The sequence below is a fragment of the Myroides odoratimimus genome (genome assembly GCF_030326305.1).
Taxonomy (GTDB): domain Bacteria; phylum Bacteroidota; class Bacteroidia; order Flavobacteriales; family Flavobacteriaceae; genus Flavobacterium; species Flavobacterium odoratimimum_A.
On the sequence record NZ_JACAKB010000015.1, the window covers coordinates 1 to 57671 of the forward strand.

General features: G+C 32.9%; 44 protein-coding genes and 1 pseudogene (1 of these 45 running past the window's edge). 26 read left to right on the forward strand and 19 right to left on the reverse strand.

The genetic code is table 11. The features are described from left to right. Positions 1 to 43: 43 nt before the first annotated feature. The 3 genes from HX049_RS11415 to mnmE form a co-directional block, all read right to left on the reverse strand. The gene (locus tag HX049_RS11415; protein WP_286415921.1) at positions 44 to 886 is read right to left on the reverse strand and encodes a hypothetical protein; all 843 of its coding nucleotides are present in this window, start codon (positions 884 to 886) and stop codon (positions 44 to 46) included. 4 nt (positions 887 to 890) lie between these two features. Continuing rightward, positions 891 to 2018: a site-specific integrase gene (locus HX049_RS11420; RefSeq protein WP_182647810.1), complete on the reverse strand. Its 1128-nt coding sequence runs from the start codon at positions 2016 to 2018 to the stop codon at positions 891 to 893. Between the two features lie 149 nt (positions 2019 to 2167). Beyond that, positions 2168 to 3559: a tRNA uridine-5-carboxymethylaminomethyl(34) synthesis GTPase MnmE gene (gene mnmE, locus HX049_RS11425; RefSeq protein ID WP_286415924.1), complete on the reverse strand. Its 1392-nt coding sequence runs from the start codon at positions 3557 to 3559 to the stop codon at positions 2168 to 2170. Between the two features lie 319 nt (positions 3560 to 3878). Here mnmE and HX049_RS11430 point away from each other — a divergent pair, with 319 nt between their 5' ends. The 9 genes from HX049_RS11430 to HX049_RS11470 all read left to right on the forward strand — a co-directional run bounded on the left by HX049_RS11430 (position 3879) and on the right by HX049_RS11470 (position 16050). Beyond that, positions 3879 to 4712: a universal stress protein gene (locus HX049_RS11430; protein WP_006259235.1), complete on the forward strand. Its 834-nt coding sequence runs from the start codon at positions 3879 to 3881 to the stop codon at positions 4710 to 4712. A 996-nt stretch (positions 4713 to 5708) separates the two neighbouring features. Next, positions 5709 to 5978, forward strand: a complete 270-nt coding sequence (locus HX049_RS11435; protein ID WP_225600794.1) for a hypothetical protein — start codon at positions 5709 to 5711, stop codon at positions 5976 to 5978. Next, positions 5962 to 6750 (forward strand): HEAT repeat domain-containing protein, encoded by a 789-nt coding sequence (locus tag HX049_RS11440; protein WP_006260961.1) that lies wholly within the window; start codon positions 5962 to 5964, stop codon positions 6748 to 6750. The genes HX049_RS11435 and HX049_RS11440 overlap by 17 nt, the downstream gene beginning before the upstream one ends. Before the next feature lie 175 nt (positions 6751 to 6925). Further along, positions 6926 to 8374: a glycosyltransferase family 2 protein gene (locus tag HX049_RS11445; protein ID WP_286415926.1), complete on the forward strand. Its 1449-nt coding sequence runs from the start codon at positions 6926 to 6928 to the stop codon at positions 8372 to 8374. A 12-nt stretch (positions 8375 to 8386) separates the two neighbouring features. Continuing rightward, positions 8387 to 11176: a YaiO family outer membrane beta-barrel protein gene (locus tag HX049_RS11450; protein WP_286415928.1), complete on the forward strand. Its 2790-nt coding sequence runs from the start codon at positions 8387 to 8389 to the stop codon at positions 11174 to 11176. Next, complete coding sequence (locus tag HX049_RS11455; RefSeq protein ID WP_286415929.1) at positions 11163 to 13316, forward strand: DUF4838 domain-containing protein; 2154 nt, start codon at positions 11163 to 11165, stop codon at positions 13314 to 13316. Before HX049_RS11450 ends, HX049_RS11455 begins: the two co-directional genes overlap by 14 nt. 6 nt (positions 13317 to 13322) lie before the next feature. Then, positions 13323 to 13832 (forward strand): DUF1573 domain-containing protein, encoded by a 510-nt coding sequence (locus tag HX049_RS11460; RefSeq protein WP_006259229.1) that lies wholly within the window; start codon positions 13323 to 13325, stop codon positions 13830 to 13832. An 8-nt stretch (positions 13833 to 13840) separates the two neighbouring features. Then, a complete protein-coding gene (galE, locus tag HX049_RS11465; RefSeq protein WP_286415930.1) occupies positions 13841 to 14848 on the forward strand; it encodes a UDP-glucose 4-epimerase GalE in 1008 nt (335 codons plus the stop codon). Positions 14849 to 15297: 449 nt separating this feature from the next. After that, positions 15298 to 16050 carry a helix-turn-helix domain-containing protein gene (locus HX049_RS11470; protein ID WP_286415931.1) on the forward strand — a complete coding sequence of 251 codons (753 nt, stop codon included), beginning with the start codon at positions 15298 to 15300 and terminating at the stop codon, positions 16048 to 16050. A gap of 573 nt (positions 16051 to 16623) precedes the next feature. On the opposite strand, the gene HX049_RS11475 is transcribed toward HX049_RS11470, so the two are convergent. The 3 genes and pseudogenes from HX049_RS11475 to HX049_RS11485 all read right to left on the reverse strand — a co-directional run bounded on the left by HX049_RS11475 (position 16624) and on the right by HX049_RS11485 (position 19607). Beyond that, positions 16624 to 17271: a DUF6891 domain-containing protein gene (locus HX049_RS11475; RefSeq protein ID WP_286415932.1), complete on the reverse strand. Its 648-nt coding sequence runs from the start codon at positions 17269 to 17271 to the stop codon at positions 16624 to 16626. 2 nt (positions 17272 to 17273) lie between these two features. After that, positions 17274 to 18383 carry an enoyl-CoA hydratase/isomerase family protein gene (locus HX049_RS11480; protein ID WP_286415934.1) on the reverse strand — a complete coding sequence of 370 codons (1110 nt, stop codon included), beginning with the start codon at positions 18381 to 18383 and terminating at the stop codon, positions 17274 to 17276. 211 nt (positions 18384 to 18594) lie between these two features. Continuing rightward, positions 18595 to 19607 (reverse strand): annotated as a pseudogene (locus tag HX049_RS11485) (DUF6266 family protein). A 778-nt stretch (positions 19608 to 20385) separates the two neighbouring features. On the opposite strand from HX049_RS11485, the gene HX049_RS11490 reads away from it, so the two are divergent. Together HX049_RS11490 and HX049_RS11495 are read left to right on the forward strand one after the other, a co-directional pair. Continuing rightward, a complete protein-coding gene (locus HX049_RS11490; RefSeq protein WP_286415936.1) occupies positions 20386 to 21294 on the forward strand; it encodes a DUF6268 family outer membrane beta-barrel protein in 909 nt (302 codons plus the stop codon). 208 nt (positions 21295 to 21502) lie between these two features. Further along, on the forward strand, positions 21503 to 22612 hold the full coding sequence (locus HX049_RS11495; RefSeq protein ID WP_286415938.1) for a hypothetical protein: 1110 nt from the start codon (positions 21503 to 21505) through the stop codon (positions 22610 to 22612). A 60-nt stretch (positions 22613 to 22672) separates the two neighbouring features. Here HX049_RS11495 and HX049_RS11500 read toward each other — a convergent pair whose 3' ends face one another. The 3 genes from HX049_RS11500 to HX049_RS11510 all read right to left on the reverse strand — a co-directional run bounded on the left by HX049_RS11500 (position 22673) and on the right by HX049_RS11510 (position 25279). Beyond that, the gene (locus HX049_RS11500; protein ID WP_041890646.1) at positions 22673 to 23221 is read right to left on the reverse strand and encodes a DUF4304 domain-containing protein; all 549 of its coding nucleotides are present in this window, start codon (positions 23219 to 23221) and stop codon (positions 22673 to 22675) included. 256 nt (positions 23222 to 23477) lie between these two features. Beyond that, on the reverse strand, positions 23478 to 24221 hold the full coding sequence (locus HX049_RS11505) for a LytR/AlgR family response regulator transcription factor (protein ID WP_041890649.1): 744 nt from the start codon (positions 24219 to 24221) through the stop codon (positions 23478 to 23480). After that, on the reverse strand, positions 24221 to 25279 hold the full coding sequence (locus tag HX049_RS11510) for a sensor histidine kinase (RefSeq protein ID WP_286415943.1): 1059 nt from the start codon (positions 25277 to 25279) through the stop codon (positions 24221 to 24223). Before HX049_RS11510 ends, HX049_RS11505 begins: the two co-directional genes overlap by 1 nt. A gap of 802 nt (positions 25280 to 26081) precedes the next feature. Between HX049_RS11510 and HX049_RS11515 the strand changes: the two genes are divergently transcribed. Then, a complete protein-coding gene (locus tag HX049_RS11515; RefSeq protein WP_041890655.1) occupies positions 26082 to 26546 on the forward strand; it encodes a copper resistance protein NlpE in 465 nt (154 codons plus the stop codon). 91 nt (positions 26547 to 26637) lie between these two features. On the opposite strand, the gene HX049_RS11520 is transcribed toward HX049_RS11515, so the two are convergent. The 7 genes from HX049_RS11520 to tsaD form a co-directional block, all read right to left on the reverse strand. Further along, positions 26638 to 26853 carry a hypothetical protein gene (locus HX049_RS11520; RefSeq protein WP_041890658.1) on the reverse strand — a complete coding sequence of 72 codons (216 nt, stop codon included), beginning with the start codon at positions 26851 to 26853 and terminating at the stop codon, positions 26638 to 26640. A 216-nt stretch (positions 26854 to 27069) separates the two neighbouring features. Beyond that, positions 27070 to 27510, reverse strand: coding sequence for a hypothetical protein (locus tag HX049_RS11525; RefSeq protein ID WP_286415947.1), 441 nt, complete (start codon positions 27508 to 27510; stop codon positions 27070 to 27072). Positions 27511 to 27787: 277 nt separating this feature from the next. Next, on the reverse strand, positions 27788 to 28366 hold the full coding sequence (locus HX049_RS11530; protein WP_041890664.1) for a hypothetical protein: 579 nt from the start codon (positions 28364 to 28366) through the stop codon (positions 27788 to 27790). A 329-nt stretch (positions 28367 to 28695) separates the two neighbouring features. Continuing rightward, positions 28696 to 29874, reverse strand: a complete 1179-nt coding sequence (locus HX049_RS11535) for a class I SAM-dependent methyltransferase (protein ID WP_286415949.1) — start codon at positions 29872 to 29874, stop codon at positions 28696 to 28698. Next, positions 29875 to 30966 (reverse strand): AI-2E family transporter, encoded by a 1092-nt coding sequence (locus HX049_RS11540; protein WP_286415950.1) that lies wholly within the window; start codon positions 30964 to 30966, stop codon positions 29875 to 29877. An 11-nt stretch (positions 30967 to 30977) separates the two neighbouring features. Continuing rightward, positions 30978 to 31682 carry a 16S rRNA (uracil(1498)-N(3))-methyltransferase gene (locus HX049_RS11545; RefSeq protein WP_286415952.1) on the reverse strand — a complete coding sequence of 235 codons (705 nt, stop codon included), beginning with the start codon at positions 31680 to 31682 and terminating at the stop codon, positions 30978 to 30980. Positions 31683 to 31691: 9 nt separating this feature from the next. Next, positions 31692 to 32714: a tRNA (adenosine(37)-N6)-threonylcarbamoyltransferase complex transferase subunit TsaD gene (gene tsaD / locus HX049_RS11550; protein ID WP_041890676.1), complete on the reverse strand. Its 1023-nt coding sequence runs from the start codon at positions 32712 to 32714 to the stop codon at positions 31692 to 31694. A 193-nt stretch (positions 32715 to 32907) separates the two neighbouring features. Here tsaD and HX049_RS11555 point away from each other — a divergent pair, with 193 nt between their 5' ends. The 6 genes from HX049_RS11555 to HX049_RS11580 all read left to right on the forward strand — a co-directional run bounded on the left by HX049_RS11555 (position 32908) and on the right by HX049_RS11580 (position 42396). Next, positions 32908 to 37353 carry a translocation/assembly module TamB domain-containing protein gene (locus HX049_RS11555; RefSeq protein WP_286415955.1) on the forward strand — a complete coding sequence of 1482 codons (4446 nt, stop codon included), beginning with the start codon at positions 32908 to 32910 and terminating at the stop codon, positions 37351 to 37353. A gap of 71 nt (positions 37354 to 37424) precedes the next feature. Continuing rightward, on the forward strand, positions 37425 to 38411 hold the full coding sequence (gene pfkA, locus HX049_RS11560) for a 6-phosphofructokinase (RefSeq protein WP_006259209.1): 987 nt from the start codon (positions 37425 to 37427) through the stop codon (positions 38409 to 38411). Positions 38412 to 38437: 26 nt separating this feature from the next. Next, positions 38438 to 39439, forward strand: a complete 1002-nt coding sequence (gap, locus tag HX049_RS11565; protein WP_041890678.1) for a type I glyceraldehyde-3-phosphate dehydrogenase — start codon at positions 38438 to 38440, stop codon at positions 39437 to 39439. Between the two features lie 13 nt (positions 39440 to 39452). Continuing rightward, positions 39453 to 40298 carry a BadF/BadG/BcrA/BcrD ATPase family protein gene (locus HX049_RS11570; protein ID WP_286415957.1) on the forward strand — a complete coding sequence of 282 codons (846 nt, stop codon included), beginning with the start codon at positions 39453 to 39455 and terminating at the stop codon, positions 40296 to 40298. 8 nt (positions 40299 to 40306) lie between these two features. Continuing rightward, positions 40307 to 40681 carry a methylglyoxal synthase gene (locus HX049_RS11575; RefSeq protein ID WP_041890690.1) on the forward strand — a complete coding sequence of 125 codons (375 nt, stop codon included), beginning with the start codon at positions 40307 to 40309 and terminating at the stop codon, positions 40679 to 40681. 659 nt (positions 40682 to 41340) lie between these two features. Continuing rightward, positions 41341 to 42396, forward strand: a complete 1056-nt coding sequence (locus HX049_RS11580; RefSeq protein WP_286415958.1) for a linear amide C-N hydrolase — start codon at positions 41341 to 41343, stop codon at positions 42394 to 42396. A 75-nt stretch (positions 42397 to 42471) separates the two neighbouring features. On the opposite strand, the gene HX049_RS11585 is transcribed toward HX049_RS11580, so the two are convergent. Together HX049_RS11585 and HX049_RS11590 are read right to left on the reverse strand one after the other, a co-directional pair. Beyond that, a complete protein-coding gene (locus HX049_RS11585) occupies positions 42472 to 42852 on the reverse strand; it encodes a RidA family protein (RefSeq protein WP_016649569.1) in 381 nt (126 codons plus the stop codon). 60 nt (positions 42853 to 42912) lie between these two features. Beyond that, complete coding sequence (locus tag HX049_RS11590; RefSeq protein WP_041890697.1) at positions 42913 to 45612, reverse strand: putative LPS assembly protein LptD; 2700 nt, start codon at positions 45610 to 45612, stop codon at positions 42913 to 42915. Between the two features lie 121 nt (positions 45613 to 45733). Here HX049_RS11590 and HX049_RS11595 point away from each other — a divergent pair, with 121 nt between their 5' ends. From HX049_RS11595 to HX049_RS11630, 8 genes are all read left to right on the forward strand, one after another. Continuing rightward, a complete protein-coding gene (locus tag HX049_RS11595) occupies positions 45734 to 46879 on the forward strand; it encodes an N-acetylmuramoyl-L-alanine amidase family protein (protein ID WP_286415959.1) in 1146 nt (381 codons plus the stop codon). A 56-nt stretch (positions 46880 to 46935) separates the two neighbouring features. Next, on the forward strand, positions 46936 to 47901 hold the full coding sequence (locus tag HX049_RS11600) for an MlaD family protein (RefSeq protein WP_286415961.1): 966 nt from the start codon (positions 46936 to 46938) through the stop codon (positions 47899 to 47901). A gap of 64 nt (positions 47902 to 47965) precedes the next feature. Then, a complete protein-coding gene (locus HX049_RS11605; RefSeq protein WP_041890706.1) occupies positions 47966 to 49291 on the forward strand; it encodes a (Fe-S)-binding protein in 1326 nt (441 codons plus the stop codon). Between the two features lie 51 nt (positions 49292 to 49342). Continuing rightward, entirely contained in the window at positions 49343 to 50134 is a 792-nt protein-coding gene (locus HX049_RS11610) for a (Fe-S)-binding protein (protein ID WP_041890710.1), read from the forward strand. A 3-nt stretch (positions 50135 to 50137) separates the two neighbouring features. Then, positions 50138 to 50623 (forward strand): hypothetical protein, encoded by a 486-nt coding sequence (locus tag HX049_RS11615; protein ID WP_041890713.1) that lies wholly within the window; start codon positions 50138 to 50140, stop codon positions 50621 to 50623. Positions 50624 to 50707: 84 nt separating this feature from the next. Continuing rightward, a complete protein-coding gene (locus HX049_RS11620; protein ID WP_286415963.1) occupies positions 50708 to 53578 on the forward strand; it encodes a glycoside hydrolase family 3 N-terminal domain-containing protein in 2871 nt (956 codons plus the stop codon). 278 nt (positions 53579 to 53856) lie between these two features. Then, positions 53857 to 56217 (forward strand): TonB-dependent receptor, encoded by a 2361-nt coding sequence (locus HX049_RS11625; protein ID WP_041890718.1) that lies wholly within the window; start codon positions 53857 to 53859, stop codon positions 56215 to 56217. Between the two features lie 9 nt (positions 56218 to 56226). Continuing rightward, positions 56227 to 57429 (forward strand): hypothetical protein, encoded by a 1203-nt coding sequence (locus HX049_RS11630; protein WP_286415964.1) that lies wholly within the window; start codon positions 56227 to 56229, stop codon positions 57427 to 57429. A gap of 93 nt (positions 57430 to 57522) precedes the next feature. Here the strand turns inward: HX049_RS11630 and HX049_RS11635 are convergent, their stop codons facing one another. After that, a protein-coding gene (locus HX049_RS11635) for a hypothetical protein (RefSeq protein WP_286415966.1) crosses the window boundary here: on the reverse strand, positions 57523 to 57671 show its end. 628 nt of this gene lie beyond the right edge of the window; only the last 149 of its 777 coding nucleotides appear in the window; the start codon falls outside the window, past its right edge; its stop codon occupies positions 57523 to 57525.

The following is a 57671-nucleotide window of genomic DNA, read 5'->3' on the forward strand; positions in this document are numbered from 1 at the left end:
TGTAGCAGAGAAAAAGTAGCCTAAAACATTATACTTTAAAAATTTAAAAATACTCTAGGTTTATAGGGGTCAAAACATGTGAGACACCATTTTTTACTGTACCATAAAGAAATGATTTACCATCTTTTCGTTTAAAGTAGGTTATGAACTTAATAAGTGTAATGGAAAGCGGACACTGTTTCATAAAGTGCTTTTCAAATACTTTATGAAAGTAATAAAGAGAAGGGCCGTGTAAGTTTATTTGTAAATCCTTCTTAAGAAGGTTTCTTTTAAAATTATCAAAGGATAAATCTTTTATAATACCTTCTTCACGGAAACTTGAATACATTTTTTTTAAATCATCTTCCTGAAGATATTGAAAAAAATTATCATTTGAGTTTTGATCTTTAGGTGTGTGTACATCATCTACTGTGTTTATTTTAGAATGTTTGTTTTTCTGTTCTTTGATAAAATCAATGGTAGCTTGAATTTTCTCCTGATATTCTTTTACTTTTTGTTCAAAGCGAAGCTCTTCTTGTTCTTGGGCGATTTGCTCTTCTATTTTTTTCTTTTCTTCAGAATTTTCTGTCAAAGAGGGAGTTTTGAATAATGTTCTATCTTGAGTGTAGATTACATAAAATAAGATATTGCTAGCTAATAGAATAGCGTATAATATAATATTCAATTCTTTGAAAAAAATTCCAGTTGTCCAAATACTTTGAAAAGAAAAATAAGCGAAGAATAGAGTAGTTATACCAATCAGAAGCTTTAATCGGTCTAATTTGTTATCCCAAAGAATTACTTCTCCTAGTAAAAAGGGATATATCTTTTTAAAATAATAGTACCCGAAGTTTAGTACTAACATGATAAATAATACTGTTGCAGTTGTAATTAAAAATACTGTCATAATCTTAAATATTTACTGATGGGAAAAAATTTGCGGCTGCTTTCATTCTCTCGTCTACTATCTTAGCGTATATAGCAGTTGTACGGATTTCACGATGTCCTAGACGTTTTGATACTGTATAAATATCTGCACCATTTTCAAGTAGAATCACAGCATGAGTATGTCTTGCACTATGGAAAGTAATATGCTTTGAAATACCAGCTTTATTACACCATAGTACAATAGCGTTGTTATAAACTGCTGAGTATTTTAAACCTATAAATACACGGTTCATATTACCTTTACGCTCTCCCAATAGATCTCGAGCTTGTTTAGAGATATAAAGATATTCAACTCCATCTGTTTTTTCTTGTCTAAAATTTATGCGATATGAATCGTCTTCATCTCGAACTTCAGACCATGTCATAGTATTGATATCTGACCAACGTAATCCTGTAAAACAAGAAAATAGAAAAGCACGTTTTAATACTTCATATTTACATTCAGTATTGGCTAGGTCTTGTACTTCATTAAAAGTGAGGTATTCTCTTTGACTCTCTGCCTGTTCAAATGATTTAGCTTTAGGGGCATAATTTATAGCTAAATAACCTTCATCAAAGGCAGCACGTAAACAAGCTTTAAACTTATTGAAGTAGGAATATTTTGAGTTTAACGATAAAGGTAGATCGCTCTTAGTTCGGGCTTCTTTGTCAAAATAAGTGCGTATGCGTTTTACAAACTTTTCATCAATATCATCAAAGATAATATTAGGGGAGATACAACGTTTTAAATGAACCATTGTTGCAGTCCAATTGCCATAGTTCTTTGGACTGTTAATTTTCTCTTCTGTTTTCTCATGAAAGTAGTCTAAAAAGCGTCTTTTTCCCTTTGTAGTATTTTTAAGATCAAACTTACCTTGATAGTATTCTGCTTCTCTAATAGCTAGAAGTTTTTTAGCTAATAAAAGAGTTTCTTTATTCTCTTTTTTTTCATTAGCATTCTTTGGCTCACCATATAAGTATAATTTTAAATTCTCGTATTCTCTAATATGTTTACGTTTACCTTCTGGCGTAATTTCCGATCCTTTGTAATATTCAATAGCTAAATTAACTGAACCATCTTTTAATTTACGTTCTATAAGTGATATTTTCATAATTGGTACATTTGTACAGATTGATATTAAAAATTAGTACTGAATTAGTACATCATCTGATACAAAAGTAAACAAAAAGAAAAGACTATCAAGTATAAAAACCTGATAGTCAATTAAAAGAAAGTATATCTTACTAAGGGAAAGGTAATTTATTTGCCGATACAAAAGTTCGCAAAAATATTCCCTAATAATTCATCATTCGTAACTTGTCCTGTTATTTCACCGAAGAAGTATAATGCTTGGCGGATATCTATGGCCATTAAGTCAGCGGATAAATTAGTCTGTAATCCCCATTTTACCTTTTCGATTTCTTCCAAAGCTTTTAATAGAGAGTCATAGTGACGAGTATTCGTTACGATAGTCTCATTATTGCGTAGAGCACCAGTATTAACGAAGCCTAATAGAGCCTCTTTTAGTTCTTCTACACCCATATTTTCTTTTGCAGACATCAGCATTAGGTTGTCGATATTTGCTTGGTATAAACCAATTTGTTCCTCTGATAACAAGTCCCTCTTGTTACAGACTACAAGAAGTGGTTTTAGAGGGTATTTGTTTTTTAGTTTCTCTAACTCAATTTTAATCTGATCAAGAGAACTACTATTTAGCTTAGCTCCATCTATTAGGTAGATAACTACTTGAGCAGCTTCTATCTTCTCGAATGTCTTTTGGATACCTATACTTTCTACGACGTCTTTAGTCTCACGGATACCAGCAGTATCTATGAATCTAAATCCAATACCATCTATTACTAATTCATCTTCGATTGTATCACGTGTTGTACCAGCGATGTCTGATACGATAGCACGCTCTTCATTTAGCAGAGCATTCAGTAGGGTAGATTTTCCTACGTTAGGTTCTCCAACGATAGCTACAGGAATACCATTCTTAATTACATTACCAACAGCGAAAGAGTCGATAAGACGTTTAAGTACAAATTCTATACGGTCGATTAGTTCTCTAAACTGTGTACGATCAGCAAACTCAACATCTTCTTCTGAGAAGTCTAACTCTAACTCAATAAGAGAAGCAAAGTTCAATAATTGCTCACGAAGTTTAGCGATCTCACTTGAAAAACCACCACGCATTTGTTGCATAGCGATTTGATGACTTGCTTCATTGTCAGAGGCAATTAAGTCAGCTACCGCTTCAGCTTGAGATAGGTCTAGCTTTCCATTTAAGAAGGCACGCATGGTGAACTCTCCTGCTTGAGCCATTTTAGCACCTTTGCGCAGACATAATTGGATGATCTGTTGTTGGATAAAGGTTGAACCATGACAAGAAATTTCAATTGTATTTTCTCCTGTGTATGAATTAGGTCCTTTAAAAACAGACACTAATACCTGGTCCAATACACGCTCTCCATCTACAATATGACCTAAGTGTAAAGTATGTGTTTTTTGTGTCGTTAAATCTTTATTCTTGATCGATTTAAAAATGCCATTGACTAGTGTAATTGCATCTTTCCCCGAAACTCTTATTATAGCTACAGCACCTGCTCCTGAAGGAGTAGCTAAAGCGACAATAGTATCTTGTAATATCATATCTTTTCTAAATATGAGGCAAAGATACTATTAATTCATTTAATCTAATGATGTCTACTATAGGGAAGAAAAGTTCTTTGTATTGCTACTACTAGCGTGGTTAGGTACATGGTATTTAAGTAGAAATATTTATTACTATAAGGCTAATTAAAGGTAGAGTAGTGCCCTAATTTGTCTATTTATACCTAATAGGTATAAAAGTAAGTCTTTACATGCTATTTAAGCTCTCTATCGCATATTTTACAACTTTTAGCCTTTAAAATACTATAAAAACATAAAGATTATTCATATCTTTATACAAATAAAACAATTGGATACCATGAAAAAAATACTATTCCCTACAGATTTTTCAGAAACAGCTAACAATGCTCTAGTATATGCGTTAAGAATGGCAGAAAACCAAAATGCAACTCTTTTTGTATTACATGCTTATGAGATGCCTGTGATTTCTGCAACAGCTAATCCTGTAATGGTACAGGATGTATATAAATCTATTGAGTTGAGCAATTTTGAAAATTTCAAAGATCAAGTACCTCAAATTAGAGATATAGCAAAACAGCATAACTTAGACCATGTTCCAATGCACTTCATTTTAGAAGAAGGTTTCTTGAATACTATCTTAAAGAAAAGAGTTAAAGAAGAAGAGATTGATTTAGTAGTGATGGGAACAAATGGTAACTCAGGATTAGATAAAAAAATCTTAGGTTCTAATACAGCTAATGCAATTGGTTCTTTAGGAATTCCTGTGTTGAGCATTCCTCATGATGCTATTTTTGATGGAATTAATTCTATTGCATTTACAACTTTGTTCAGTTCACAAGATAAAACTACTTTAGAGACTATTGTTCAAATGGCTAAAGGGTTTAATGCAACTGTAAAATGTATTCACGTTGCAACTGCAAAAGATAAAGCAGATCCTGCTGTAATTAATAGTTGGAAAGAGAATTTTAAAAATGACAATGTGAAATTCTATATTGTAGAAAGCAGTGATGTAGAAAAAGCAGTATTTGATTTCTTAGACGAAGAGAATATTGACCTTTTGGTTTCTGTAAAAAGAAATAGAGGTTTCTTCGAAAAGCTATTTACAAGTAGTATGACTAAGAAATTAAGTTACCACAACTATGTTCCTGTGTTAGCTTTCCACGAAGAATAAGAATTTTTCTTTATTAAGTATATAGAGGTGTCCTTTTAGGGCACCTTTTTTTGTTGTAGTTAATCTAGTGCTGTATAACGTGTTTTCTGATTTCAAGAGTGATCATCATTTGATAGTTAAATGGCCTCATAAAAGGTAGTGAGCTTTTTTTACCTTATAGTAAGTTCGTACGGGATGTTTTAGGCTAAAACATGTATAAGTGTAGCTCTTCTTAAAACTAACTCCTAAAAACCAATTAAAATAGTTAAAAACACATAGAGTATGGTTAATGATAGTTTTAACGATTACTAACGGATAAAATAAACATCTCTGTTAGTATTTGTTAGTTAGTAACTTATGCAGAATGTTTAATTATAGAAGACTATTAAAGTCTAGTTTTTGTCTTTTTAAGTCAATCTTAAAGGAAGATTACTACTCACCATAATGGGTAGGAGACATAGATAAAGAAAATATAATAATTATAGTAGAATGAATAATGTTTACAAGAGTATGAGAAAATGAAACATTCTTTTTTATAAAATATGGAGAAGGACTTCTACTGTATTGGAATGCAGTGTATCTAGTGTATATAAGTGTCTAAACTATAAAATTAGGGCCCGCTTTAATTGTAGTTATCATTAAGTATTAGAAAACTGATTTAGCCTTTTGAGTAGGGCGTTTCATTTTTTAAACGTACAGTTTAGATGTTTCATAAAGCAATATACGAAAGACTAGTTATTATTTAAATTGATATTTATCAGTATATAGCTTTATGATTGCTTAACTGTTTTGTTTTTAGGTGTTTATGTTGTTTATGTTTTACGTAAAAAAGTTAGTTTTTGAGTAGTTTATTGCGTCAAACATAAAAGTATTGGGTAGTTGTAATTCAATATAAAGGTAAAACTTTGTAGAAATAAAAATATTATAGCTATGGATACACTCTTGTATTACTTTTACTATTTAAGCTCACATTTTGAGAGCTTTTCCCCAGTAGTAAGGCTAACTGTTTTTTTAACTATGCTACTTGGGGGAGTTTATATTTATTCTTTATTGAGAATTGGCGCTGTTGCTTATAGAAATAAAGTAGAGAAGCAGCGATACTCTAAAGTTAAAGAAAAATATGAAGAACCTCTTTATGCTTTATTACAAACTAAAGAAAACATTTCATCTAATCAAGTACTACAGAGTTTAGGCTTAGAAAATAATGAGCTTAAGAATTGGGAGAAAGCTTGTATAACAGACTTATTAGTGAATCTAATCAGAAAAGGAAATGGAGTACAACACTAATAATTATAACGAGATTCTTAAAGCTCTAGATTTACCTAACTATTGGGAGAACCGTTTAAAGAGTAAGGTAAATAAGAAGAGCGTACATTCTCTTAGAATGCTAGAGCATTTGGGAGACAATGTATCAGGTACTGCTATTGCTCAGAAATTGTACTCAGAGAATACACATATTAGAAAGCATGCAAAGAGCATTTTTATGAAGTTTTCGTCTCATGATTCTTTTAAGTTTTTAGAGAATGACTTTGATCGTGATTTTAATGCTTTTGATGAAGTTCGTATTCATACTTCTTTAGTGAAAAGAGCATCTACTAGACCTTTGCCATTGTTAATGAGATGGGTGAATGTAGCGAAGAATGATAAGTATCAAGCCTTCTTGATCTATGAAATAGCTTTCTTTAAACAAGTAGAGAGCGCAGCTGATTTGTTGAGGTTGTATAAACAGACTAATTCAACAGTGGTAAAGAAAGCAATTGTAGAAGCATTGGGTGACTTTGCTTATCGAGATGCTATATCTGTGTTTATAGAGGAGTTTAGTTATGTAGAACAACTTATTCAAAATGAAATTGTTATTGCCTTTGGTAAAATTGGAGGTATAGACGCTTTGTCATTTTTAGAACAGTTGTATTATGAAACTGAGAATAAAGAGTTGTTAGTAAATATTCTTTCTACAATTTATCTTTTAGATAAGAGTAAAGTGACCTATAATAAAATTAAAGAACAAGCAATTACTGATTTTGAAAGACAGATCATTGGGTATGTTGAGTTGCGCTAGGAAGCAATATACTTGTTAATATACCTCTAACTGGTTAAGTGCTTTTTTATTAATCACCTTTGTGATTTTACTTGTACAATAGACTAGAAGAAGATGATTTGAATGACTGTCTTCTTTTTAGCTTTTAGAGAGTGCAGAATATTGGCTTAATCCCCAAAACCTTACTAAAATTAATATGGAAGAATTATTCTATTTTTATCAATACCTCGTTTATTTTTACGCTTGTTTAATTACTTTAATTTACTTCTTTTTAGCAATATTTGGATACTTTAAGATTATTAAAAATAAAGTAAAATATACGGCTAGAGAAGAACATACTTTAAGAACACATCCAGAGATAGCACCTGCTATTTCAGTAGTAGCACCTGCTTATAATGAAGAGGTAATTATTATTGCTAATGTTCAATCTCTTTTAAATCTAGATTACCCTAATTTTGAGGTAATCATTGTGAATGACGGAAGTAAAGATCAAACTTTAGAATTACTTGTTGACAATTTTGATCTACAGGAAGTTCCTTACCCTTATATTCAGAAGGTTAGAAGTAAGCCTGTCAAACGTATTTTTAAATCTACTAACCCAGACTATAAGCGACTAACAGTAGTAGATAAAGAGAATGGCGGTACTAAAGCAGACGCTATGAATGCTGGTATTAATGTTGCTCAATATGATTATTTTATCAATACAGATGTCGATTGTATTTTAAGTAAGGACACCCTAACCAAAATCATATTACCTGTACTAGATTCTAAAGTTCCTGTTATAGCAGTAGGGGCTACCATGAGAATGGCTAATGGGTGTGAGGTAAAAGATGGTCAGATTGTTAAAGTAAAAGCTCCTAATCGCTTAATCCCCTTATTTCAGGAGACAGAATATCTTCGTTCGTATTTATTGGCAAAAATGGGATGGTCTAGTTTTAACTTGATTCCTAATGTATCTGGTGGTTTTGGACTTTTTGATAGAAATATTGTAGTAGAAGCAGGGGGGTATGACTCTTCTTCTCATGCAGAAGATATGGATATGACTTTTAGAATGATCGCTTATATGTGTGACCAGAAGAAAGAATACCGTATCGAACAGATTGCTGATACATGCTGTTGGACAGAAGGCCCACCTAATCTTAAAGTACTCGGTAGACAGCGTACTAGATGGGGACGAGGATTGTTGCAGATTTTTATAGTACACAGAAGATTAATGCTTAATCCTAATTATGGAAGACTAGGACTAGTAGTCATGCCGTATGCATTGTTGTTTGAATTTATGGCACCTATTATTGAGTTTATAGGAATAGTGTTCTTAATCTTTTTATTTTTTACAAATCAGGTAAACTTAGAGACCTTCTGGCTTATGTTACTGTTTGTTTACATGGTAGGAGCTACGATGTCATTAGTATCTATTTCTTTTGATATCATTGTCAAGAAACAGTATGACTCCTATATAGACTATCTAAAGCTTATTTTCTTATCAGCTTTCGAAGCTATTTTTTATCACCCTTTCATTGTATTTTTTAGCCTTAGAGGATACTGGCAGTTTATGACTAAAAAGAATTTTAAATGGGGAGAAATGACACGTCAAGGCTTTTCTCAAGAAACTAAAGCTGAATCAATAGAGACTACTCTATCTTAATTTGTAAACGAAATGAATAGAATAAAAAGACACCTGATACAGTTAAGCGTATTGTTAGTTTCTACTTATAATTATGCACAAGTACAGACAATTAAAGAAGGGAGTGAAGATTATGTATTACTTGCTAATCGTGAGTTTAACGAGAATAAATGGGAATCAGGTAAGAAGATTGTAGATAAAGGGGTGTTAGAAGACCCTAAAGATGCAGATCTGCGCATGTTATTGGGAAAGTATTACCACTATATTAAACAATATGATAAAGCGAGGTATGAGTTAGTTAAGGCTATCGAATTAGACCCTGGTCAAATAGATGCTAGACATATCTTAGTAAATGTAGAAACAGAGACCAAGCGTTATTCTAGTGCGATATGTTATGTCAATGAGATACTAGAAGTACAGCCATACTTAAAAAGTCTATGGAAGAGAAAAATACACTTATTTGAACTGCAAGGCAATCATGTAGAAGCAGATCGACTGAGAAAGAGATTATATCAGATATATCCTTCTGATCAGGATTTAAAGAAAGAATATGCTTATAGTGTAGAGCTAGAAGTACTAAAGAATCAAACGTTAGGTGATTTTGATAAAACAATTTCTTTAAATAAAGAATTGATAAAGAATGATCCAAAGAATGTAGAGTATCATTTAGTACTGATTAACGATTATATAAAGACAGCTGATTGGAACAATGCTCTTATTCACATCGAGAGGGCACTCACTTTGTTTCCAAACAATGTAGCTCTGCAAAACAAGAAGATAGGTGTATTATCAGATCAGAAGAGATATGATTTGTTATTGCAATTTTTACAACAATCTAAATTGACTCAGCAATATAATTATTACACTTTAGAAGCAGCTAGACACGCCAAGTTAACAGCTCCTTTTGACTTGTATAGTAATGTATTGAGCGGTAACCCTCGTAATGGAGAAGCTTTTAATTATGTGTTTAATCAACTTATCGCTCAACAGCAATATGAGGAGGCGTTGTATCAGCTAAATAAGTATAAAAAGGCATCAGGAGCTAGTAAAGAGTTAGCACTAAAAGAACTACAAGTCCATACTCGTATGGGAAATACAACTAAAGCAAAAGCTTTAGTCAAACAACTATATACTAGTTATCCTGGCGATATGGAAGTACAAGATTCTTATTATCAGATTACACTAGAAGAAGCTAAAGGTTTTATGCTAGAAGAGCAGTATGAATATGCTATTGATAGGTGGCATATTCTATTAAGGTCATCAGATAAGGAGATTACCTCATTAGGTTATATGGGATTGTATAGAGCTTATGTAGCGAAGGGAGACTATACTAGTGCACTACATACATTGAATCAATATGAACTAAACGCGAATGAGTCTATTCATCTAGGCTTTAAAAAAGCAGATTTATATTTTAAACTACATAAGTATAACGAAGCTTTAGCAGCCTATGAAGAAGAGCTTATTGCTTTAGATTTAGATAAGCGAAAATCGTATCTGCCAGGTTATCAGGAGTTGTGTACAGCTATTGTTAAAGACCAGAATGAACATTTTTTATATAGCGAAAGCTTGTATTATGTTAAACGTTGGCTAGCTCATGACCCTACTAATAAAACAGCACTTGTGTATGCAGTTAACTTATCTCATCAGTTAAAGAGAGAAGAAGAAATGGAAGCCTATTTACAAAGAGGAGTAGAGGTGTATCCAGAAGAAGTCTTCTTTCAGGTGAAGTTAGCAGAGTATCAGGGAAATGTAGCAACAGATTACCCCCCTATTTACAATGCTATATTATCGCAAGTGATACAACAACCTTATCATGAACTAGCACTTAGTACCTATGAAGAAATCAGTGAGAAATATGCTTTACAGTTGATCAAAGAGAATCAGACTGATCAGGCTCTAAGCGTATTAGACGAAACCTTAGCATACTTACCTAATAGTAGAGTTATAAAATATACTAAAGGATTAGTATTAGAAAAGCAAAAGAAATATGCAGAGGCTTATGCTTATCAGCTTTTCTATGACCCATCACCTATAGAGTTAGAAGAGTATAAAAAGCACTTACAGTTCTTAGCTTATAAATCATTGAGAAATGAGATAGGTATAGAGTACTTGCGCAGTCACTTTGATGATGAGTCTAGTAAGAAGCACTCTATAGCTTCAGTTCATTACACTTATCATGCGCTAAAGAATAGTTATACTATCGGAACGAATTATACAGCTAGAGAAGCAGGTCGTGGTATTCAAGGTCATTTTGATTGGGCTAGAACCTGGAGTGATAAGTGGAGCAGTAATGCTAATATAGCTTTTGCAGATTCTTACTTCCCTAAGTTCTCTATTAATGGATCTGTGTTCAGAGACTTTAACTTTTTAGGCGGTGTAGAATTAGAACTAGGAGCAGGGTATCGAATATTCCAAAAGGATAAAGAGGTATCAAATACTAGTGATAATATGTTTAATATAGTTCTAGGAGCGACTAAGCAAACTGACCAATACAGTCTAAATATGAAGCTAAACAATTTCTTTAGCAATCATAAATGGATGTATAACCTATCTGTGAATGCGAGATATTTTCTATCCTCACCTAAGCATTTTATTGCAGCTAATGCAGGCGTGGGATCATCTCCTGATGTTGAGTTAATCGATTATCAGCTGTATGATACATTTGATGTGTTGAATACCAATGTAGGAGCAGGATACGGAACAGTATTGTTCAAGAATGTTACAGGTAGTATTATGGGAAGTTGGTATAACTACAAGGATAATCAGTTGAAGTATAAGAATTTTTACAATCTATATTTTGCAATAAATGTGGTTTTCTAATATAATTAAATACTCGTTGTTATCTGTCTTATTCTGCATCTATGGCTGTAAGGCGAATACTTCAGAAAAATTGAGCAGTGAATATTACGTTATTCATGCAGATGATGTGTTTGAGAGCAAGTTGTGGGCAGATTATTTATACAAGCATCTGATGAGACGTACTTCTACTCATCCTATTGTAGAAATGGCTATAGGGAATGAAGAACAAGATAGTGCCAAACATATTTATATAACAATGGATCAGACTCTAGAGCATGATTATTACATTCAGCATGATCATCAAGGTTTGCGTATTAAGGCTAGAGATGAGCAGACTATAAAATGGGTGATATATCAGCTAATAGAAGCGATATCAGAAGAGGATTCTCGTTTTCTAACAGCAGATTTGCCACCAGCTATATTAGATTTTGTCACAGGGTGTAGTACAAATGACTTTACTTATAGAGAACCTCATTACCTAGAGAATTTGTTATTAGATCAGTCTGGTGTATTAGGAAATAATAATGTGGAAGAAGATTGGGGTATTTGGGGGCATAACATTGCTAAAGCGATTCCTTCTGAGCCTAAACCTATAATCTATGCGAGAGTAAATGAACAAGTAAACAGAGATCAGTTCTGTTTCACTTCAGGGGATTTATATGCTTATCTATCAGAATACATTATTGATAACTATGGTTATGGGGTGGAGGGCTCAGAGCATTATCGTTTTGTGATTGCACCTAATGACAACGCCATTGTGTGTAGCTGTGCAGGATGCCTAGATGTGAATAAGTCTACTGCTCAGGCCTCAGAGTCTGTCGCTCATCTGATTAATAAACTAGCTAGACGATTTCCGAAGTATGAGTTCTATATGTTAGCTTATTTATCAACTAAGACAGTGCCTAAGATGACTTTAGAACCTAATGTAGGAGTGATGATAAGTACGATAGATATCCCTAAAGGAGTAGCTCTAAAAGAGAAGTATCTAGCTCAGAAGGATGTACAAGATTTTATATCTGATATCAAGACGTGGCGTACGAAGACCAATAAGGTTCTCTTATGGGATTATAGCTCTAATTTTGATGATTATCTAAGCCCAATACCAGTTCTTTATGGGGTACAACACCAATTTAAGTTTTTTAAAAATCTTGGTGTACAAGGGATCTTTTTAAATGCTAGTGGATATGATTATTCTTCTTTCTCAGATGTGCAGAATTATGTTGCTACCTCTCTGATGAAAGATATTGATACAGATGTAGAAGAGTTAATTAGAAGGTATTTTAAGAAGGAGTATCCCATAAGTGGAGAATTGCTCAGTACTTATTATATCTGCCTAGAGAAGCGTTATAATCAAGCCAATAAACCATATAATATGTATGGTTCCCCAGAGGAAAACTTTACTACCTACTTAGATCCACAAGAGTTTATTCATTTCTATCAGTCTTTAGCAAAACAAGTTTTACTTACAAGTGGAGAAGAGAGAAAGAAGTTAGATAAACTATATACTGCACTTACTTTTACTCGCTTACAATTAGCGTATTATCGTGCCTCTGATCATCTAGGAGCTATTGATGTAAAAGGAAACTCAATCACCTTTAAACAAGAACTCAAAAATGGCTTAGAGGTATTAAATCTAGCTAAAGAGCGAGGAATACTGAAATATAAAGAAGCAGAAGGTAATGTAGACAATTATCTAACTAGTTGGAGAGAAATTGTAGCTAAAGAAGGACAAGAAAGCTTTCTTCTCCTAAAACCTATAATAGTTAAAAACAGCACAGGTAAAGTAATAACCTCGAGTATGTTATTAAGTAATGGATTGTTAGGCTTTAGAACAGATTATCATTTAGGATGGTATATATCTCCAGAGAATAAGTGGTCTGTAGAGTTTAATACAGCTCATATAGAAGGTGTGAAAACACTTGCTTTGCGCTTTTTATGTAATAAAAAGCATCAGTTTGAGTCACCTGCTCTTATAGAGTTACGACTAGATGGGAAGTTAGTCAAGACTATTGATTCAGCTTCTTACCACCTGACGGATAGTATAGCAGAATTCTCGACTTATATTGATTTTAATCAAAGTGAGAAAATGGAGATTGTCTTTACAAAGAAGGAAGGAAGCAGAGTGACTATAGCTCTTGATGAAATACAAATAACTAATTAAAATATAATGAGTAGAATAAAATATACACTCTTCATTCTATTGTTCTTTACGCTATTAGTGGGATGTAAAGGAGGAGAAGGAGAGACAACCAGTTTAGAAATTGTTGATAACGACAGACATTATTATCCAGTTATTCAAGGAGAAGAGAAGACAATGGTATTTCCTTTAGTGAATAAAGGAGATAACCCATTTGTTCTAAAAGACATTATAGTGTCTTGTGGTTGTATAGTTGCCCATACAGCTTCGTTAAAACATATTCCAGCAGGAGGAGAAGGAAAACTTGTATTAAAGTTTGATACGACTAAAAACATTGGGTATGTAAAGCATTATGTCACACTATATGGAAACTTTGATACCGTAGAGAACATAGAAGTCACTTTTGACTTAAATGTAGTGCCAGATGCACATTATACTAAAGATTATGAAGAGTTGTATAGCTTACATAAGGGAAGTACAGCAGAAGACCTAGTAGATGGTACTATAGACCGTGATTATTATTTAGATGTAAAACAATAAAATAGAAGATGAAAAAGATATTAGTGACTGGAGGACTAGGATATATAGGGTCTCATACGGTAGTGGAGTTATTAGAGAATAATTATGAGGTAGTGATAGTGGATGATTTATCCAATTCTGAAGAAGATGTCTTACAGAATATTAAGAAGCTTACAACGGTAGTACCTCAGTTATATTGTATAGATTTAAAAGACAGTCATCGAGTAGCAGAGCTGTTTGATGAACATAACTTTGATGGAGTGATTCATTTTGCAGCTTATAAATCAGTAGGAGAAAGTCAAGCAATTCCTTTAGAATATTATAGTAATAATATAGGTTCGTTACTCAATATTCTACAAGAAATGAAGAAACACAACCTGAGTAATTTTATTTTTAGTTCTTCTTGTACTGTATACGGGCAGGCTGATATCATGCCTATCAGTGAAAGTACTCCTCTAAAGATGCCAGAATCATGCTATGGAAAGACTAAGCAAATGGGAGAAGAGATTATACGTGATTATGTTGAAGCAGAACAAAAAAGAGCAACTTTGTTGAGGTATTTTAATCCTATAGGCGCTCATCCATCAGGATTACTTGGAGAAATGCCTAAAGGGATACCTAATAATTTAATCCCTTATGTAGTACAGACAGCAGCAGGTGTCAGAGAATGTTTGAATGTATTCGGAGATGATTACGAGACAGAAGATGGAACCGCTATTCGAGATTATATCTATGTGATAGACTTAGCTAAAGCTCATGTGGCAGCACTAAAGAAATTGTTGTCTAGTGAAGAGGATAAAGTACTAGATATATTTAACCTTGGGACAGGAAAGGGAACTTCTGTATTAGAGATAGTCAAGAGCTTTGAAAGAATTAATGATATAAAAGTACCGTTTAAGATCTGTGATAGAAGAGCAGGTGATATCGAAATAGCCTTTGCAGATGCATCTAAAGCAGAGTTAGAATTACAGTGGAAAGCAAATACGACTATTGAAGAATCGTTAAGAACAGCATGGAACTGGCAGCAGAATTTGTAGTGTAATAATTTGGCAGAGTATCGGTATTTATACGCCAAAAAAAATCAATTTTTTTGGCAATGAATAGGCTTGTTTCACGTATTACAAGGAACTGTGATTTTGTTTTAGAGGTGAAAAAAGTTATTTTTGCAGGATTGTGTAAAAGAGAATAATATAAATATTTAACTGTTTTTAGAAAGAACTTTATGTTTTAGTTTCCATACAGCTATAGATAAAAGTTTGAAAAAATATAAGTAAAGTAAATAGTAATTAAGCATAAATAATACGAAGTGTTTTAATATCAAGTAGATTAAATTCCCCCCCATAAGTTTAATCGTATCTGATTTCTCCCCCTTTTAAGAATAGGTGATAGGTCACCTATAGCATTTGGTATGCTTATATATGAATACTTCTGTATTTGTTAGAATGTTTTGTTTTAATAAACAGTATTTAAAATTAAGAGTAAAAAAATGAATGTCATATTAGCTTTATTTTTAGCTATGTTTTGTGGGGGGAATGTAGCTTTAGCAGTAAATAAAGAACAAGCCGTAAGTGAATTAAATAATAACATTTACAGTGCTAAAATTAGAGTCTTAGGACTGATAGAGGATTTAGATGTTTTATTAGAAAATAATGATAAGGTATATACTAGATCAGAAGAGAGATCAGAGAACAAACTGTATAATATCTTTTACCTATTTAATGCCATAGCTCTTCTTTTAGTGGCATCTGCAGGTGTTTTTTATTTAAGGTATGTTCGGGGATTAAGAAGAACAGTAAAGCAATTTATGGAGTCTGCTGAGGACCTAGAAGAACAAGGTAATGAAGAAGATAGTACAGAAGAAAAACGGTATATCACAGAAGAGAAAGAACAGGATATCTTACATAAGATAACCCACTTCGAGAAAGAACAGGGATATTTAGATAAAGATATTTCCCTTAATGTACTCGCAGGGAGCATAGGCGTTAATCATCGATATTTATCTTATGTGATTAATAAGAATAAAGAATGCGACTTCGCAACCTATGTCAATGAACTGAGAATAGGATATATCGTCTCTTGCTTAAAACAAGATCCTAAATTTTTAAAGTATAAGATTAGCTATTTAGCAGAACAATGTGGTTTTGCTTCTCACAGCCGATTCACTGTCACCTTCAAAAAAGTGACCGGAGATTCTCCGTCAGTTTTTATCAGCAAACTAAAGACTAAGGATACAGCTTAAGGAAAATAAAAAACTCTCTATAAGGGAGTTATAGAGAGTGAAAAAATTGAACTGTAACTCTTATTTAGATTTGAATGAAAGAGACGTTGTATAATTGTGCGCTATCATACAGTTCTGTCATACTATGATCTGTTGGATTAAGTACAGGTAAGCGTTATAAGGTTACCTGTTGGTCTAAATAAACAGTTTTTTTGTGATTATATGGGTGCTTTGCTTCTATCACAAAGGTAATTTTAAAGATAATTTATTGATATACTTTTTTCTCTTAGTGAGAATATTGATTTATATTTTGTCATCAATTATTTACGAGATAGCATAGTCAAACCTATTCCGAATATACCTATATTATTAGTGTAATAATTATTCTATTTGTTTATTGTTTTATTTCTTATAACAAATTTAAGGGGTTTAATAGGTTGAAAACATGATAAATAACATGTTTTTTGAAAAATATTCTCATTATTTACTTATATCCATACTGTGTACTACTATAGCTAATGGAGTAAGGCTTGATTATTAAGGATAAGATGTAAAAAAAATGAGTAGTACGTATCGTACTACTCATTTTTAAAGTTATATTGTTTTGAGAAGTTTCTCAGCTACTGAATCGTAATCTAATAATAGGGTATTTTCTGGTTTATAAGCTTGTTGCCACGCAAAGTTTAAGATAGTGATCTTTTGTGTAGCAGTACCATCCCATTCTGTTTTAAACCCATTTTCTTGTAAGGTTTGAACAATTTTTTTACCTACTGAGATAGAGTCTTCCTCTTTTTCAGAGTGCATATCTTGGAAAGCAAGAGTTAAATAAGGATCTTTTTCTCTAAAGGCACGTTGAAGGTCTTGTTCGTTATAAAAACAGATTCCTTTAGACTTCTTTCCTTTTGCCTGTAGTTGTTCTTCTATTTGATCTACTTCATAGTATCCATCATCTATAGTATATCCTGCATAATGAAGTGCGATGATATGTTGATCCACTAGTTGGTCAAAAGCTTTTACTAACTTTTGTGTTGTAGTTGGTACATGCCAATTTTTACTTGCTTTAAGCAGTGCTCTTTCCTCTTTTAGAATAGTTTCTTTTATCCACTTTTCGTTGATTTTACCTTGTAAATCATTCTCATTGATTTCTTCAGTAATAAACTCCTCTACATCTTCACTGTCCCAAAAACCAGATTTAATGAGATAACTAATAGACTCAGCAATGAATTTTTGTTCTTCCGTCATGATTATGCTTGTTTTATATTTTTAAAAGGATGCTCTTCTGTAGACCACAGAGGAGTGAAGTGGCTTTCTATCCATTCGTTACTCACTTGTTCTAATGTACTAGGTGTCCATTTAGGGGATTGGTCTTTATCTATTAATAGAGCTCTTACTCCCTCAGAGAAGTCCGGATGAACGGTAAACTGACACGTAAGGTTAAGCTCTGATCTAAAGACTTCTTCTAAGCTGTAGTGTTTACTCTCTGTAAGCTGCCTAAAGATAACGTGGACAGAGGTAGGAGAACCTTTAGTAAAGAATGAATACCCTGCCGCCACCCATGCATCAGATTTAGCTACAGGCTCTACAATAGCGATAAATTCGGCTACAGAGCGTATCGGTTCTAATGCTGCTATAAGAGACTTGTGTAACATCGCCTGAGATACAGGTAAGTCTGTACTAGGAGTATTTCGCTGTGCTAATAGGGTATTAAGCTTATCTGATAGCTGATCACTACTACTGATCTGTACTAATTCGTCTAGTATACTATCTTTCACAGTAGAAGGTATAAAGTAGTCTGCAATACCTAGAAATAAGGCATCAGCTCCATCAAAGCGAGTCCCTGTTAACCCAAAGTATAATCCATAAGTAGAAGGCATTTTATTTAAGAAATAAGAAGCTCCAACATCTGGATATAATCCAATGCTAATCTCAGGCATAGCTAATAGACTGCGCTCTGTGACAATGCGGTGCGAGGCTCCTGCTAATAATCCTAAGCCTCCTCCCATTACTATACCATCTCCCCAGACAACTATCGGTTTAGAATACGTATGGATTAAGTAATCTACACTGTATTCTGTAATAAAGTATTCTTCACAGATAGGAGGTACCTGAGTAGGATCTATAGTTTTATAGTCTTCTATTGCTTTTCTTACTTGGCGGATATCCCCACCAGCACAGAATGCTTTCTCACCAGCACCTTGTAGAAAAACACATTTTATATCGCTATTATCTCTCCATTGTTCTAAAATCCTTTTTAATTCACTCACGATTTCAAGTGATAGTGCATTAAGTGATTTTTCTGAATTAATGGTGATAATTCCTAAGTTTTCTTTTATGTCTGTTAGTACTATACTCATAATTGACCTGTTTTGATTGTTTAAAGTTATGAATAATAATCAAACGGTATTCATATCACAAAGATAGTCATACTAAACAGAATAAAGCAGAATCTGTATAGGGGTAGGATTGTAAATTATAATAGCATACCACTAGATTATAAACAGGTATAATGTACATAAAATTTAATTATTTAAAGACTTATCTAAAGCAGATAGCTTATTTATTGATTCATTCTCGCTGTTCGTCGTCAGGGATTAATAACTTTAGAATAGAGTAATCTTCATTCATTGTATCAGGAATGTGTGATTTCTCGGGATCATTTATTCTTTTGATTAATTCTTTGCTGACTTTCCTTATATAGCCAGGAGGATAAGCTAGATGATTGTCTACTTCTGTTTGTTCATCGACGGGTTGTTGTTCCCTAAGAGGTGTATCCTTGTTTTTAATTTGAATAGGTATAGCAGTCTCTATTTCTTGTATAGTAGGTGATGAGGGGATTGGTTTATCTTTTTTGTGTTAGTCGTATCTGTATGGACAGGTGTTTGTTGTTGTTTTATAGCTTGATGTTCCTCTTCTGTTGTGTTTTCTTGTTCAGCAAGTTCTAAAAATCCGTGAAAGCAACTAGTGCTGTTGATACTATTGTTTGCTGATTTCCACATGCTCCCTAGGTATATGCTTCCTTTGTCCCAATGGGCAGGTAGGCTGAAGTGCGTATATCTTTCTGCTTGTGTTCCTATATTAGGGATATCGATGAACGCATCTAGCTCTTCATTATATGCCATTATCGTTAGTGTATCTGTGTTTAGTGTTAAGGCATTGACTAATGTATTATCCCATTGTACCTTAATCTTCCCCGTTTTAAGGCGATTGATTTTTTTAATTACAGCTGGGGCTAGAGTTCCTATAGAGAGTAATACCTGTTGTATATTAATATACTGTACTCCATTGTAGAGTTCGATTCCTTGTTTCATTAATCTGGAAATCATTTGTTCTTTACCCGTCATCCATTTGCCTTCTATAAAGATAGTAGGGCAGTACATATTGACAAAATCCTTGAATTTAGCAGTAAACGTAGAGACTAGACTCATTTTATCCCATTGTCTTAACTGTGCTTCTGTTGCTTTTTTACGTGATTTATGAGGCTTAGTACGGATGATATTTCTACCTCTCCCTCTGACTCATACTATAGTACCTATTTTTCCTATTACTTCACTTAATATTCCTTGCTTGATCTCTGCCATAATAATTCTGTTTTTAGGATGATTTATTTCTTTATATAAGATATAAAGCACAGTAATATAGGGGTTTATGTGTTGTGTAAAAATAAATGGTTCTTGGGGGCAGTAGCTGTATATAAACATGGCTATATGAGAATATATTTATGTATGTGTAAAGAGTAGAAAACGGCATATTTGGATAATATTCTCTATTATTAAGAGTAGTTTTCATCATTATTATGAGGATATCTAAGTATAGTAAAAAGAGAATAAAAGGATTATTCTTGGGCAAAATAGGCTTTTAGCCAATTATAGTCCTAGTATTCTCCTAGAATTGTCCAAGGAATAGCCTATATAAACCATATATACTGAGCTAAGAGGGTGTTGTCTATGATGTGTTATAATGGCTTAATAGATGTTAATGTGTTGTTTATTAGTTGAATATGTTTTTTTAGTAGATAAAAAAATAATACAAATTTGTGTTCTGTCTCTTAATAATTCTATTCATTAGAGTATATATGGGTAAAAAATAATGTAATAAGGTTCCTAAAATGAATATTTTGATCTATTTAATCTGTTTTTGTGGAAGAATAAGTGAATTTTTATACTAGATAAAGCTTGTTTATCTAGTGTAATGGAGAGATTATGTACGTAGAGAAGTAGAGGTAGGAGAATGCTATGGTGCTTATTCTGATTGCCTAAGTAATCGAATCTGTTATTTATATCCTGCGTAGCGAGTCAGTTGTCAAATAGTTTTTACCATTTTATGGAGGTATTGTTTTTTTGTGCCAAAATAGAATAGATGAGAATAGTAACACATTTGTTGACTTTAGGTTTGGTATTTATGAGTATTTATACTGTACAAGCTCAAAGTGAGATACAAGGGGAATTTAAGGTAGATTATGTTCCGATGTCTAATTATATTAGGCCGATAGATAGTTTAAAGACGGATTCAAAAAGTGATTTTAAAAAGGTAGAACTTGCTTTAGAGATTCCTCTTTCTATGAAAATGGACCATAGGGATAAGCCAAGGATATGGTCTGTAATGGCTTCTGCTGGATATGCTAGGATGAATCATAAAGATTATGAAGAACAGCTGTTCCCGTTAGAGTTATTAAATGCTTCGGTAGGTGTAAAGCACTTTCGATCGATAAGTGATTCATGGTCATTATTGTTGATGGGGTCTGTGGGAGTATATACAGATATGGAGAATGTAAATAAAGATGCTATCCTTGGGCAGGGAGCAGTATTCTTTATCAAGCATTTTAGACCTAATTTTTCACTAGGAGGTGGGCCTGTATTGACGAATAGCTTTGGGGTGCCTATGGTGTTACCTGGTATTTATCTGAATTGGGAGACGAGTGGCGACTTTTTTATGAAGGTAGCATTTCCACAAGGTTTAGAGGTAGGATATAAGTTCACAGATAATTTCTTACTAAGTGCAGCTGTTGACCTTCAAGGAATGACCGCTATCGTCAAACAGAATAATGAAACCAAGATTTTAGGATTTCAGCAGATCGTAGCTGGTCTGCGTCCTGTGATTAAGTTTTCTGATAATATGACTTTATCGTTTACAGCAGGTAGTACTTTAGTAAGGTCATTCTCTTATAATGAGAGGAAAGTCAAGAGTATCTTTAAGGAAAAAAAAGTAGCTGATCCTAAATTCTCTACTACATTCTATGGAGGAATGTCTTTGAAGTGGAGCTTATAGACAGATAAGAAAAAACGTTTTAAAAGTAGGGTATAGTTCACCTTCTTTTAAAACGTTTTTTGGTTAAAGAGATATGGAAAGAAAGTGGTTTGTAAAATGTTTTTTTAAATCTTTTAATATCTGTAAATTAGTTATCTTGTTTAGGTTCTTTCTATGATTAGTTTATGTAGAGAGAATACAGACGTTTTTAATTAAAAAATAGAAAGCAATGAAGTACAACGTAAATAGTCATAGACTGATCAATAGAGCAACAGGTAAAGTGCTTAATCTCTCTGTAAAAAACAATGTACTGTATACTGAAACTGGAAAAGAAGATAAATTAAGGAAAACAGAAAAAGCTTTTTCAGATAAAGAACAAGTAATTAATAATTTCTATAAAAAGGAATGGGAAGCTTTAAAAAAAGGCTTTGTATTAGTTAATGAAAACGCAAAAGTAGGAACTCCTAGTTTACATACTTATATAGGCGGAGGATATACGGGAGCCTTGGTGTTCTCTTCTACGCCTAAAGGAATCATGGTGTATAAAAACACTACTGAAGGAGATGTTCTAGTTGTATTAGATTCGTTGGGGAACTTACTTAATGAAATTAAGTTGCCTAGGTGTTTTGCCTGGACAATGGAATATCAAGTAAATAGTGATACTATAGTCTTAGATATAGATCATGCTATTTATCAATACAACCTCGAAAAAGATAGTTTTACTAATCTAAAAGAAGATTATAATGATAGTGTTTCTTTTCTATCAGTTTCAGAGCATCAGATAGCAATAGGTCTAGAAGAGAGTATTGCATTTGTCAATGCCTCAAAAGAAACTGTATTCCCTATACCTCATAAGGGTAAAGCAGTGTGTTGTGGTAAGTTGTCACAAGATGGAACATTACTCGCTTATCACAGTAAAGTAGGGGAGATTCAGATCTTTAATACTGCAGATGGAAGTATTGCACAGGTTATTACAGGAGATTTTAGAGAGGTAGGACAGATGGAATTTGTTCGGTCTAATCAATTACTTGTAGTAAGAGAGCGCTATGGTACATGGGGGATGCGTTATTTTGATTTAGTAATGAATCAAGAAATTAAATTAAAAGAACTGGAAATACTTGAATATACAAAAGATGTGAATGTCTTCTGTTTTAATAAAGATCAAACAAAATTAGTTTTAGTACAAAGAACTAATGCGTATGTATTTGACTTTATTAATAAAAAAGAGCTACACCATTTTAAGATTGAACACGTAGTCAAAAGTTGTGAAATAAAATTTATAGGAGAACAATTAGGTGTACGAACTGATTATGGGTGTTTTAGTTTGTATGTTGTTTAATACTTACAAGTGAGTTTATAAGTTATAAGATTATAGACTTGTTTTAACTAATTGTATTTATTACTCAAAAAGGTAATCGTATATCCCTAAGTGTATATCTTTTTTAGGATATGTATTCATATCAGTTTTGACCTTCTGGTAAATGTCAATTGTATTAATCTTATTTATAACAGGTAGGATGTAGTTTTCAAAATCAACTTTGAGTTCATCATTTAGTAGTTGATCACATGCATTCTCTCTGAAGATTACATACCAACCTAACCAACCGTGGTTTTTAAACTTGAACATTTTTCTTTCTTTAGATAGTACATCTTCACATTCGACAGAATAGGCTTGTTCATTATAAGTCCAATCCATTTCTTTATTGTCAATAGTTACCTTTGTAGTTTGAATACCCTCAGGGCAGAGATGTAGATAGAAGCGAAAAGACACTTCTCTCTCTAATCGACTTTTAGACTTCTGAATTGTTATTTTACTAAAAATAGCTCCGTTTGTTCTTGTCCAATTATTTCCTCTTCCTTTAGTAAAACCGTTTGATTTTAGTATAGAATTCAAGTATTCAAATACAATCTTGTCAAAATATAGTTTAGGGCTAAATACAGGGTACATAATTAGACTCGTTTAGTTATTGATTAAAAGTCAAAGCGAAGTTACATTAAAATTAGTAATGATATAGGTATTAGGATGTTGTTTTAAAGTTTTTTAAATGAGCTCATGTGTTTTATAGTAGTAGAGAGTGAATTTCTTTTTTGATGTTTCTAAATGGGGCTATTATAAAGAATTTGGTGTCTAGATATGTATAAAAGAAAAAGTATTAAGCGGTTTTGACATTCTTGTTCCGTTGATTTCATAATTGTATATTGTTTTATTTGCTTAGCAGATTCTTATATACTACTTCATTAAGTAACGCTTCTTTTCTCATTCTAGAGATAGGTAGTTCTGTTTCTTTAATAAATACTCGACCACCAGATATGGATTCAATATGATTGATATTGATCAAGAAGGATTTGTGAATTCTAAAGAAGTGTTCTTTAGGTAATAATTCTTCTATGGCAATCATGGTCTGATGAATGATAAGACAGCGGTTCTTTAGATGAAGTTTTAGATAATTCTGCATTGCTTCAATGTACATAATATCATTCCAATCTATTTTTACGAAACTATCTTCGTGTTTGACATATACTGTATTATCAGTTATATCTTGCGGTTCTGATTTAGATTGTTGTTTCAGTGTGAAAAGTTCTTTTGCTTTAATAGCTGCTTGATAGAATCTTTTAAACGAGATAGGCTTAAGTAGATAATCAACTACCTGTAGTCTAAAACCGTCTAGTGCATACTCCGAATAGGCTGTCGTGAAGATAACCATAGGAGACTGAGTAATCGATTCTAAAAAATCTATTCCACTTAGATAAGGCATATTGATATCTAAAAAAAGGAGATCATAACTATTATTTTCTACTAATTCTTGAGCTTCTAAGGCAGAAGCACAAGAGTCTATTGTCTGAAGAAAGTCTACCTGATTAATATATTCAATGATAGCACGTCTAGCTAATGGTTCATCATCGATGACTAAGCATTTTAATATGGGTGTTTTTTTATCTGTAGACATTATTGATTTTTTAGATTGATAGTTAGTTCAACGATATGTTTTTCGTCAGAATGTGTTATATGGAACGAATGGGCATCACTATATTGCATTAATAGTCTTTCTCGTACATTAGCAATACCTATGCCACCTGCTTTTTTCTCTATTTTATATTTAGTACTAAAAGAGTTTTCTATATATAAATGTAAAGTATTATTTAGTTCTGTGCATTTTATGATAATATAGCCTTTCTTATTTGGAAGTCTAGACACATGCTTAAAGGCATTCTCTATTAAGGGTACTAACAATAGGGGAGTGATATGTAGTTCTTTATTGTGAATTGACCAAGTGGAGTTTACCTCTAGTTCGTCTCCCCATCTTACCTGTTCTATAGCGATTAGGTCTTGTAGATACTGTACCTCTCGATCTAGAAGAACGGTCTTATGGTTACATTCGTAGAGTTGGTATCTCAGTATATCCGAAAACTTTAGTAGTACATTAGAGGCTAGTTCTACATCTATCTGCATCAATGTGTAAATATGGTTTAGTATATTAAACATTAAGTGAGGATTAATCTGATCCTGCAATAGTTTGATATGTGCTTCTAAGTGTTCTTGTTTTAACTTCGTATTTATTTTCTCTATACGATGGTGTTCTTCATAGAAACGTATTCCGCAGGTGGTAGTTATAATAGCCATAGCGGATGGAATAGTTTTATATAACTGGTTAAAGAATAAGTCTCTTGGGTTGAGAAGTGCATCTTGTACAAATAAATTACTACTACTTAAAAAATAAGGAAATAGTGTAAAGCAAGTAGCTAATAATATCGATAACAAAATAATAAAGAATAAAGCGTATAGTAAAAAGCTCTTTATAGAACCTTTTTTAAGGGCTTTAGGTAATAAAAAATCACTTACAAAATGGGAAATACTTATTGTGAATGTCATAACAATCAAAGTAGGTAGTAACCAAATATTATGATCGTGAGGCGATAGTATCTGTGGATAAACTGAGAAAGTAAGGGTAGTCCAAAAAACGACAAAGAATAATCGTTTAGGCTTAGAAAGAAATTTATTTATCATAGTTAAATTACAATCAATTTTAGATGTCTATTATTAATACTATGCGAAATACAGTTTTATTATGTGATTATACTTATTTATTTGACTAAGGGTGGATAAGCTTTGATGAATGAAAAAACACCCTCTTACTTTAAAACAATTATTATTCCAATTTTTGTAAATAAAAAATCCGAGTATTAGTGTACTCGGATTAAAAAGCGCTAGTAAGAAAATTAAAATACTCTTTATTGTTATTAAAATTATTTACCGTTTGTGGTTATAAATAATTTATTTGAATTACTGTCTCTATAATGTGTGCAACAACAAATAACTACTATAATCAATCCAAATATAAGCCTTTTTAAGATAGGATGATAAAATAATCTTAAAGTAATTAGGGCTAATAGCTTGTTTTTGAATAATAAAGTGATTGTTTAAGTGTTAAAAAAATTTAAAAAAGATATTAAAAATAAGAAAAGTGACACCTAATGACATCGTGTTATGATACAAGAAAATGAAAAATATAATAATATTGAGTGAAGAAATATCCTTAATAAAGGTGTAAAATAGCTGTGAGTAGGGAGGAAGTAGAAGATATCATGATCCAATGAAATATATAGGGAGAAATTAAGGTATTTGATTTATTGACATTTATAGTCTAAGCTCTTTAGAATGTTAAAAAAAATAAGGAGTGAGAGGCAAATATTTGTATTGTATATTAATTACCTATCATATCTTTCTTTTTTATATAAAAAAAGAGTTAACTATTGTTCGTTCTATTATTTGTTGTAATTTTATTCTCTCAAATAATAAAAACAAAGTTATGAAAGGAAAAAAAATGTTAGCATTAGCTGTATTAGTTACAGGTATTGCATTTGTTGGTTGTAAAGATGATAAAAAAGTAGAAACTACTGCAACTGAGCAAACTGCTACAACAACTGAAACAGAAACTGCTGTTAAGGATGAGCACACTTCAGAAAACTCATTAGATTGGGCTGGTACTTACGAAGGTACTTTACCAGGTGCTAATAGTGATATTAAAACTACTGTAGTTTTAAATCAAGATAAAACGTATACTAAGACTGCAATCTATGTAGACAAAGGAGAAGAGAAGTTCGAAGAGAAAGGTACTTTTACTTGGAATGCTGAAGGAACTATCGTTACTTTAGTTGCTGAGGGTGAATCTACACAATATAAAGTGCAAGAAGGAAGCCTATTAATGTTAGACCAAGAAGGTAAAGAAGTTACTGGACCTCTAGCTGATAAATATGTTTTAGCTAAGAAATAGTCAACATATCATAAAATTTAAAAAACCTTTCGAAAGAAAGGTTTTTTTTTATCATTAACTTCAGGTTACTAGATTTCTAATACTATTATTACTATTCTTTTATTCTTCTAGACCTAATATACATTGTTATTCCAATTAGGAAGGTTAGAATACTGATGAATATTTCTTTATCATATTCATGTATTTTAAAAGCTTCTATTTGTTGTAAGGTTTCTATATGGATATTATACATATAGATTTGGTGGCCTAATATAAGTAAGGAAGCAATAATGATAAAGCTACTAGTGATTTTTAATTTCTGTTTCATAGTACTTTTCTTTTTTATTACATGATCTAATATGTTAAAAATATGTAAGTATTTTAGTTTTGTCATATAAAAAATACTAAAATAGTTCATATTGTGTATTTTTGAGTAGGTGTCCTTAATGAAAACCTGTTCTATATATTTAGAAAAACAAGAATTAGGCCAAAAAAAAGACTTGAATTCAAAATACAAGTCTTTTTATATAATTTAAAAGTATGATTATTTAATCGCGATTAGTTCAACTGAAGTCAAGTGTTTATGATTAATTACAGTTAAGTCAATTTCATTTTGAGTTAATTTGTTTATTTTGAAATTGATATTTTCATCTACAACTGATGATTTTAGAGTTAATGAACTTCCATTTAGTGTATAAGTGCCTTTGTCGCTCTTCTCACTATATCTATCAAATAAGGTATATTCACCATTCTTTAAAGTAATTTCTACAGAGGATACTTGATATGCTGTTTTCACAGCTTTATTAATATCCGGTGTAAAAGTATAGTACGTAGTCAACCACTTTCTCTCTATATTGTTATGAGTAGTTGTTAGAGTTTGTGGTTCATTTAGTGTGTTATTATCATCCGAAGATGAACAGCCTTGAAGTATTGTAATCGTCAATATCGATAATAAGGCAACGGAAAAAGCGACAAATTTCTTCATAGTTTGTTAATTTTAGTTGAGTAAAGTGTGGTGGTCTAAACTCAGAATTTTAATTAAAAATATGGTAAAATTTTAATAAAAACAAATTGTTTTTTGATAATTTTTATTAAAACTATTGTACTAAAGTTAAATGAAGATATAATATCCTATCGCTTAATATATTATAATGTCAAAAGCTGACGTATAAAGGTATAAAAAAAGGTTTTTAGTTTTACTAAAAACCTTTTAAAACATGATGTTTTGTGTGTTTATTTTGATTTAAAATCGCTAAAAGCGTTTATTCTATGCATGGAATATTGTCTATGAAGAATTGTGTTGGTTTAGTTTGTAGGTCAACGATGGTTGATTTTAATTCATTTCTGATAATAAAAAGTTCTGTTGTACCAGTGAATCTGATTTGAATCATTGATATGGGAGAAGCTTTTAATAATGCTAAATGTTCTTTCTTTATATAAAAGTCAGCATCTAGGATTCTGATATTATTTTTCTTTTCTTGATCATAGGTATATGTTCCACAAACATCATCTCCTAAATAATGTGCGGTTATGGTTGTTCCGTTAACTAACTTTATTGAAACCATACTTTTTTTAGCTACACAAGTGATAGGGATGAAGTCAGGACTCTTTTGTAGATACTGCAAGTTTAGAAATGGGTGCCCGTTATTGTTTACTAAAGCAAAGAACAATGAGCTAGTAGTAGATACTCTGTCGAACTCATAAACAAGTACGTTGTTTGTTTTTTTGTAGTTAATAGAATCATTAACTTCTTCAAAGTCGATAGAACAGTTTTTCTCTTGTGCATATATCGAAGTGGTGATGCCAAGGGTTAAGATTAGTAAGAGTGCTAGTTTTTTCATTTGTTATTAGTTTGGTGACAAATTATCATTATTTTTTTAATAAGACAATAGTATTGTTGTAAATAGTGTGGTAAACGTATGAGTTGTTTAAACCCAAATTACGCATTAGCCAAATACTACAAAGCAATTCTACTTCATAGTTCTTTCATTAGCTCTAAAACCATACTATAGTATGCTTTAATCACTAATTCAGACCTATTTTGTATAATTACTTTTCGTTTATATGTCTATTGCATAATTCGGGTTTTAAATATCTGTATTACTTCTTTGATTTGGATGTTTTTATGGTATAAAAAAGGTCATATTAAATACTATATGACCTTTAAGAGTTATGTTCGTGAACAAATAATAAAGATTCGTTCATTTTTGCTATTGGTAGTGAAAAAGATATAAGTATCTCCTCCGTCTTTTATTTTCCATTTCTTTCTAATTTCCTCAACTTTTATAGGGAAATTTCTAGTTGTAACATTTGCTTTTATATTTTGCAAGTGTTTTTTAGCCTCTTGTTTATTATATGGAATAATCTGTTCTATCGCAAAACTTCTTCCTGGAAAATCAATTAATGTATCACTAGTATAAAGATGACTATGTGGATGAAGTTTGTGTAAATTAAACTGTTTACTTATTGCGTCAAATTTACCTGTCTTTAATATAGCGGCATTGGGTTCATATAGATATTGTTTAGGTTCACTGAATAGTGATGTACTAGTATCATCTAGCGGACAAATGAATAACTGATTATCTTCTTTAGTGATATTTACAGCAGTAAGTTCAGTGGTTCCTGTATAGTCTTTTTCTAGTACCCATAGTAGTTCTTTAACTTCATTATGAAGTGCTACAATATGAATGCTTTTTACATTTTTTAATTCGTTAAGACCGGCCTGTATGTCTAGTAGAGGAGAAGTCTTAATCAGGATATTAGTACTTCTAGAAAATAATAAATCTAGATGTTCAGGTACATTAGGGGCGCAATCACTTAAGAAGAATACTTTTTCTTTAGCGTCATTTCTTCTGTGTGGGTCTACATAGATATAATCCCATGGTTGGTTATGTTGGGCCAAGTAGGCTAAACTGTCACCAGTATGGCATTTGATATTATCAACTCCTAATGCTTGATTATTAAGGCGAACTATTTCGCTAAGGTCTTCTTGCATTTCACAATGCAATACTTGCTTTATGTTTTTACTAAAATAATAACAGTCTATACCAAAACCACCTGTTAGATCTATCAAAGAGTCACCAGATACTAGTGAAGCTTTATAAGAAGCACAAGGTTCAGATGAGGTTTGTTCTATAGAGAGTTTTTTGGGGAATAGAATATTCTCTGTCCCATACCACGTGGGTAACTTATCTTTAGTTTTCTTTTTTGATTCTATCTGAGTTAATAAATCACTCATAGAGATATCTTCAAAGGGACTTTTTTTAAAGGCTATTTTAGTTAAATCACTATCTAAGTGAGCTTGTATATAGTGTTGTACTTCTTGTGATAAGAATAGTTCTGTTTTCAATTATAATTTCTTTGTGAGTAATTGTACAAATTTGTTGTTTGGTAAAAACTCCTTACCAATTACTTTGATACAAGTGTAAATAGGTACAGCTGCTATCATACCAAATATTCCTCCAAACATACCGCTTGCAAGAATAACAATGAAGATCTCTAATGGATGTGATTTAACGCTATTAGAGAAGATTAAAGGCTGATTGATAACATTGTCTATTAGTTGTATAAATAAGAAGCCCAGCATTACGGTAATAGCCTTAGGTAGGGTAACTTCACTAAAGTTATCACCTATAAAACTCAACATCGTAAAGAGGACAGATAATATATTACCAATAAGTGGTCCAATGTATGGAATGATATTCAATATAGCGACTAGGAATGCAATCATTAGACTTCCTTTTACACCTACTACTGCTAATAGAATAAAAGCAAGTACAAAAATAATAGACATCTGAGTGACTAGTCCTAAAAAGTAACGTGATAGAAGATTGTTTATCTTATCGATTGATTTCAAAACTTTAATCTCGTGTTTACTAGGGAACAACTTTTTGAACTGATATTCTAGTACAACTTGATCTTTTAAAAAGAAAAAGGTGATGAATAGTATGGCAAAAACCCCCATTCCAAATTCACTAAGTAAGCCTAGAATAGTATTAAATAGATTAGGTACAAAATCTAATTTAAGATGAGAACGAAAGTTAGCACCTTCTATTATTTTATCTAAGCTAAATCCTTTTGTGTCTAGATAGAAGTCTATCTTGCGAATAAGACCATTAAAATCTTCTTGTAGGTGTGATGTATTCAATACAGACAAGTTTTGAGCTTGTGTAGTGAATAAAGGGATAAACATAAATATAAAACTCAAGAAAAAGGCTAAAAAGAGAATAACAGTTAAGGTAACTGCAAATACTTTAGATAGACGAAGCTTTCTTCTTAAAAACTCTACAATAGGTTTACCGATTAAAGCCAATACAAAAGCAAAGCCTGTATATATAAATATTGAACTAATCTGCAAAAACATTTGACCTAGTACAGCGAGAAAAAATAGAATTAAAACTGCACGTACTATTCCTTTAGAAATTGTTTTAGCATCCACCATAATTATGACTTTTATTCATTTGTAAATACGAAACTATGCACGGCTACTAAAGCGGCTGTCTCTGTTCTTAATCTTGTGTGTCCTAGTGATACTGGTCGATATCCTTTTGCTAATGCTAAGTTAATTTCATTGGTAGAGAAGTCTCCCTCTGGACCTACTAAAAGTAAATAATTTTTATGAATATCTATACTGTCTTTTAGTAAGACTTTTTCAGTTTCTTCACAATGAGCAATGTATTTTTCTCCTTGATGATCTTGATTTAAAAAGTCTTTTAAGCTTATTGGCTCGTTTAGAATAGGTAAATGATATTGTAAAGATTGTTTCATTGCGGATTGAATAATTTTTTCAAAACGCTCTGTCTTCACTATTTTTCTCTCAGAGTGATCACAAATAATAGGGGTTATCTCATGGATGCCTATTTCTGTAGCTTTCTCTAAAAACCATTCATAACGTTCGTTCATTTTTGTTGGCGCCACAGCTAAATGTAAACGAAAAGGAGTCGGTGCTTGATCTTCAGAAGCGATGATTTCAGTAACGCATTTCTTGTCTGAATCTAAAGTGATTTTGGTTGTAAATAGGGTACCTTTACCATTGGTAACATATAGGAGATCTCCCATTTTACGTCTTAGTACTTTGATGATATGTTTACTTTCATCTTTATCAAAAGTAAAAGATGTTTGTCCTTTTTCAATTTCTGGCGAATAAAATAATTGCATACTTAAGTTTTAGAATTCAATACGTGCTTTAGAAACTACTGAAGAATCAGCAAAAATAGATTCTTTGTATTTATAGTACCCTACTATTCCAATCATAGCAGCATTATCTGTTGTGTATTCAAATTTGGGAATAAACGCTTTCCACTTATATTTTTTCTCTCCTTCTTTAAGCGCTTGTCTAATACCAGAGTTAGCAGATACACCACCACCAATAACGATTTGCTTAATCCCCGTTTCTTTAACTGCAAGTTTAAGCTTGTCTAGTAAGATTTGGATAATGGTATATTGGATAGAGGCGCATATATCAGCTTTGTTTTCTTCAATAAAATTAGGGTTAATGGCTACATTTTTTTGAATAAAATAAAGGAACTGTGTTTTTAAACCACTGAAGCTGAAGTTCAGTCCGTCTACTTTAGGTTTAGTGAAAGCAAACGCTTTAGGGTTTCCCTCTTTAGCATATTTATCAATTAAAGGTCCTCCTGGATAAGGGAATCCCAAAACTTTAGCCGATTTGTCAAAAGCTTCTCCCACAGCGTCATCTGTGGTTTCTCCTAGTATTTCTAAGTCAAAGAAACTATTTACCTTCACGATTTGCGTATGCCCACCTGAGATGGTCATTGCTAAGAAAGGAAACTCAGGTTTGTCATATCCTTCTTCATCTATAAAGTGGCATAAGATATGGGCGTGCATATGGTTTACAGCTACTAGGGGAATATCAAGAGCCAGAGATAAACTCTTGGCAAATGATCCGCCTACTAATAGTGACCCCATTAGTCCAGGGCCTTGTGTAAAGGCAATACCATCTAAGTCATCCTTCGTTATTCCTGCTTTTTTAAGAGCAATATCAACTACAGGAACAATGTTCTGTTGATGAGCACGAGATGCTAGTTCAGGAACAACACCTCCATACTCTTCGTGTATTTCCTGTCTCGCGACTATGTTTGACAATACTTTGTTGTCAGCCATGATTGCGGCAGAAGTATCATCACATGAGCTCTCTATGGCTAAAATATAGGTAGGTTTTAAAGACATTTTAATATTCTATAATTGTATAATTTATTAAGGCGAAATCTACCCAACCCTATGGAAAATTATATAAATTTGCTTATTGTTTGGTTTTTATAAGAAACCGTGAGTAGATTGGGGCAAATTTAAAACATTAATAGTTATCAAAAAATTTAATAAAATACTTTTTCGCCTATTATTGGCTGTCTTTAGCTTGGTTGTGATCATTGCAGGGGCACTGTCTTTGCCTGTGGTTCAAACCTTTCTGGCTCAGCAAGCTATGGAGAAGATTAATAGCCAGTTTGGTACTAAGTTAGAGATAGAAAGACTAGCAATCAGTGTGTTTGGTCGAGTTACATTAAAAAAGGTTACAGCAAAGGATAATCACGATACTAATTTTATAGAAATAAAAGCTTTTACAACGAGTATTTCAGATTTTAATGAACTTATCCAAGGGAGATTATATTTTGGTAAAACTAAGGTAGATGGATTGTATTTAAGAATACATAAATACAAAGGTGAAGAGTTTACTACCTTAGATCAGTTGATTAATGCATTTGATGATGGAAAAGAGGGGGAAGGTAAGTTTAGACTAAAATCTTCTCATCTAACAATTAAAAATACTCATTTGATTATTTCTGACGATGAAGCAGAAACGCCAGTAGCTATAGATTTTAAAAATATTAATGGGGAAGTAGAAGACTTCTTTATTAAAGGACCTGATATTTATGCTAATGTTTTGAAATCTAGTTTTGAGGATAACTGGGGTATGGGTGTGACAAATCTATCAGGTAATTTTACGCATACTAAAACTAGTATCTCTATGGAGAAGCTAGATTTACAAACGAAAAAGTCGGCTATAGAAGGAGACCTTAAGTTCACCTATGCCTTAGGCGATATGAAGTACTTCGTAGATAAGGTGAATTGGGATTTTGAGATTAGAAAAGCAGTATTGAATTCCTCAGACTTAAATGCCTTTACTGGTATTTTCGCAGAGAATAAGATGGTGTATGTAACAGGACATATTAATGGTGTGATGAACGATTTTACAATGAAAAATGTAAATCTAGTAGATGACAATATGTCTAATGTGAGAGGATTATTTAGTTTTAGAAATGTATTCGATAAAGTAAAACCGTTTTGGATGAATGCTAATGTGGATCGATTATTTATTACTCGTGATCACATTGTAGGGTTAATGCCTGAGTTATTGCATGAACTATTGCCTACAGAATTAACTAATCTTGGACAAGTAGATATTAAAGGAGATATCGAAATGACTAAGCGTACGTTAAAGACGGATATAGAGTTATTAACTTCTATCGGAAAAGGAAAAGCAGTTATAGATATCGAAAATCTTGATAATCCTAATCTAGCTGCTTATAAAGGGGATATTGTCCTAGAGAAGTTTGACTTAGGAGAGTTTATTAAAAATAAAAACTTTGGATTAACGTCTGTTGACTTAGAGGTTGATGGAGTTGGATTTAATCAAAAGTCACTGAATACAAGTATTAAGGGAGATGTGTTCTCTTTTGACTTTGCTAAGTATAAGTATACAAATATCGCAGTAGATGGATTGTTAAAGATGCCTTATTACCGCGGTTTAGTACACAGTCAAGATCCTAATTTGCAGTTAGACTTTAATGGGATGATAGATTTGAGTTCAGAAGTTAAGAACTATGATTTCATTGCAGATGTTGACTACGCAGATTTATATGCATTACATTTAGTAAATGATACACTTTCTAAGTTTAAAGGGCAGTTTGAATTTAAAGCTTCAGGTAATACTCTTGATGATTTAGCAGGTACATTTACAATGCGTAATACTACTTATATCAATAGTAAAGATGAGTATGTATTCGGTCATTTTACATTAAATTCGGAATTTAATCCAGAGAATGAGCGCCTTATTTCTTTTGTGTCACAGGAGGCAATAGAGGGGTATATTAAAGGAAAGTTCTTGTTTAAGGATTTAAGAGCTTTGTTTACTAATGCACTAGGAAGTTTATACACAAACTATTCTCCTTATAAAATAAAAGAGGATCAATATCTCGATTTTGATATTACAGTACACAATAGGCTGATCGAAGTATTCTTGCCACAATTGACTTTAAGTGCCTCAACTCATGTAGAAGGTAGTATTGATAATGATAATAATATTTTTAAACTAAACTTCTCTTCACCAAGTATTGGAATTGAAGATTTCAATTTTTACAATGTATTGTTAGATGTAAATAATTCTAACCCATTATATAATACTTATGTTTCACTAGATAGTATGAAATCTAAGTTTTATCGTATCACAGATTTTAATTTATTAAACTTGACTCATAATGATACATTATTTGTTCGTTCTGAGTTTAAAGGAGGAACGCATGGTAAGGATAAGTTTAATCTGAACTTGTACCATACTATTAATGAAGAAAACCTATCTGTAGTAGGGTTTAAGAAGTCAGACATCTTCTTAAAAGATTTCTTGTGGAGTATTAACGAAAGTGATAATAAGAAGAATAAAGTTATTTTTAATAAGAAGTTAGAGGACTTTACTATAGATGATTTATCATTATCACATAATGGACAAGAGGTTAATCTGACAGGAGCAGTAAGAGACTCAACTTATAAGCACTTTGATTTAGAATTTAAACAAGTAGACTTAGCTAAGTTTGCTCCTGATATATCTAATCTGGAGTTCGCTGGTAATATAGATGGTGATTTACATTTTTCACAGGTTAAAGATGTGTTTCAACCTAAGGTAAATATCAATATAGATGAACTAGCAGTCAATAAAGTTAGGTTAGGAGATTTAGCTTTCCATGTTGACGGAGATGAGCGTTTAAAGAATTTTAAAGTTCAGTCTAGCATTGTGGATAATGAGAAAGAAAAGTTCTATTTAAATGGTGATTTAGCTATTGTCAATAAACAGATGCAATTAAATCTAGAATCAGGATTTAAAGATTTCTCTGTTAAACCTATTGAACCTTTACTTAAAACAATTGTTTCTGATGTAAGAGGAACTGCATCAGGAAAAATTAATATTCAGGGTACAGCTAAGAAACCAGAGGTCAACGGACGATTACACCTAAATAAGGCAGGTATGAAGTCTAAGTTCACTGGGGTAGATTATAATTTTGAAGAAGATGCTGCTTTAGATTTAACAGAGCGTCAGTTTATATTGCGTAAAGTGCGTATTATAGATTCAAAGCATAAAACTGAAGGAATTATAGACGGAGATATTTCTCATAAGGCGTTTAATGATTGGGCATTGAATTTAGTGCTTTCTTCTCCTAATTTATTAGCCTTAGATACTAAATTCGAAGAGGGAAGTATCTATTATGGTAAAGCCTTTATCAATGGAATGGCTAAATTAAGTGGACCAGTAGAGATGTTGGCTATTAATATTAATGCGACATCTAATAAAGGAACATCTATTAAAATTCCGTTGAAAGAAGCACAAGGTACTGGGGAAAATAACTTTATACACTTCTTATCACCTCAAGAAAAGGCATTGCGTCTTAAAGGAAAAGAGTACGATATGTATAGATATCGAAACAGTGGTATAGAGCTTGACTTTGAGTTTGTATTAACTCCTGATGCAGAGATTGAAATTATATTAGACCGTGAGTCAGGACATGCTATGCGAGGTAGAGGAGCAGGATTTATTACGATGGAGATAAATACCTTAGGTAAGTTCAATATGTGGGGTGATTTCCAGGCGTATGAAGGAGAGTATAACTTCCGATATGGTGGATTGATTGATAAGAAGTTTGTTGTGAAGAAATATGGTACGATTCGTTGGGATGGAGATCCTATGAATGCCATGTTAGACTTACAAGCAATTTATCATACAGATGCAAATCCTAGTGTAATTATAGATAATTCTATTATCAATAGAAAAGTACCTACGGATGTAGCTATTGTCTTAAATGGTAGTTTAAGTAATCCTGAGGTAGACTTTGAGATCAACTTCCCGACAGTGAGTTCTGTAGTGAAGTCAGAGTTAGATTATAGATTGAGCGAACGTGATATGCGTGAGCGTCAAGCGATGGCTCTGTTAGCTACAGGAGCATTCTTCTCTTCTGATAACTCTTCGTCTACATTAGCAGGAAGTTTATTTGAACGCGCTAGTAGTATTTTTGATGAGATATTTTCGGATGAGGACGATAAGTTTAAAGTAGGGTTAAACTATGCACAAGGAGAACGAAATCCTTATACACAAACGGAAGGACGTGTAGGGGTGACCTTCTCGACTAAAGTTAATGATCGTATTTCTGTCAATGGTAAATTGGGTGTGCCTGTAGGAGGAGTAGAGCAATCTGTGATCGTAGGAGATGTAGAGGTGATGTTACGCCTTAATGAAGAAGGGTCTTTAAGTGCAAGAGTATTTAATCGCGAAAATGATATTAACTATATCGGTGAAGGGATTGGATATACGCAAGGTGTAGGATTATCTTATGAAGTAGATTTTGATACTTTTAAAGAATTGATCTCAAAAATCTTAAATAGAGCTAAAACAAGAGAAAAAGACCAAAGTAAGAATAAAAAGCAAGATACTAATCGATCAGAAGAGTTGCCAGACTCTGATTTTAATAGGGATTTTATCAAGTTTTATGAGAATAGAAGGAAGTCATCTACAGCTCCGTCAGACACTTATAATTTAACAAAATAGAGGTGGAATAAGGGGCTTCTATTTTTGTTAAAATGGTCTATTATTCGTAAATTTACTCAAAACGATAAAATATGAGTAAGGCGATTAAAAAGATCGGTGTCTTAACTTCTGGAGGAGATGCTCCAGGGATGAACGCAGCAATTAGGGCAATTGTTCGTACTTGTTCTTTTCACGATGTAATGTGTGTAGGAATATTTAGAGGATTTCAAGGATTAGTTGAAGGTGATTTTGAAGTATTGGGTCCTCGTGATGTAAATTACATTATTAATAAAGGAGGTACTATCCTTAAAACAGCTCGAAGCGTAGCTTTCCGTTCTGAGGAAGGGCGTAAAACAGCTTATGAGAACTTAAAGAATGCAGGTATTGATGCATTAATTGTTATTGGTGGAGACGGAAGTTTTACTGGAGCTATGATATTGAGCAAGGAGTATGACATTCCAGTAATGGGAATTCCAGGTACTATTGATAATGATATACACGGTACAAGTCATACTATCGGATTTGACACTGCCTTAAATACAGTAGTAGATGCTGTAGATAAAATTAGAGATACTGCCAGCTCACATAAACGTTTATTCTTTGTAGAAGTTATGGGTAGAGATGCAGGTCATATCGCACTGAATGCAGGTATTGGAGCTGGAGCAGAAGAGATTCTTATTCCAGAAGAGAATATGGGTATGGAGCGTCTATTAGAGTCTCTAAAGAAAAGTAAAAAATCAGGAAAATCATCTAGTATAGTTATCGTAGCAGAAGGTGAGAAATTAGGTAAAAATGTATTTGAAATAGGAGAATACGTAGAAACTAATTTGCCAGAATACGAGGTACGTGTGTCTGTATTAGGGCATATGCAAAGAGGAGGAGCACCATCTTGCTTCGACCGTGTATTAGCAAGTAGATTGAGTGTGAAAGCGGTTGAAACGTTATTAGCAGGAGAACGCAACTATATGGTTGGTTTAATCAATGATCAAGTAGCGCTTACACCATTAGAACAAGCAGTAAAAGGTCATTCTCCAATAGATCAGGAACTACTTAGAGTATCTGATATCATCACAATTTAAAAGAAATAATAAAACGAAATAGAATTATGAAAACAAGAATTGGTATTAACGGTTTTGGACGTATTGGACGTTTAATGTTAAGAGAAGCTGTAAAGAATCCTAATGTTGAGATAGTAGCAGTTAATGATTTAATGGCGGTAGAGCACTTAGCTTATTTAATTAAGTTTGACTCTGTTCACGGTCGTTTTGATGGAACTGTAGAAGTAAAAGATGGTCATTTAGTAGTAAATGGACAAACAATCCGTGTAACAGCAGAGAAAGATCCTTCTTTATTAAAATGGGATGAAGTAAAAGTAGATGTAGTAGCTGACTGTACAGGTATCTTTAAAGAATTAGATAGCGCGCAAAAACATATCGATGCAGGAGCTAAGAAAGTATTAATCTCTGCTCCATCAGGAACTGCTCCAATGTATGTTATGGGAGTGAATGAGAAAGACATGAAAGCTACAGATACAATCGTTTCTAATGCTTCTTGTACTACTAACTGTTTAGCGCCATTAGCTAAAGTTATTAATGACAATTTTGGTATTGTAGAAGCTTTAATGACTACAGTACATGCTGTAACAGCTACACAGTTTACAGTAGATGGGCCTTCTAAGAAAGATTTTAGAGGTGGACGTTCTGCTATGAATAATATTATTCCTGCTTCTACAGGTGCTGCTAAAGCTGTAGGTAAAGTTATTCCAGAATTAAAAGGAAAACTTACAGGTATGTCTATGCGTGTTCCTACTGCTGACGTATCAGCTGTAGATTTAACAGTGAAAGTAGCTAAAGAAACATCTTATGAAGAAGTGTTAGCTGTATTGAAGAAAGCAAGTGAGAACGAACTAAAAGGGGTGATGGCTTATACAGAAGAGGATGTAGTGTCTCAAGATTTTGTATCTGATACACATACTTGTATTGTAGATGCTAAAGCAGGTATCGGATTAAACAGTACTTTCTTTAAGATTGTAGCTTGGTATGATAACGAGTATGGTTATTCTGCTAAGATGGTTGATATGGCTATCTTAATGAATAATTTAAAATAATTAAATAGTTTAAATGAAAATAATCGTCGATAGTGGTTCCACTAAGGCTGATTGGATTTTCTTTGACCAGAATAATAATGTTATAACTTCGGTGACTAGTTTAGGACTAAATCCCGAAGTTATTACTTTAGATGAGTTCTTTACCCGCGTTAATACAGTGCCTGATATCTGTAAGAATAAAGACGAGGTTAAGGAACTTTATTTTTATGGTTCAGGGTGTGGGTCTGATCGTACAAAAAATATCGTTAAAAGATTTGCTGAAGATTACTTTGTGAATTGTAAAAACATTAATGTCCACGAAGATACTTATGCTGCTATTTACGCGACTGTAGGAAAAGGAGAGGAAGGAATAGTTTGTATTAATGGTACAGGATCTAATGTCTCTTATTTTGATGGAAATAAAGTATATCAGAGAATAGAGTCCTTAGGTTTTATGGCTATGGATGATTGTAGTGGAAGTGCACTCGGTAGATTGATGATCAAGAGTTTCTTTTTAAAAATGATGCCTAAAGAATTAGCAGATTTATTTAAAAGTAAATACGATGTAGATGCTGATGTAGTGAAGTACAATTTTTATAAGAAAGAAAACCCTAATGCTTATATGGCTTCCTTTTTGCCATTTTTAATAGAGCATAAGGATAAAACTTTTTTTAAAGATATGATCAAAGAACAAATTACTTTCTTTATAAATCATTATATCAAGAATAATCCTGAGTATAGCACAGTGCCAGTTCATTTTGTTGGTTCTGTAGCTTATTTTTTACAAGACGAGTTTAGAGAGCTATTAGCAGATCATAATATTCAAGTAGGGAAAATAATTCAAAAACCATTAGACGGATTAATCGAATATCATAAATAGTAAGGAGTATGGAAATAGCAATTGTAGCACACGATGCTAAGAAGAAAGAAATGTTAGAGTTTATCAAAAAAAACAGAGAAATTCTATCAAGTGAAGGAATATCATTGATTGGTACAGGGACTACAGGAAGTATGGCTGAGGATGCAGGTTTTAAAGTGAAGCGTATGCTATCAGGACCACTAGGAGGGGACGCTCAGATTGCTGCAAGAGTTGCGGAAGGAAAGACTTCAATGGTTTTATTCTTTAAAGACCCTCTAGGAAAACACCCACATGAGCCAGACATTAATATGTTGTTACGAGTATGTGATGTACACAATGTACCTTTGGCAACAAATGAAGCTTCAGCTCAATTGTTGTTAAACGCTATCAGTACAATAAAATAAGGAACTTCTAGAAAAAACTAGACGAATATAGAAGGAATAGGCGCATAAGTATTATGTGCCTTTTTTTGTTGGTAAAAACTTGCGTACCTGTGACAATTACTTTTTCGCAATTACAGATGGATAAAAATATTTAAACAGCTCATTTACAGAATTGCTAGCAAGAACTCTGTTTCTTCTCAGCATTAATTGAGATGCTAAAGATGGTTTTGTATTGACTTGCTAGGGGATTGCTTGCGGGTTTCTTGCACTTTTCTTCGAGAAAGAGAGCTTCTGGGCAAGGAAAGTCCTAGAAAACCCCTAGTAATCCCCTAGAAAGTGCAAGCTGAACGTTGATATTATTCTTAAATAATAAAGTCATAATTCGTGTTTTAGTTTAATAAATGTAATAACAGATACATGTATTGTTTGAATCTAAGATTTGTTAAAGAGTGAATTAAATAAAATTAGAATACTCTCGTATGTATTAGATTATAAAGAGTACTCTAGAGATAAATAGGCATGGTGTTTGGGATAGTCTAGTATGTTTTTTAATTACAGAGCTGTTATTTTAAAAGGACTAATTTTTTTAAGAAGCAAAATAAAAGATGTTATATTTTGTTTAATTGCTTTCGAGTAATTAATTAAATAGCTAATTTAGTAGGAATCAAACTTGTCATATTATGAAAAAAATAAAAAGAGTGTTTACAGGTGCTTTGGTTTTAGGAGCATTTGTCTTTGGTTTGTCTGAAGCGGAAGCTTGTACAAGAGTTGTTTATAAAGGACCTAATAATACAGTTATTACAGGGCGCTCAATGGATTGGAAAGAAGAAATTATGCCTAATATTTGGGTATTTCCAAGAGGAATGGAACGCAATGGAGAAGTAGGGAAGGCTTCTGTAAAATGGAAGTCTAAGTATGGAAGTGTTGTTACTTCTGCTTTTGATATCGCTACTACAGATGGTATGAACGAGAAAGGGCTTGTGGCTAATATCTTATGGTTAGTAGAGTCTAAATATCCTGAGTATAATCCTGATGGAAAAGATAAGGGGATTAGCTTAGCAGCTTGGGCACAATATGTTTTAGATAATTATGCAAGTGTTGATGAAGCAGTTAAGGATCTGCAAAAGAATCCTATTATCGTAGTAACTGCTAATACGCCAGGACGTACTTCTTTAGCTACTGTTCACTTAACAATTTCTGATGCGCAAGGTGATAATGCTATTTTTGAATTTATTGATGGTAAACTGAAGATATATCATGATCCTTCATATACTGTGGTGACTAATTCTCCTACTTATGATAAGCAATTAGCGATTAGAGATTATTGGAATTATTTGCCAGGAAATAAAGTGTTGCCTGGTACAGGTAGATCTGAAGATCGTTTTGCACGTGCTTCATACTATGCAACTGCGGTAGAACAAAGTGCTGATGAGCGCGTTTCTGTAGGTGCTGTATTTAGTATTGTACGTAATGTATCTGTGCCTTATGGAGTGCATATAGATGGAGAACCTAATTTATCTTCTACTAAGTGGAGAACGGTTTCTGATCAGAAGAATTTAGTGTATTATTATGAAGATCCGATTGCGTTAACACCAATGTGGCTTGATTTAAAAACAATTGATTTTAGTGAAAAGGCTGGAGTTAGAAAGTTAGATGTTTCTAAGAAACAGCAGTACGCAGGTGTTGTAAATAGTAAATTAGAGAAAACTAAAGCTTTTCAGTTTTTAGGAATCTAGAAGTAAAAAATAAGACTACTAAAAAGGGGTGATTATTAATTAATAATCACCCCTTTTTAGTAGTGTGCTTTCTGCTTATTTAGAAGCTATCATAGATATTTCTACATTTACATTTCTAGGTAACTTTACTACCTGAATACATTCTCTAGCAGGCGCTGTAGCGGCTGTAAAGAAGCTTCCGTATATCTCGTTTACTTTAGCGAAGTCATTCATATCTGTTAAGAAAATAGTTGCTTTAACAACGTTTTCGAATGTCATATTTGCTGCTTCTAGTATCGCTTGTAGATTAGCCATTACTTGTTTTGCTTCGTCTTCAATACCTGTTGTTACAAGCGTTTCTGTAGCTTGATTAAAAGGGATTTGACCTGAGATGAATAATAAGTCACCAGTCATTACTGAGTGATTGTATGGTCCGATTGGCGCAGGTGCCTTGTCTGAATTGATAATTTTCTTCATAAAGTATAGTTTTAAAAAAAGAGGAGGAGTAAAAATACGCCTCCTCTTTCTGAATTATTTTTATCTGTATATTTTGTCTGGAGCTTTACGTTTTTCCCACTTGATATCACTTAACATTGATGAGCGAATACCAATAAAGAATCCCCAACTAGTATAGGTTCCGATAGGTACCCAAGAGAAGTCCATTCTCCAGCTCTTTAAGTCACGTTCAAACCTTAATTGAGTAAAAGTAACTCCTTTCTGAACAAAGTCATAACCTGTAGAGAAACCAACTTTCCAATTAGGTGTTACATCTAGATTTCCAGATACCATGACGGAGTTATTGACGATTTCGTTCTGCCTCGATGAGTTGTTATAAGTCATGGAGTAGGCAAAGGTTAAATCCCAAGGTAGTTTAGCATTAAAGAAACCACCAAAAGGTTTGTCTTCATCATCGTCACTCAGTGTACTTCTTTTCTGATTACCTAACTCTACAGCTCTACCAAATAAATCATCAGCACGTCCACCATTGTCTAGAGAGTTTTGATTCTTTTTGTCTTCAGCATTACCGAACATGGCATCTTTACTAGATAGAGACCAGTTTACAGTCATATTAGCACTTGTCAGACGGAATAAACTTCCTCCATTGTTAATGTTGTAAGTATCTATACGTCTATTGTTATTGTCTAAAGCATAAGGGTCAAGTGTTGCTCCAAAGTTAATTTGCATTTTATCTTTAAATAGAGCTGTACCAGCACTTACACGTACAGGAGACCACTTCAGTGAGTCAGCAGACATATTATAACTCGTAGAGAAGTTTAAGCTGTTTAAAAGCATTACTTTTCTCGGTTCACCTTTCTCATTATCATCATCTCTAACTTTTGCTTCAAAAGTGTTGCTTAAGTTGAAGTTCATCATATTAGAGTTATATCTTCCAGGAGCTCCAAAAATACCATTTTGGAAACGAGTATAATCTTGGAATGTTTGTCCTGTAGCATCTATGGCATAAGTGTCATAGTACTGTTCGAAACTAGGTGTGTAAGAATACCCAACGCTTGGACGCATTACGTGACGTATAGCTTGGATTCTTTTGTCTTCTCCAAAGTTGAATGTACCATAAATAGTTGTTCCAATACTTGCATTAGCATTATACGTTCTAAAGCTGTCGAATCCATTTACTCTAATGTCATCAACCTTATTAGTCTGTGCGTTGTATTTTTTCTCTATGGTATTGAAGTACCAAACTTCATTATAAGAAGCACCTGCCGTTACAGAGAAGTGTTTGAATATTTTGAAGTTGGTTGCAATTGGAATACTGTGTTGGAACCCTGTGTTTAAACTGTCGAACATTTCTCTTTTAAAGAAGTAATCTTCGTGTGTTTTTACACGGTTTTCTCCACGTACAGAATACGAGAAGTTTAAGTTCTTAATAATACCTTTTTTAGAACCATATTTTGGAGCAAAAGGGAATACACGATCTACGTTTACTTGTAATGTAGGAAGAGTCATGTTAATCTCCTTTGTATTTGTTGATTGAGAGTGAGTAGCAGTAAGTGACATATTCACTTGTGGTACACTTTCGAAAGTACGTTGGTAACTAACAGATGAGCTCATGGTGTTATTCATAGAAGCTCCTACGTTATAGGTATTGTTTGATTGTCTGAAGTACTGGCTACTACCTAAGTTTACAGACGCAGAGAATCGTGAGTTAGGATTGGCTTTACCATCTTGACTGTGATTCCACTGAATATTGTATAACTTGCTAGATGCGTAATCTGGAAGTCCTTTTTCAGAGAAGATATTGTTTTCGTAACGGATTAAAACACGTCCGTTATATTTATAACGTTGAGCATAAGAACTGTTAAATCTCAATCCCCAGCTACCATTAGTATAGTAGTCTCCTAATACGTTTAAATCCATTTTATCACTTATCGCAAAGTAATAACCACCATTCTGAATATAGTATCCTTGTTGATTAGTATCACCAAAACTTGGGATGATAAATCCTGATTCAGCTTTTTCTGACATCGGGAAAAAGGCGAAAGGCAATCCTAGTGGTGTAGGTACATCAGCAATCACCATATTGGTAACTCCTGTAACTACTTTTTTGCCAGGTACTAACTTAACCTTATTGGTACGGAAGTAGTATTCAGGATCATCTAAATCTTTAGCAGTAGTAAAGATTACATCTTTCATGAAGTAAACAGAGTCATTCTCTTTTTTACTCACTTCTGCTTTAATTCTAAATTCACCTTGTGAAGTACGAGATTTAAAAACTAATGCTTTTTTTGTTTTTGTATTGAAGCGGATAGAATCTGGTTCTACGATCTGTGATCCTTGTTTAAAAACAGGGTATTGCGACATATTACCAACACTATCTTTAATACCTCCTGCATAGATTTCACTTTTTTCATAATTGAAAATGATCTTACCCGCAGTTAGTTCATAATCCTGATAGCGTATTTCAGCTTCATTATATAATGTAATTTCTTTTTTTGCTAAGTTTAGGGCTTCATAGTCTTTTGCTTTTCTATAAACCATTTCTTCAAGAAGAGGTTTATTAGCAGGAACTATGGTGTCTTTTTGTTTTTTAAGTGTATCCTGGATAGAGGGTACAGCAAGTTTGTCTATAGTATCTGAAGTGGTAACTATAGAATCTCTTTTTAGTGTAGTATTTACAGCTGTAAATTTCTTATTGTTGTCTTGTGCAATCCCTTTTTGTGTTAAAGTTGCTCCAAAAACCAATAAAATGAAAACGATATTAAAAATATTTGTTCGCAAACCTATATATATGCTATTTTTGTAAAATTAAGCGCGTTGTTTTTAACGTGTCAAACTTACATATATTTTTTTTGAAAATGTATTTTTATTTAAATTATAAAACGTTATAAATATCATTTATATGAATTACAGTCGTTCTAAACTGTTTGCCTTACTAGCCATTCTTTTCCTGAGTTTCTCTATACAAGCACAGAATGGGAAAAAATTTAAAGTTGTATTAGATCCTGGACATGGAGGAAAAGATACTGGTACTAACCATAAGAAGAATGTAGAAAAGGATATTGTATTAGCAGTAGCTTTAGAGGTAGGTAAGATATTAGAAAAACAATCTGATATAGAAGTGTTCTATACTCGTAAGACAGATGTGTTTGTACCTGTAAAGGAAAGATCAGTATTAGCTAATGATAATAATGGAAACGTATTTGTATCTATTCACTGTAATGGTGTGAATAGTGAGGCTGCTTCAGGGACAGAGACTTATGTGATGGGTCTTAGTAAGAATAAATCTAACCTAGATGTAGCTAAGACGGAGAACTCCGTGATTATGATGGAGGATGATTATAAGACAAAGTATGCAGGCTTTGACCCTTCTTCTCCAGAGTCTATTATTGGATTGACACTATTGCAGGAAGATTATATTCATCAGAGTATTGATTTAGCAAGTAGAGTACAAGATGGTTTTACAAATGATCTGAAGAGAAAGAATAGAGGAGTAAAACAAGGTCCATTCTGGGTATTACACGGGGCTTTTATGCCTAGTATATTGATAGAGTTAGGGTTTGTATCTAATACAGCTGAAGGGAGCTATTTGACTTCAAGTAAAGGACAGAAAGAATTAGCACGTTCTATAGCACAAGGGATTATTGATTATAAAGCGGCTTATTATGGAGGTAGTAAAACTCTAGTATTAGCAGATTCTAATGATAAAGCAGCAGCTAAAGCTGATAATAGTAGAAAGACTACAACTAATGAGACAACTACTAATTCTCGAAAAGAAAGTAGTTCAAACACGAATAAAGTTGTTTTTAAAGTGCAAATTGCAGCAGGATCAAAAGTGTTAGCTTTAAAACCTGAGAATTTTAAAGGACTAAGAGGAGTGACGACAATGCGCGCAGGAAATCTTAGTAGATATTATTACGGGGAGACAAGTGACTATGAGACAGCGAAACAAAATCAGAAAGTAGCAAAGGATAAAGGACACAGTTCTGCATTTATTGTAGCATTCAAGGATGGTAAAGTGATTACAGTAGAGGAAGCATTAAAATAATATCAAGCGCTTTAGAAATAAAAGTTTATTTTTGCGTGTTATAAAAATGAAAAGTTTTGAAAATATCAAGAGAAATTAAAACAGCGATTTTAGTATTAGGAGCTATTGCTTTGTTCATTTGGGGTTACTCATTTTTAAAAGGGAGAAACATATTTGATAACAGTACTAGATTTTATGTAGAATACGATAATGTAGAAGGATTGACTACTTCTTCAACGGTTACCATTAATGGTTTAGTCGTAGGGAAAGTATCTAAGATTGATTTAGATAATACTTCAGGCAAATTAAAAGTTGAGTTATTAATGACTCAAAAAGTCAATATATCTAAGAATAGTGTAGCTAAGATTTACTCTCCTGGGTTATTAGGAGGTAAAGGCATTATGATAGATCCTTTATTTGGAGATACAAATTATGCTGAATCTGGACAAGTGCTAAAAGGAGAGGTAGTTTTAGATATGACTGAGAAGTTGACAAAACAAATCGAACCTTTACAGTTAAAAGTAGAAGAGGCTTTAGCTAACTTAAATACGATGTTAGCTTCTGTTAATAATATAATGGATGAAAATACTCAACAGAGTTTAAAAAGTGCAATGACTCAATTAGATGGTACTTTAGCAGGTGCTAATAAGTTGATGGCTACTACTAATCAGATGGTTGCAGCGACTCAGCCTAAGTTAGACGGTACATTGACTAACTTAAATACGATGAGTAGTAACTTCGCTTCAATTTCTACAGATTTAAAAGCTTTGGATATCAAATCTACTTTTACTAACTTAGATAACGCTACTGCAAGTATGGATAAAATCATGGGAGATATCCAAGGTGGTAAGGGATCAGTTGGTAAATTATTGAAAGACGAACAATTATATAGTAACTTAGAAGGAGCAAGTAAAGAATTAGAAGCTTTATTACGCGACTTAAAAGAACACCCAAAACGTTATGTACACTTCTCTTTATTTGGTAAGAAAGCGACACCTTATCAAGCGACAGAAGAAGAAAAGAGTACAGAGGTTAAGGAATAATAAACTAAACAACTAAACCAACTAACAAGAAAAACTAACAATTACTGAAACAATTATTACGACTATGGAGTATTTAGGCCAAGTATTATTTTTACTTCTTTTAGTTGTTGGGTTTGGATTCTTTATTAAAAATATAAAGAAACTAGTCCGCAACATCAAAATAGGAAGAGATATCGATCGAACAGATAATCCTTCAGCTCGTTGGAAAAATATGATCCGCGTAGCTTTAGGACAGTCTAAGATGGTAAAAAGACCTATCCCAGCTATCTTACATATTTTTGTATATGTAGGTTTTGTGATTATTAATATTGAGATGTTAGAAATCATCGTTGATGGTTTGTTTGGTACACATCGAGTGTTTAGCTTCTTAGGTGTAGGCTATGATGCATTAATTGGAATTTTTGAAGTATTAGCTTTCTTAGTTATCTTTGGAGTTATTGTATTCTGGATTCGTAGAAATGTGATAAAACTTAGACGTTTTAATCAACCAGAAATGGAAGGTTGGGCTAAGCGTGATGCGAATAATATTATCTACATTGAGACTGTGTTGATGTGTTTCTTTTTAATCATGAACGCTGCAGATTATTATCTTCAGAGTATCGGCTATACACATTATACAGCAGTAGGATCATTCCCTATTTCTAGTTTTATCAGCCCTATATTTGATGGAGTTAATCCTGCAACAGTTGCATTCATTGAGCGTTTTTGTTGGTGGGGACACATAGTAGGGGTGATGTTGTTTATGAATTATTTATATTATTCAAAACACTTACACATCTTCTTAGCATTCCCAAATACATATTATGCTAATTTGCAACCTCAAGGCGAGTTTAATAACTTAGAGTCTGTTAAGAAAGAAGTTTCTTTAATGATGGACCCTAATGCAGATCCATACGCTGCTCCGGCAGAACCAGTGGGGGAACCAGAGAAATTCGGTGCTCAAGATGTAATGGATTTAAACTGGGTACAGTTATTAAATGCTTATTCTTGTACTGAGTGTGGGCGTTGTACATCTTCTTGTCCTCAAAATACGACAGGTAAAAAGCTGTCTCCACGTAAGATAATGATGTCTACTCGTGACCGTTTAGAGGATGTAAGTAAGATATTAGATGCGAACAATGGTCAGTTTGTAGATGATGGTAAGACATTGTTAAACGACTATATCACACCAGAAGAATTATGGGCTTGTAATACATGTAATGCATGTGTAGAAGAATGTCCTATAGACATTAGTCCACTTTCTATCATTATGGATATGCGTCGTTTCCTAGTTATGGAACAAAGTGCCGCTCCTGTAGAGTTAAACAACATGATGCAAAATGTTGAGAATAATGCTGCTCCATGGCAATATAGTCAAATGGACAGATTAAACTGGAAAGACGAAAACTAAACATTAACTATCATAATCCTTTTCTAGGATTATCTCAATAAACACAAGATTATGTCAGCAAATTTAGTTGTGCCTACCATGGCCGAAATGATGGCAAGAGGAGAACAACCAGAAGTATTATTCTGGGTTGGTTGTTCTGGAAGTTTTGACGATAGAGCAAAAAAGATTACAAAAGCATTCGTAAAGATATTAAATAAAGCAAACGTATCATTTGCTGTACTTGGTACAGAAGAAGGATGTACTGGGGATCCAGCAAAGAGAGCAGGGAATGAGTTTGCATTCCAAATGCAAGCAATGATGAATATCCAAGTATTAGATGGATATGAAATTAAAAAAATCGTAACTGCTTGTCCTCACTGCTTTAATACACTTAAGAATGAGTACCCTGATTTGGGTGGTAAATATGAAGTTGTACACCATACTCAATTCTTGAAATCACTTTTAGATGATGGAAGATTGACTATAGAAGGTGGGCAATTTAAAGGGAAGAGAATTACTTTCCACGATCCATGTTATTTAGGACGTGCTAATCAAGTTTATGAAGCTCCGCGTCAATTGATTGAAAAATTAGATGCAGAGTTAGTAGAAATGAAACGCTCTAGACAAAATGGTTTCTGCTGTGGTGCTGGAGGTGCTCAACTTTTTAAAGAACCAGAACATGGAGATAAAGAAGTGCACGTAGAGCGTACAGAAGAGGCTATAGGGACTAATGCAGAGATTATCGCTGCTGGGTGCCCTTTCTGTAATACAATGCTTACAGATGGAGTGAAGTTTAAAGAAAAAGAAAGCTCAGTAAAAGTACTAGACGTAGCTGAGTTAATCGCAAACGCAGAAGATTTATAAAATATGTTTAAACCATTTGAAGAAATGCCTGATCATTCGAGAGTTTGGATTTACCAATCTAATCGTAAGTTCTCAGATGAAGAGGTTCAAGATATAGATAAGGATTTAGCTGCTTTTACAGCAGAGTGGGCAGCGCATGCTACACCATTAGAATCTTCTTATAAGATATTTTACAATAGATTTATTGTATTAACAGTAGATCAAGATATACACCCTGCTTCAGGATGTTCAATAGATGCTTCAGTTCGTGTGATTCAAGATATTGAACAAAAGTATAATGTAGACTTACTAGATAAGATGAATGTTACTTATAAAACAGGAGAATTCATTGCTTTTAAAACTTTATTAGAATTTAAAGATTTAGTAAAGTCTAAGTCTGTATCAGCTAATACAATTGTATTCAATAATTTAGTAAATGATTTAGGAGAGTTTAGAGAATTTTGGGAAGTTCCAGCATCTGAAAGTTGGCATTCACGTTTTTTTAAATAGATTCTAATATTTATATTTACGATATCAAAATCACCATCAAATAGACTTTTGATGGTGATTTTTTTTGACCTAAAATAAAAACTAATGAAAAGATTGACTGTTGTACTACTTCTTGTAGCTTCTAGTGCGTTTGGACAGGTTAAGTTTAATCAAGCTAGACAGAAACAATGGGTAGATAGTGTATATAATACGTTGAATTTAGAGGAAAGAATAGGACAGCTGTTTATGGTTGCGGCTTACTCTAATAAAAATGAGACTCATGTACAGAGTTTAGAGAAACTTGTGCAAGAACAGCATATTGGAGGATTAATTTTCTTTCAAGGTGGACCTGTTCGTCAAGCAGAAATGACTAATCGTTTACAGACTTTAAGTAAGGTACCTATGTTAGTGGGTATAGATGGAGAGTGGGGACTGAGTATGCGTTTAGAAGATACTTATCGTTTCCCTTATAATATGACATTGGGTGCTGTTCAAGATATGGACTTGATTTATCAAGTGGGAGAAGCGATGGCTAAACAAACCAAACGCTTAGGTATGCAGTTTAACTTTGGGCCTGTATTAGATATTAATATTAATCCAAAGAATCCTATTATCGGAGTGCGTTCTTTTGGTGAGACGAGAGAGATAGTAACAGATCGCGCTAGTGCCTTTATGCAGGGATATCAGAGTCAAGATATTTTCGCAACAGGAAAACACTTTCCTGGACACGGTGATACTTCTACAGATTCACATCACAAATTGCCTGTAATAGACTTTGATAAAGGGCGCTTAAATAAAGTTGAATTTTATCCGTATAAAAAGTTATTTGAAGAAGGGCTGTCTAGTGTGATGATAGGTCACTTAAATCTACCCGCTTATGAACCTAATGATATTCCTACTTCTTTATCTCATAATATTGTAACGAAGTTGTTGAAAGAGGAGTTAGGTTTTGAAGGACTGATCTTTACTGATGCTTTAAATATGAAAGCTGCAACAAGTTTTTTAAAACCTGGAGAAGTAGATTTAGCCGCTTTTAAAGCAGGAAATGACTTATTACTTTTCTCTGAAGATGTACCTACTGCTCTAACGAATATATTAGCTGCTTATAATGCAGGAGAAATATCAGAAGAACGCCTTTCTCATTCAGTAAAGAAGGTTTTGGCTTATAAGTATAAATCTGGTATGACGAAATTTTCTGCAATTGAAACAGGTAGCTTAATTAAGGATTTGAATGCTCCAGTTTACGATGATTTAAATCAGAAGTTGTATGAAGAAGCAATGACTTTAACGAAGAATGAAGATAGGTTAGTTCCTTTTAAACATTTAGAAAAACAAAAGATAGCTTATGTAAAGTTAGGAGATGATGATGGTAGTCACTTCTTAAGTATGTTACAAAATTATGATGATGTAATAGAAATTACAGGAGATAGCTTAGAAGATCTTTCTGCGTTTACAACTATTATTGTAGGATATCACAAGGTTGATAATCCATGGCGTAAGCACGATATGTCAGACACAGAGAAGGCAACTTTACGTAATTTAGCCGCTAGAAAGAATACTGTGTTAGTATCTTTTGCTAAACCGTATGCGCTTGAGTCAATGCCTTTAGATAAAGTAAATACTGTGTTAGTAGGGTATCAGAATAATAAATTTGCTCAGCAAGCTGCCGCTCAAGTATTATTTGGGGCTATAGGAGCTAAAGGAAAGTTACCAGTTTCTATCAGTGGTTCTTTCGCTGTTGGTACAGGACTTAAAACCAAGGCTATTGATCGCTTAGGTTTTTCTACTGCAGCAAATGAAGGGATGGATCCTGATGTGTTAAATGGAATTGATGCTATTGCTCAAGGAGCAATAGATAAACAATATACACCAGGTATTCAGGTAGTAGTGGCTCGTCATGGTAAAGTAGTATATCAAAAAGCTTTTGGACATCATACTTATGATAATAGCACAAAGGTCTTAAATACAGATCTATATGATTTAGCTTCTTTAACTAAGATCTTAGGAACGTTGCCAGTATTGGTAAAGATGTATGATGATCATAAGGTAAGAATGGAAACTAAACTTGGACAGATGTTGCCAATGTTTAAACATACAGATAAAGAAGATATTACTTTTAAAGAGTTGTTGACACATCAGTCAGGTTTACCAGCTTGGATTCCTTTTTATAAACGCACTCTAGCAGAGAATAATAGACCTGATCCGAGTTTGTATAGCTTCTTCTACACTCCAGAGTATCCTACTCAAGTGTCAGAGAATTTATATATTAAAAAAGGGTATACAAATGAAATCCTACAACAAATAGCAGATTCTAAATTATCTAAAAAGGAATATAAGTATAGTGATTTAGGGTTTATTATGATGAAGGAGTTTGTAGAGAGTAAATATCACAAGACACTTGATCAAGTAGTGGAAAGTGAGTATTATAATAAGATGGGAGCTTGGCGTTTAACTTATTTGCCATTGCGTAAATTTGACTTGAATGTAATTCCTCCTACTGAAATAGATAATTATTATCGTTATACCACTGTACAAGGGTATGTGCATGATATGGGAGCAGCTATGCAAGGTGGTGTTGCTGGGCATGCAGGGTTATTTGGATCAGCGTTAGATGTTGCTAAAATGATGCAGTTATATCTGAATAAAGGGGAATACGGAGGTGATCGTTTCTTCTCAGAAGATACTTTTAATACATTTAATGAGTGTGCTTATTGTAGTAAAGGTAGTAGAAGGGGAATAGGATTCGATAAACCGCAAAAGCCAGGTTCTCCTGGTCCAACATGTGGATGTGCTTCAATGTCTAGTTTTGGACATACTGGGTTTACAGGAACAATGGCTTGGGCTGACCCTGATAAAGATTTAGTATTTGTATTTTTATCTAATAGGACTTATCCAGATAGCAATGTAAATAATTTATCAAAAGCTAATATTAGAGAAGATATTCAAAAGGTAATTTACGAGTCTATCATAAAGTAAACAGAAATATGACGTAAAGGCGTAGCGATGGCTACGCTTTTTTTATGAACTGTATTTAGAGCTTAGTTGTTATCTAGTTTGTTATGAGTAAGTTGAATAATTATGTCATTGTGTTCTTGTGATACAAATAGTAATATCTTGATTTGGTAATTTGTTGATATTGTGCTTGTTAATAGTCAGTATAAATAAGCTAATTAGACTTGTTAAAAATAAAGTTGTATTTCTTTGGTTTTTACTAACATGACCAATACTTTTGTTATTTAAAATTAATTTAAATAATGAGACCGTTTAAGGAAGTATTTTTTTGTTTTTTACTACTTCTGTTACCTTGTTTAGTAAATGCTCAAGGAACTGTAGGTAAAGTAAAAGGAATCGTTTATGATTCACAGAAAACTCCCATTATAGGAGTATCTGTTTCTATTAAAGGAAGTACAATTGGCGTTCAGACAGATCTAGATGGGAAGTTTGAATTACAGCACACAACAGGACAACATATAATACTGTTTAATTATGTAGGTATGGTTGAAGAGAGCAGAACTGTTCAATTTAATACAAGTCCAAAATCATTGAGTATTACTATGCAAGATGAGCCTTCTGTATTAGATGATGTTGTGGTTAGTGTAAAAGGTAAAGTAGATGCTTTAAAAGAGCAAGCTTTTACAGTAAGCGCTGTAGATATGCAAAAGATAGCTAATAGTACTTATGATTTAAATCAAATACTAAACAAAAGTAGCGGTATCAAAGTTAGACAGCAAGGTGGTGTAGGGTCTGATTATAATTTTTCTGTAAACGGAATGTCTGGAAAAGCAGTTAAGTTTTTTGTAGACGGAGTTCCATTAGAGATGTTAGGTAAAGGAGTGGATATGAATACACTTCCTATTAATATGGCTCAACGTGTAGAGATATATAAAGGAGTTGTCCCTGTTCATTTGAGCACTGATGCTATGGGAGGTGCAGTCGATATTATCACGAATGGTAATTCTAAAGATTACTTAGATGCTAGTTATATGACTGGATCTTTTAATACCCATAAAGTTAATTTAAATGGACAATTAAAAGATAAGGGTACTGGAATTATAATGAGACTGAATAGTGCTTATAATTACTCGGATAATGATTATAAGATGCGTGATATGAAGATCTATAATCCCCAAGCTGAGAAGTATGAATACAGAGATGTAAAACGTTTCAATGATCGCTACAAATCTTTATTTGTAATGGCAGAATTGGGAATAGAGGATAAGTCATGGGCTGATATGTTATTCGTAGGAGTGTCACATTCTTTATTTGATAAACAAATTCAGACAGGATCTAATCAAGAGATTGTGTATGGAGGAGTGAAGAGAGAAGGAGATGCGAATAATTACTTTTTAAAATATAAGAAGAAAGATCTATTGAACGATCGCTTTGATATCAATTATTATTTAGGGTATTCTAAGAGTTTAGAAAAAGGAACGGATACTTTAATGAGAAAATACAGTTGGGATGGAAGTTATGTTCCTGCTGCAGGAAGTGAGCTTACTAACCCTTCTTTAAGTAGACAACACAGAGACCGTGTATTCTCTCAATTAACTACAGAGTATAGAATAAGTGATTCTCACAAGTTTAACTTTAATTATATGTTAGATTATGTGAAGAATCAATCTTATAATTTATTATACGATAAGAGAGAAGATGCTTATCCAACGAAAATGACAAAACAGATTTTCTCTATTAACTATCAACAAGATTGGTTTGATAAGAGATGGACTAATGTGTTTTTTGGAAAGTATTACTTAGTTGATTTAGATAAGACTGTCTTTGACTCTTCTACACGTAAGGATGTACCTGTTAAAAATCAATCAGGAAATTGGGGATATGGTATAGCGAGTACTTTTAAAATTACCAATGAACTAGGTTTAAAAGCTTCTTTTGAAAAATCATTCCGTTTATTAGAACCAGAAGAAATATTTGGTGATGGAGTGTCTATTACTAGTAACTTAGCTCTACGTCCTGAGAGCAGTAATAACTTCAACTTAGGGGTGTATTATAGCCAGCGTTTTGATGATCACTTCGTACGTTTTGATGCAGCAGGATATATTAGAGATACGAAGGATTATATTTATACAGTACCTAATTTATTCAATAGTACTTTTAAATATGAGAACTTATCTAATATCTTTACTAGAGGAGTAGAAGGAGAATTTAACTACCAGTATAAGAATATTCTTAATATCATGGCGAATATTACTTATAACTATGCTTATGACAATACGAAATACGCTAATAATAGTGATAATGTAGAGTCTGCTACTTATAAAAAAGAAGTGCCAAACCAGCCTTGGTTATATGGTAATATAGATGTTAGTATAGGACAAGATGATTGGTTCCAAAAAGATTCTCGTATTGAGTTAACTTATGGGGTATCTATGACAGAGTGGTTCTATAAAAACTGGCAGTCTTATGGAAACAAAAAGAATATTCCAACGATCCCTCGCCAGACATTACACGATGTAGGAATCAATTATTCGATAGCAAAAGGGAAGTATAATTTTGCTTTGAATTGTACTAATATTGGAAATGCTCTTGCTTATGACAACTTTAAACTTCAAAAACAAGGTAGAGCATTTTATTTCAAATTCAGATATTCTTTAAAATAGACATTACAGATGAAAAATAAATCATATACAATCTTATCTATGATCTTATTGCTTATTACAGTAATAGGATGTAGTAAAGAACCATCTCAGAGTGGTGGTTTTGAAGGAGAAAAAGATTATAAGTATTTCTTATTATCAGCATTGGGAAGTTGGCCTAATACGGTTCATTATATTACAGCTACCAATGATGTGACACAAGGAGTTATGGATCTGAATAGAGAAGGTGATGAAATTAACTCTAAAGGAACGTATTCTTATATCGTTAAGAATGGGTATATCTATAACTATAAAACAGATCAAGGAGTATTTAAAAAGTTTAAATATACAAATGATAAGCTAGTTACAGAGATAGAAGTACCTTTCTCTTATATTAATGATGTGAGTGCTTATACATGGGCTGATGATAACACTTTGATTCTTTTTGGAGATACAAGTGATATAGAGCGCATCCGATATACAGTTTTTAATACAACAAATCTTAAAATAGTAAAACAAGGAGAAGTGTCTGGCCTAGAGCCTTTCCCTCAAGGATATGACCATTATTCAATAGGTTCTGCAGCTTATATAGATGGAGTATTGTATTTACAGTACGGTTTTAGAAATGCGAAGTGGTTGACACCTAATTTCTATAATATAGCTTCTATTTCGTACCCAGATTTTAAAGTAATCAAATCAGAAGCAGATACTCGTAGTAGTGGTGCTAGTAATGGTTCTCCTTATTTTAAAACTTCTTTTGTAAAGGATAATGACAGCTTCTACTATAGTTGTTTTACACGTACAAATTCAGAGGCTAAAGATATTTATCTATTTAGAATTAAGACTGCAGAAGGGGTATTAGATAGATCTTACGAAATTAATTTGACGCAAGTATTAGGAGGATTAAAACCTGAAACAGCGATGAATTATATAGGAGACAATAAAATGATTATTGGTTATAGAGATCCAGCTAAAGGAGGAAGTTATAATGGAAAATACGCTATTATCGACTTAGAGACTAGATCAGTTGTAAGACAGTTGACAGAATTACCTTTAGATGAACCGTATGAACTAGGTTTCTTTGTTCAAGATAAGAAAGTCTACTTCGCGATTAATAGTGCAGAAGAAGGAAACTACGTTTGGGTTTATGATCTAAAAACAGACAAGGTTACTAAGGGAATGACACTTCCTGATAAGATATCAGGATTTGCACGTTTCGATAAATTCTATGACTAATAAATTAGAATAATAAGTTTGATTTTTTATAGGAAGGAATATCTTTCTATTAGTTTGGTTAGGTTTGAAGCCACTTCCTTGGGAGTGGCTTTTTTATTTAGGATATTCTTCATAAGCTTTGAACAAATTTCGGAGCATCTTGAACAGAGTCGTACTGTTTTCTTTGGTGCTTTTGAGTTTACTTTTTCGTTTAGCAGTGAAGGAGAACGATTCATTGGGTGTAAGGATAGTACCTTCTAAGT

Excerpts from the sequence above, each read along its gene's own strand:
- HX049_RS11490 (WP_286415936.1), top strand. The coding sequence starts at position 20,386 with ATGAGAATAGTAACACATTTGTTGACTTTAGGTTTGGTATTTATGAGT.
- HX049_RS11525 (WP_286415947.1), bottom strand. The coding sequence starts at position 27,510 with ATGAAGAAATTTGTCGCTTTTTCCGTTGCCTTATTATCGATATTGACG.
- HX049_RS11595 (WP_286415959.1), top strand. The coding sequence starts at position 45,734 with ATGAATTACAGTCGTTCTAAACTGTTTGCCTTACTAGCCATTCTTTTC.
- HX049_RS11585 (WP_016649569.1), bottom strand. The coding sequence starts at position 42,852 with ATGAAGAAAATTATCAATTCAGACAAGGCACCTGCGCCAATCGGACCA.
- gap (WP_041890678.1), top strand. The coding sequence starts at position 38,438 with ATGAAAACAAGAATTGGTATTAACGGTTTTGGACGTATTGGACGTTTA.
- HX049_RS11450 (WP_286415928.1), top strand. The coding sequence starts at position 8,387 with ATGAATAGAATAAAAAGACACCTGATACAGTTAAGCGTATTGTTAGTT.
- HX049_RS11540 (WP_286415950.1), bottom strand. The coding sequence starts at position 30,966 with ATGGTGGATGCTAAAACAATTTCTAAAGGAATAGTACGTGCAGTTTTA.
- HX049_RS11475 (WP_286415932.1), bottom strand. The coding sequence starts at position 17,271 with ATGACGGAAGAACAAAAATTCATTGCTGAGTCTATTAGTTATCTCATT.
- HX049_RS11630 (WP_286415964.1), top strand. The coding sequence starts at position 56,227 with ATGAAAAATAAATCATATACAATCTTATCTATGATCTTATTGCTTATT.
- HX049_RS11455 (WP_286415929.1), top strand. The coding sequence starts at position 11,163 with ATGTGGTTTTCTAATATAATTAAATACTCGTTGTTATCTGTCTTATTC.
- HX049_RS11420 (WP_182647810.1), bottom strand. The coding sequence starts at position 2,018 with ATGAAAATATCACTTATAGAACGTAAATTAAAAGATGGTTCAGTTAAT.
- HX049_RS11570 (WP_286415957.1), top strand. The coding sequence starts at position 39,453 with ATGAAAATAATCGTCGATAGTGGTTCCACTAAGGCTGATTGGATTTTC.
- HX049_RS11495 (WP_286415938.1), top strand. The coding sequence starts at position 21,503 with ATGAAGTACAACGTAAATAGTCATAGACTGATCAATAGAGCAACAGGT.
- HX049_RS11430 (WP_006259235.1), top strand. The coding sequence starts at position 3,879 with ATGAAAAAAATACTATTCCCTACAGATTTTTCAGAAACAGCTAACAAT.
- tsaD (WP_041890676.1), bottom strand. The coding sequence starts at position 32,714 with ATGTCTTTAAAACCTACCTATATTTTAGCCATAGAGAGCTCATGTGAT.
- mnmE (WP_286415924.1), bottom strand. The coding sequence starts at position 3,559 with ATGATATTACAAGATACTATTGTCGCTTTAGCTACTCCTTCAGGAGCA.
- HX049_RS11530 (WP_041890664.1), bottom strand. The coding sequence starts at position 28,366 with ATGAAAAAACTAGCACTCTTACTAATCTTAACCCTTGGCATCACCACT.
- HX049_RS11505 (WP_041890649.1), bottom strand. The coding sequence starts at position 24,221 with ATGTCTACAGATAAAAAAACACCCATATTAAAATGCTTAGTCATCGAT.
- HX049_RS11415 (WP_286415921.1), bottom strand. The coding sequence starts at position 886 with ATGACAGTATTTTTAATTACAACTGCAACAGTATTATTTATCATGTTA.
- HX049_RS11625 (WP_041890718.1), top strand. The coding sequence starts at position 53,857 with ATGAGACCGTTTAAGGAAGTATTTTTTTGTTTTTTACTACTTCTGTTA.
- HX049_RS11480 (WP_286415934.1), bottom strand. The coding sequence starts at position 18,383 with ATGAGTATAGTACTAACAGACATAAAAGAAAACTTAGGAATTATCACC.
- HX049_RS11610 (WP_041890710.1), top strand. The coding sequence starts at position 49,343 with ATGTCAGCAAATTTAGTTGTGCCTACCATGGCCGAAATGATGGCAAGA.
- HX049_RS11620 (WP_286415963.1), top strand. The coding sequence starts at position 50,708 with ATGAAAAGATTGACTGTTGTACTACTTCTTGTAGCTTCTAGTGCGTTT.
- HX049_RS11615 (WP_041890713.1), top strand. The coding sequence starts at position 50,138 with ATGTTTAAACCATTTGAAGAAATGCCTGATCATTCGAGAGTTTGGATT.
- HX049_RS11510 (WP_286415943.1), bottom strand. The coding sequence starts at position 25,279 with ATGATAAATAAATTTCTTTCTAAGCCTAAACGATTATTCTTTGTCGTT.
- HX049_RS11445 (WP_286415926.1), top strand. The coding sequence starts at position 6,926 with ATGGAAGAATTATTCTATTTTTATCAATACCTCGTTTATTTTTACGCT.
- HX049_RS11435 (WP_225600794.1), top strand. The coding sequence starts at position 5,709 with ATGCTACTTGGGGGAGTTTATATTTATTCTTTATTGAGAATTGGCGCT.
- HX049_RS11580 (WP_286415958.1), top strand. The coding sequence starts at position 41,341 with ATGAAAAAAATAAAAAGAGTGTTTACAGGTGCTTTGGTTTTAGGAGCA.
- HX049_RS11460 (WP_006259229.1), top strand. The coding sequence starts at position 13,323 with ATGAGTAGAATAAAATATACACTCTTCATTCTATTGTTCTTTACGCTA.
- HX049_RS11605 (WP_041890706.1), top strand. The coding sequence starts at position 47,966 with ATGGAGTATTTAGGCCAAGTATTATTTTTACTTCTTTTAGTTGTTGGG.
- HX049_RS11520 (WP_041890658.1), bottom strand. The coding sequence starts at position 26,853 with ATGAAACAGAAATTAAAAATCACTAGTAGCTTTATCATTATTGCTTCC.
- HX049_RS11500 (WP_041890646.1), bottom strand. The coding sequence starts at position 23,221 with ATGTACCCTGTATTTAGCCCTAAACTATATTTTGACAAGATTGTATTT.
- HX049_RS11470 (WP_286415931.1), top strand. The coding sequence starts at position 15,298 with ATGAATGTCATATTAGCTTTATTTTTAGCTATGTTTTGTGGGGGGAAT.
- pfkA (WP_006259209.1), top strand. The coding sequence starts at position 37,425 with ATGAGTAAGGCGATTAAAAAGATCGGTGTCTTAACTTCTGGAGGAGAT.
- galE (WP_286415930.1), top strand. The coding sequence starts at position 13,841 with ATGAAAAAGATATTAGTGACTGGAGGACTAGGATATATAGGGTCTCAT.
- HX049_RS11440 (WP_006260961.1), top strand. The coding sequence starts at position 5,962 with ATGGAGTACAACACTAATAATTATAACGAGATTCTTAAAGCTCTAGAT.
- HX049_RS11575 (WP_041890690.1), top strand. The coding sequence starts at position 40,307 with ATGGAAATAGCAATTGTAGCACACGATGCTAAGAAGAAAGAAATGTTA.
- HX049_RS11545 (WP_286415952.1), bottom strand. The coding sequence starts at position 31,682 with ATGCAATTATTTTATTCGCCAGAAATTGAAAAAGGACAAACATCTTTT.
- HX049_RS11515 (WP_041890655.1), top strand. The coding sequence starts at position 26,082 with ATGAAAGGAAAAAAAATGTTAGCATTAGCTGTATTAGTTACAGGTATT.